Annotated in this window: 52 protein-coding genes (1 of these 52 running past the window's edge); 28 read left to right on the plus strand and 24 right to left on the minus strand. The window is 41.5% G+C overall.

The window, feature by feature from the left end:
- Positions 1–83 precede the first annotated feature (83 nt).
- The 4 genes from U5K72_14030 to U5K72_14045 all read left to right on the plus strand — a co-directional run bounded on the left by U5K72_14030 (position 84) and on the right by U5K72_14045 (position 6,879).
- Complete coding sequence (locus U5K72_14030) at positions 84–2,936, plus strand: two-component regulator propeller domain-containing protein (GenBank protein MDZ7719930.1); 2,853 nt, start codon at positions 84–86, stop codon at positions 2,934–2,936.
- A gap of 13 nt (positions 2,937–2,949) precedes the next feature.
- Positions 2,950–3,582: a response regulator transcription factor gene (locus tag U5K72_14035; GenBank protein MDZ7719931.1), complete on the plus strand. Its 633-nt coding sequence runs from the start codon at positions 2,950–2,952 to the stop codon at positions 3,580–3,582.
- 99 nt (positions 3,583–3,681) lie between these two features.
- Positions 3,682–5,280 (plus strand): hypothetical protein, encoded by a 1,599-nt coding sequence (locus tag U5K72_14040; GenBank protein MDZ7719932.1) that lies wholly within the window; start codon positions 3,682–3,684, stop codon positions 5,278–5,280.
- 57 nt (positions 5,281–5,337) lie between these two features.
- Positions 5,338–6,879, plus strand: coding sequence for an outer membrane protein transport protein (locus U5K72_14045; GenBank protein ID MDZ7719933.1), 1,542 nt, complete (start codon positions 5,338–5,340; stop codon positions 6,877–6,879).
- A gap of 81 nt (positions 6,880–6,960) precedes the next feature.
- Here the strand turns inward: U5K72_14045 and U5K72_14050 are convergent, their stop codons facing one another.
- The 4 genes from U5K72_14050 to U5K72_14065 form a co-directional block, all read right to left on the minus strand.
- Positions 6,961–7,494 carry a universal stress protein gene (locus tag U5K72_14050; GenBank protein MDZ7719934.1) on the minus strand — a complete coding sequence of 178 codons (534 nt, stop codon included), beginning with the start codon at positions 7,492–7,494 and terminating at the stop codon, positions 6,961–6,963.
- Complete coding sequence (locus U5K72_14055; protein ID MDZ7719935.1) at positions 7,448–7,828, minus strand: universal stress protein; 381 nt, start codon at positions 7,826–7,828, stop codon at positions 7,448–7,450. The genes U5K72_14050 and U5K72_14055 overlap by 47 nt, the downstream gene beginning before the upstream one ends.
- Positions 7,829–8,744: 916 nt before the next feature.
- Positions 8,745–11,297, minus strand: a complete 2,553-nt coding sequence (locus U5K72_14060; GenBank protein ID MDZ7719936.1) for an FtsX-like permease family protein — start codon at positions 11,295–11,297, stop codon at positions 8,745–8,747.
- Positions 11,294–12,028: an ABC transporter ATP-binding protein gene (locus U5K72_14065; GenBank protein MDZ7719937.1), complete on the minus strand. Its 735-nt coding sequence runs from the start codon at positions 12,026–12,028 to the stop codon at positions 11,294–11,296. The genes U5K72_14060 and U5K72_14065 overlap by 4 nt, the downstream gene beginning before the upstream one ends.
- Before the next feature lie 88 nt (positions 12,029–12,116).
- Between U5K72_14065 and U5K72_14070 the strand changes: the two genes are divergently transcribed.
- Positions 12,117–12,740: an arylesterase gene (locus U5K72_14070; GenBank protein ID MDZ7719938.1), complete on the plus strand. Its 624-nt coding sequence runs from the start codon at positions 12,117–12,119 to the stop codon at positions 12,738–12,740.
- Here U5K72_14070 and U5K72_14075 read toward each other — a convergent pair.
- A complete protein-coding gene (locus tag U5K72_14075; protein MDZ7719939.1) occupies positions 12,737–13,438 on the minus strand; it encodes an SIMPL domain-containing protein in 702 nt (233 codons plus the stop codon). The two genes, U5K72_14070 and U5K72_14075, sit on opposite strands and share 4 nt — an antisense overlap.
- A 575-nt stretch (positions 13,439–14,013) precedes the next feature.
- On the opposite strand from U5K72_14075, the gene U5K72_14080 reads away from it, so the two are divergent.
- Positions 14,014–16,227: a carboxypeptidase-like regulatory domain-containing protein gene (locus U5K72_14080; protein MDZ7719940.1), complete on the plus strand. Its 2,214-nt coding sequence runs from the start codon at positions 14,014–14,016 to the stop codon at positions 16,225–16,227.
- Positions 16,227–16,994: a TonB-dependent receptor gene (locus tag U5K72_14085; protein MDZ7719941.1), complete on the plus strand. Its 768-nt coding sequence runs from the start codon at positions 16,227–16,229 to the stop codon at positions 16,992–16,994. Before U5K72_14080 ends, U5K72_14085 begins: the two co-directional genes overlap by 1 nt.
- Positions 16,995–17,115: 121 nt before the next feature.
- Here the strand turns inward: U5K72_14085 and U5K72_14090 are convergent, their stop codons facing one another.
- From U5K72_14090 to U5K72_14110, 5 genes are all read right to left on the minus strand, one after another.
- Positions 17,116–17,388: a Smr/MutS family protein gene (locus tag U5K72_14090; GenBank protein MDZ7719942.1), complete on the minus strand. Its 273-nt coding sequence runs from the start codon at positions 17,386–17,388 to the stop codon at positions 17,116–17,118.
- The gene (locus U5K72_14095; protein MDZ7719943.1) at positions 17,385–18,272 is read right to left on the minus strand and encodes a CHAD domain-containing protein; all 888 of its coding nucleotides are present in this window, start codon (positions 18,270–18,272) and stop codon (positions 17,385–17,387) included. Before U5K72_14095 ends, U5K72_14090 begins: the two co-directional genes overlap by 4 nt.
- 154 nt (positions 18,273–18,426) lie before the next feature.
- Positions 18,427–18,738 (minus strand): Dabb family protein, encoded by a 312-nt coding sequence (locus U5K72_14100; GenBank protein MDZ7719944.1) that lies wholly within the window; start codon positions 18,736–18,738, stop codon positions 18,427–18,429.
- Positions 18,739–18,774: 36 nt separating this feature from the next.
- Positions 18,775–20,175 carry an HU family DNA-binding protein gene (locus U5K72_14105; protein MDZ7719945.1) on the minus strand — a complete coding sequence of 467 codons (1,401 nt, stop codon included), beginning with the start codon at positions 20,173–20,175 and terminating at the stop codon, positions 18,775–18,777.
- A 3-nt stretch (positions 20,176–20,178) separates the two neighbouring features.
- Complete coding sequence (locus tag U5K72_14110; protein ID MDZ7719946.1) at positions 20,179–20,472, minus strand: HU family DNA-binding protein; 294 nt, start codon at positions 20,470–20,472, stop codon at positions 20,179–20,181.
- 523 nt (positions 20,473–20,995) lie between these two features.
- Between U5K72_14110 and U5K72_14115 the strand changes: the two genes are divergently transcribed.
- The 7 genes from U5K72_14115 (at position 20,996) to U5K72_14145 (ending at position 28,714) form a co-directional block, all read left to right on the plus strand.
- Positions 20,996–22,948 carry an aconitate hydratase gene (locus U5K72_14115; GenBank protein MDZ7719947.1) on the plus strand — a complete coding sequence of 651 codons (1,953 nt, stop codon included), beginning with the start codon at positions 20,996–20,998 and terminating at the stop codon, positions 22,946–22,948.
- Positions 22,949–23,093: 145 nt separating this feature from the next.
- Positions 23,094–23,801, plus strand: a complete 708-nt coding sequence (folE, locus tag U5K72_14120; protein ID MDZ7719948.1) for a GTP cyclohydrolase I FolE — start codon at positions 23,094–23,096, stop codon at positions 23,799–23,801.
- An 18-nt stretch (positions 23,802–23,819) separates the two neighbouring features.
- Positions 23,820–25,334 carry a cysteine--tRNA ligase gene (gene cysS, locus U5K72_14125; protein MDZ7719949.1) on the plus strand — a complete coding sequence of 505 codons (1,515 nt, stop codon included), beginning with the start codon at positions 23,820–23,822 and terminating at the stop codon, positions 25,332–25,334.
- A 13-nt stretch (positions 25,335–25,347) separates the two neighbouring features.
- A complete protein-coding gene (yidD, locus tag U5K72_14130) occupies positions 25,348–25,578 on the plus strand; it encodes a membrane protein insertion efficiency factor YidD (GenBank protein MDZ7719950.1) in 231 nt (76 codons plus the stop codon).
- A gap of 62 nt (positions 25,579–25,640) precedes the next feature.
- A complete protein-coding gene (locus U5K72_14135) occupies positions 25,641–26,513 on the plus strand; it encodes a pseudouridine synthase (GenBank protein MDZ7719951.1) in 873 nt (290 codons plus the stop codon).
- On the plus strand, positions 26,513–27,388 hold the full coding sequence (locus U5K72_14140) for an alpha/beta fold hydrolase (GenBank protein ID MDZ7719952.1): 876 nt from the start codon (positions 26,513–26,515) through the stop codon (positions 27,386–27,388). The genes U5K72_14135 and U5K72_14140 overlap by 1 nt, the downstream gene beginning before the upstream one ends.
- Before the next feature lie 6 nt (positions 27,389–27,394).
- Positions 27,395–28,714 carry a hypothetical protein gene (locus U5K72_14145; GenBank protein MDZ7719953.1) on the plus strand — a complete coding sequence of 440 codons (1,320 nt, stop codon included), beginning with the start codon at positions 27,395–27,397 and terminating at the stop codon, positions 28,712–28,714.
- Positions 28,715–28,718: 4 nt separating this feature from the next.
- Here the strand turns inward: U5K72_14145 and U5K72_14150 are convergent, their stop codons facing one another.
- Positions 28,719–29,483, minus strand: coding sequence for an NRDE family protein (locus U5K72_14150; GenBank protein MDZ7719954.1), 765 nt, complete (start codon positions 29,481–29,483; stop codon positions 28,719–28,721).
- A gap of 108 nt (positions 29,484–29,591) precedes the next feature.
- Between U5K72_14150 and U5K72_14155 the strand changes: the two genes are divergently transcribed.
- From U5K72_14155 to U5K72_14165, 3 genes are read left to right on the plus strand one after another with little or no spacing between them, the layout of a single operon-like run.
- Positions 29,592–32,174, plus strand: coding sequence for a SpoIIE family protein phosphatase (locus tag U5K72_14155; GenBank protein ID MDZ7719955.1), 2,583 nt, complete (start codon positions 29,592–29,594; stop codon positions 32,172–32,174).
- A gap of 31 nt (positions 32,175–32,205) precedes the next feature.
- Positions 32,206–32,691, plus strand: coding sequence for a thioredoxin family protein (locus U5K72_14160; protein MDZ7719956.1), 486 nt, complete (start codon positions 32,206–32,208; stop codon positions 32,689–32,691).
- 58 nt (positions 32,692–32,749) lie between these two features.
- Positions 32,750–33,424: a metal-dependent transcriptional regulator gene (locus tag U5K72_14165; GenBank protein ID MDZ7719957.1), complete on the plus strand. Its 675-nt coding sequence runs from the start codon at positions 32,750–32,752 to the stop codon at positions 33,422–33,424.
- Positions 33,425–33,892: 468 nt separating this feature from the next.
- Here U5K72_14165 and U5K72_14170 read toward each other — a convergent pair whose 3' ends face one another.
- Positions 33,893–34,711 (minus strand): NAD(P)H-binding protein, encoded by an 819-nt coding sequence (locus U5K72_14170; GenBank protein MDZ7719958.1) that lies wholly within the window; start codon positions 34,709–34,711, stop codon positions 33,893–33,895.
- Between the two features lie 412 nt (positions 34,712–35,123).
- Between U5K72_14170 and hemG the strand changes: the two genes are divergently transcribed.
- Positions 35,124–36,467 (plus strand): protoporphyrinogen oxidase, encoded by a 1,344-nt coding sequence (gene hemG, locus U5K72_14175; protein MDZ7719959.1) that lies wholly within the window; start codon positions 35,124–35,126, stop codon positions 36,465–36,467.
- Here the strand turns inward: hemG and U5K72_14180 are convergent.
- On the minus strand, positions 36,464–37,927 hold the full coding sequence (locus U5K72_14180) for a hypothetical protein (protein MDZ7719960.1): 1,464 nt from the start codon (positions 37,925–37,927) through the stop codon (positions 36,464–36,466). The genes hemG and U5K72_14180 overlap by 4 nt on opposite strands.
- A 191-nt stretch (positions 37,928–38,118) precedes the next feature.
- Between U5K72_14180 and U5K72_14185 the strand changes: the two genes are divergently transcribed.
- From U5K72_14185 to U5K72_14195, 3 genes are read left to right on the plus strand one after another with little or no spacing between them, the layout of a single operon-like run.
- Positions 38,119–38,481 carry a carboxymuconolactone decarboxylase family protein gene (locus U5K72_14185; protein ID MDZ7719961.1) on the plus strand — a complete coding sequence of 121 codons (363 nt, stop codon included), beginning with the start codon at positions 38,119–38,121 and terminating at the stop codon, positions 38,479–38,481.
- A 41-nt stretch (positions 38,482–38,522) separates the two neighbouring features.
- Positions 38,523–39,644 (plus strand): BamA/TamA family outer membrane protein, encoded by a 1,122-nt coding sequence (locus tag U5K72_14190; protein MDZ7719962.1) that lies wholly within the window; start codon positions 38,523–38,525, stop codon positions 39,642–39,644.
- Between the two features lie 18 nt (positions 39,645–39,662).
- Complete coding sequence (locus tag U5K72_14195) at positions 39,663–40,397, plus strand: uroporphyrinogen-III synthase (GenBank protein MDZ7719963.1); 735 nt, start codon at positions 39,663–39,665, stop codon at positions 40,395–40,397.
- 265 nt (positions 40,398–40,662) lie between these two features.
- On the opposite strand, the gene U5K72_14200 is transcribed toward U5K72_14195, so the two are convergent.
- A complete protein-coding gene (locus tag U5K72_14200) occupies positions 40,663–41,163 on the minus strand; it encodes a cupin domain-containing protein (protein MDZ7719964.1) in 501 nt (166 codons plus the stop codon).
- A gap of 241 nt (positions 41,164–41,404) precedes the next feature.
- A complete protein-coding gene (locus U5K72_14205; protein MDZ7719965.1) occupies positions 41,405–42,301 on the minus strand; it encodes a glycerophosphodiester phosphodiesterase family protein in 897 nt (298 codons plus the stop codon).
- Between the two features lie 63 nt (positions 42,302–42,364).
- Here U5K72_14205 and U5K72_14210 point away from each other — a divergent pair, with 63 nt between their 5' ends.
- Complete coding sequence (locus U5K72_14210) at positions 42,365–42,898, plus strand: phosphoglycerate mutase family protein (GenBank protein MDZ7719966.1); 534 nt, start codon at positions 42,365–42,367, stop codon at positions 42,896–42,898.
- 135 nt (positions 42,899–43,033) lie between these two features.
- Here the strand turns inward: U5K72_14210 and U5K72_14215 are convergent, their stop codons facing one another.
- On the minus strand, positions 43,034–45,433 hold the full coding sequence (locus U5K72_14215) for an endonuclease MutS2 (protein ID MDZ7719967.1): 2,400 nt from the start codon (positions 45,431–45,433) through the stop codon (positions 43,034–43,036).
- A gap of 142 nt (positions 45,434–45,575) precedes the next feature.
- Between U5K72_14215 and U5K72_14220 the strand changes: the two genes are divergently transcribed.
- Together U5K72_14220 and U5K72_14225 are read left to right on the plus strand one after the other, a co-directional pair.
- A complete protein-coding gene (locus tag U5K72_14220; protein ID MDZ7719968.1) occupies positions 45,576–46,283 on the plus strand; it encodes a PhzF family phenazine biosynthesis protein in 708 nt (235 codons plus the stop codon).
- Between the two features lie 69 nt (positions 46,284–46,352).
- Positions 46,353–47,159: a sulfite exporter TauE/SafE family protein gene (locus U5K72_14225; GenBank protein MDZ7719969.1), complete on the plus strand. Its 807-nt coding sequence runs from the start codon at positions 46,353–46,355 to the stop codon at positions 47,157–47,159.
- Between the two features lie 259 nt (positions 47,160–47,418).
- On the opposite strand, the gene U5K72_14230 is transcribed toward U5K72_14225, so the two are convergent.
- Positions 47,419–48,417, minus strand: coding sequence for a sulfite exporter TauE/SafE family protein (locus U5K72_14230; GenBank protein ID MDZ7719970.1), 999 nt, complete (start codon positions 48,415–48,417; stop codon positions 47,419–47,421).
- A 351-nt stretch (positions 48,418–48,768) separates the two neighbouring features.
- Positions 48,769–49,281 carry a CoA-binding protein gene (locus tag U5K72_14235; GenBank protein MDZ7719971.1) on the minus strand — a complete coding sequence of 171 codons (513 nt, stop codon included), beginning with the start codon at positions 49,279–49,281 and terminating at the stop codon, positions 48,769–48,771.
- Positions 49,282–49,502: 221 nt separating this feature from the next.
- Between U5K72_14235 and U5K72_14240 the strand changes: the two genes are divergently transcribed.
- Positions 49,503–50,084: a response regulator gene (locus tag U5K72_14240; GenBank protein ID MDZ7719972.1), complete on the plus strand. Its 582-nt coding sequence runs from the start codon at positions 49,503–49,505 to the stop codon at positions 50,082–50,084.
- 12 nt (positions 50,085–50,096) lie between these two features.
- The gene (locus U5K72_14245) at positions 50,097–50,879 is read left to right on the plus strand and encodes a hypothetical protein (GenBank protein ID MDZ7719973.1); all 783 of its coding nucleotides are present in this window, start codon (positions 50,097–50,099) and stop codon (positions 50,877–50,879) included.
- Here U5K72_14245 and U5K72_14250 read toward each other — a convergent pair.
- The 5 genes from U5K72_14250 to U5K72_14270 form a co-directional block, all read right to left on the minus strand.
- Positions 50,876–53,029, minus strand: a complete 2,154-nt coding sequence (locus U5K72_14250) for a CHAT domain-containing tetratricopeptide repeat protein (protein MDZ7719974.1) — start codon at positions 53,027–53,029, stop codon at positions 50,876–50,878. The genes U5K72_14245 and U5K72_14250 overlap by 4 nt on opposite strands.
- A 1,105-nt stretch (positions 53,030–54,134) precedes the next feature.
- Positions 54,135–54,362: a hypothetical protein gene (locus U5K72_14255; GenBank protein ID MDZ7719975.1), complete on the minus strand. Its 228-nt coding sequence runs from the start codon at positions 54,360–54,362 to the stop codon at positions 54,135–54,137.
- Positions 54,363–54,375: 13 nt separating this feature from the next.
- Complete coding sequence (locus U5K72_14260; protein MDZ7719976.1) at positions 54,376–54,642, minus strand: hypothetical protein; 267 nt, start codon at positions 54,640–54,642, stop codon at positions 54,376–54,378.
- Between the two features lie 46 nt (positions 54,643–54,688).
- Positions 54,689–54,922 carry a hypothetical protein gene (locus U5K72_14265; protein MDZ7719977.1) on the minus strand — a complete coding sequence of 78 codons (234 nt, stop codon included), beginning with the start codon at positions 54,920–54,922 and terminating at the stop codon, positions 54,689–54,691.
- Positions 54,923–54,935: 13 nt separating this feature from the next.
- A complete protein-coding gene (locus U5K72_14270) occupies positions 54,936–55,199 on the minus strand; it encodes a hypothetical protein (protein ID MDZ7719978.1) in 264 nt (87 codons plus the stop codon).
- 287 nt (positions 55,200–55,486) lie between these two features.
- Here U5K72_14270 and U5K72_14275 point away from each other — a divergent pair, with 287 nt between their 5' ends.
- On the plus strand, positions 55,487–56,062 hold the full coding sequence (locus tag U5K72_14275; GenBank protein MDZ7719979.1) for a sigma-70 family RNA polymerase sigma factor: 576 nt from the start codon (positions 55,487–55,489) through the stop codon (positions 56,060–56,062).
- Positions 56,063–56,083: 21 nt separating this feature from the next.
- On the opposite strand, the gene U5K72_14280 is transcribed toward U5K72_14275, so the two are convergent.
- Complete coding sequence (locus U5K72_14280; GenBank protein MDZ7719980.1) at positions 56,084–56,806, minus strand: SAM-dependent methyltransferase; 723 nt, start codon at positions 56,804–56,806, stop codon at positions 56,084–56,086.
- A gap of 116 nt (positions 56,807–56,922) precedes the next feature.
- Between U5K72_14280 and fni the strand changes: the two genes are divergently transcribed.
- A protein-coding gene (fni, locus tag U5K72_14285; GenBank protein ID MDZ7719981.1) for a type 2 isopentenyl-diphosphate Delta-isomerase crosses the window boundary here: on the plus strand, positions 56,923–57,671 show its 5' portion. The gene runs 289 nt beyond the window's last position; the window shows 749 of its 1,038 coding nt (coding positions 1–749); its start codon is at positions 56,923–56,925; its stop codon lies beyond the right edge, outside the window.

Raw genomic sequence — 57,671 nt, forward strand, 5'->3', positions numbered from 1 at the left:
CTTCACATGAATATGTGATTTGTGCAATCCAATTATCTTATTAGCTTGCGCAGATAATGAAGACACAATCCCTCATACTTTCTTTGATAGCAAGCGTAGCTCTTCTACAAGGGGCAGAGGCCCAATATTTGCCTTTTCGAACCTACTCTATTGAAGCTGGATTGAGTGAATCGGTAGCACAAGCCTTAATTCAAGACGAGCGCGGATACATCTGGGTCGGTACCGGCTATGGCCTGAACCGGTTTGACGGTGTTTCTTTCAAACAGTTTTACGAAGAAGACGGATTGGCCTCAAACGATGTCCACGCACTTTTCCAGGATAGCGAGGGCACTATTTGGATAGGTACAGAATACGGGATTTCCATACTGCAGGATGATACACTAATAACGCCTGAATCAGTTTCCCAGTTAAATCAGGACCCTGTAATTTCGATAACCGAGGACTCTGAGGGAAATTACTGGTTTGGCACCGAAACTAATGGAGCATGGAAGTTAAATGAACAGGGTGACCTCAGCTCCGTCAATGAAACGATGGGCATCTCCATGCAGTGGGTTCAAACGATCTACGCAGATGATGATGGAATGATTTGGATTGGATCAAGAGGGGGTCTGGCCCGAATTAATGGAGATCAAGTCAGGTATCATTCAACAGAAAATGGACTACCGAACAACCGAATTCGCCACATTACCGGTGATGAATTTGGAAGAATCTGGATCGGTACTTTTTCAGGACTGGTAAAAGTTGAAAATGGTATTCTAACCACTTACAACCGTTCGGATGGATTGCTGGATGAAAAAATCCAGACGATTACAGTAGAAGATCGAAATCGAATTTGGCTGGGGACAGAGAGTGGAATTTCTCTTTTTGATGGGAGGAATTTTCAAAATTATACGAGGAATGAAGGGGTTCCCGGTACAATTGTTCAATCCTCATTGTTAGATCATGAAGGGAATATGTGGTTTGGAACACTTGGAGGTGGAATCTGTATCTATGTAGGCGATTATTTTCAGAGTTATAATATTGAAAATGGACTCACCAATAACGTAGTTACCGGTTTTGCCGAGGGGCCTGATGGTGATGTCTGGATTGCCACCTACGGGGGAGGTTTATTGCGGTATGACGGCCAGGTATTTCAACCCTACGATGAATCGGATGGGTTGGTAGATAACATCGTTTTTTCATTTCTCCTGGACAGCGATAATCGACTGTGGATCGGAACTCGCGGCGGAATAAGTATCTATGAGGATGGTCAATTTAATACTCTCAGTTCAGACCGGTTTCCATTTGGGATGGTTCGAGAGATATATGAAGATGTAGAAGAGGATGAATATTGGATTGCCACCTACGAAAGTGGGGTGATTCAAATGCAGGAAGAGGGATATATTCAGCATCATACAGGTAATGGCTTTTTGAATAATACTGTCATGGATATCAAGCGTGATGACCAAGGGAACTACTGGTTTGCAACCTATGGTGGCGTGGCTATTTACAACGGTGAACAGTTTGAATATTTGACCATGGCTGACGGACTGCCGAGTAATGGCGTCATCCAAATTCATATAGATCACAATGGCGACAAGTGGTTTTCTACATTCAACGGTGTTGCAAAATATGATGGTGAAACCGTTCAAAGATTGACACAATCTGAGCAGATCGATCTTATCAGCTATTTTATCATACAAGATCAGCAGAATCAATATTGGGTGGGGACAAACCGCGGTCTTTATCGTCTGCACCCCGAAGAGTTGTTGGAAGCAGATAATACACTACAACGATTGAAGTCGTTCCGTGTGTACAACAAAAACCAGGGACTCATCGCGAATGAGCTGAATGCAGGTGCATCGTATGTTGCATCTGATGGCACCATTTGGTTAGGCACAGTAGAAGGATTAAGCCATTTTTATCCAAATAAAATCCGGGATATAAGCGCTCCGCCGGGAATTGAGTTTGAGGAAGTGATGGTGAGCGGACGGATGATTGATCCAAAAGGGGAGCATCAGTTTAGTAATGATGAAAATTTTGTGCAGATATCCTACTCTGGTTTGAGCTATGAAGCACCAGATCAGATTTTTTATGAGTATAGAATGAGGGGGCTCGGCCAGGGATGGCAAATTACAACCGACCGAACGATTCGATATCCATCACTGTCTCCGGGAGAGTATGAGTTCCAGATTCGTGCCTATAATGCAGATGGTGTTGTAAGTGCAAAAAGAGCTCGTTTCTCTTTCGATATTGCATATCCATATTACTTGCGCTGGTGGTTTTTTCTATTGATTAGTTTAGTGATTGTTGGATTGATTTTGTTTTCAATTCGATATTTCAAGGTCAAAAAACAGGTAGATATTGAACGGATGCGCGTTCAAATTGCCAGCGACCTGCACGATGATGTTGGATCATCACTGACGGAACTCGCCCTTCAAACCGATTTTCTGCAAGCTGTAACTACCGGTGATGAGGTGAAGAAAACTCTTCAACAGTTGGGCGAACACAGCCGAAAAATTGTGAACAGCCTGGATGATATTGTTTGGTCTATAGATTCCCGAAATGATACAGCCGGGGATCTTACTGACAGGATGCAGGATTACGTAAACCAGGTTTTTGTGAATGGAGAGGTTAGCGTGTTTTATGATTTTGAAAATCTTCGGATGCATGAAAAGCTGCCGGTCGACGTTAAAGAAAACATATACCTTATTTTTAAGGAGGCAATTAATAATATTGTAAAACATTCAAATGCATCCCGGATTGATATCAATTTTTCATTTTCCGGGAAGTCCTACACATTAGAGATTCACGACAATGGCACCGAAATCAAAAATGACAGGAAATCGGGTCAGGGATTGCGAAACATTCAAATGCGGGCAGACCGCATAGGATCGGACGTAGAGATCGTTTCAAATGGCGGGTTTACAGTTCGTGCAACCGGGTCCATCAAATAGACAGAGGAGCAATATGATTAATATTGGAATTGTAGAAGATAATGTGAAGATCAGGAATTTAATTCAGAGATTCCTCGACATGCAGGAGTCAATGAGTTGCAAAACCGCTGTGGATTCAGTGGAAGAGATGCTCGATCATCTCAAAGAATACGATCCGCCTGATGTAATTTTAATGGATATCCAGTTGCCGGGAATGTCAGGGATTAAGGGAATAGAGATCATCAAAAAAAATTACCCGGATGTGGAGATTATTATGCTAACGGTGTACCACGATTCGCATAAAATTTTTGATTCGCTGGTTGCCGGCGCTTCCGGGTACCTGTTAAAACATACGTCTCTGCCCGAAATCAAAGAATCGATAGAAAACCTTGTGGCCGGAGGTGCTCCGATGTCTCCGCAGATTGCGCGAAAAGTAATTGAACATTTTAATAAGCCCAAGCCTGAAAAGAAACCAAAAAGTGATTTAACAGCCAGGGAACAGGATATTGTAAACGGACTTGTGGATGGGCTAAGCTATAAATTGATCGCCGACAGGTACGATATTTCTATTGATACCGTTCGTGCTCACATTCGAAACATTTACAAGAAACTACACGTTAATTCTAAAGCAGAGGTAATTGCAAAATCCCTGCGTGGTGAAATTTAGAATATGCAACTGCATCACATGGTTATGTGATAGTTGGTTGTTCAATTATATTGTATTTTAAAAGTGGATAAGAAATAATCGGTAATTCCGGAGGCTATTATGAGACATTTAACGAAGAAAATAACCACTTTTTTGATTGCAGTATTGGCATTAACTGCAACAAGCTGCTATACACAGCTTCAAACCACGTATAGTTCCTATCCCGGCAGTGGCTACTATTCATCAGATAGTGATACCGAAAGAGTTGCTTCCGGAGAAAGATCTGTAGAAGAACGCGGCGATCAGGTTGTAAATGAAGAAGACTACACCCTGGGTTATGACGATGGATGGTCGGATGCCGAAGCTTATTACTTTAAAGATTATGAAGCAAAACGGTGGTATGAAGAGTATGGAGCTACACTTGCCCACGATCCCTATGTACGGGATTATGTTACCAGCCATTACCGATATGGCCGGGGCTACTCACCTTATCACTCTTATTATTATCCTCATTACCCATATTACTCTCATGCATATTGGTCTTCCCGGTGGACATTTTCATTAGGATTTCATGTAGGCTGGAACCATTGGTATCCTCGTTATTCCTATCATCCATACTACGATTATTATGCCTACCCGGGTTACTATCCATATTATGGCGGTTATCGTGGATGGGGTTATAATCCTTACTATGGAAACACGATTGTAATTTATAATGGATCGCGAGGAACCAGTCGTAATTATGGGCCACGAAATAATGGTTTGTCTTCACGCGGATCAGAAACTGTTCGAAGAACAAGATCCGACGCAAGAGTGAGAAATACGGCTAACAGGAGTGATATTCGGTCGAATGCACGATCCAGAAATGTATCGACTACACGAAGCCGTGGTACCGTAAATCGATCCAGCGGAACAACCCGTTCAAGGTCTTCATCTACAGTGCGAAGCAGATCCGGAAACAGTTCAAACAGCCGGGGAACCGTTAACAGAAGTTCAAGTAACCGGTCCCGGAGTTCCGGTAATGTAAATCGCAGCCGCTCTTCATCCTCAAACCGAAGTAATGGAACTGTAAACAGAAGCCGGTCTTCTAACGGAGGAAATGAAAGTGCAAGCAGAAGCCGGTCTTCTAATCAGTCTCGGGCTAATGTTGGCAGCGAAGGTGTAATTATCAGTCGCGGTACATCAATTATCCGGAATCGTGAATCAGACCAGAGACGTTCCGCTGTAAATCGTACCCGGTCAACTACGGATCGAAATACAAGAATCAATCGATCTGCTGATGTAAACAATCGAATTCAGGCTGACAGGAACCGAAGCAGAGTAGAATCAAACAGTCCTCAAAATCGAAGAGAGCGATCTCTCAACACACTCCGAAACAAGCTTTTGGATCGGGAAAAAGTTGAAGCTCCGGCAAGAGATAACTATAACAGGTCTACAACCAGAAGTAGTGGTACAAGTTTCTTCAATAACAGTGCCGTACGGCAGATCAAAAAACATGTGTTAGGCAACAGTCGATCAAGAAGTAGCAGCAGCAGTCGTTCATCATCTGTTGGGCGGTCTTCCTCTTCTTCGAACGGTCGATCCTCTTCTGTAAGCCGGACAAGGTCAAACAACTCTTCACGTTCAACTGTACGCTCCAGCCGGAGTTCCTCTTCATCGAAAAGCCGGGGATCATCCAGCAGAAGCCGATCCTCCTCGTCATCGAGGGACAGAAACTAAATTTGGTTTAAGATCGTATTAAAGAAGTCTGTAAAAATCATCTAAGGTAGGCGAGCTATGCGAAAATTTTTAAAAATTACCATCCTGTTTGTACTGATATTTGGCGTGGAAAAGGCCATTTCTCAGCATCCCAATAATAATCTTCTTTATAGCAATCAAGCTACACTTTTCGGGGATCAGGGAGTTTCTTTTGATCCCGTTTCAATCGTCCTTCCCGGTACAGCTACAAAATCTGGCATCGGCTCGTTTATGGACAATCCTGCCGGTATTGCCCTCTATGAAAAGAGTTATTTTGATTTTGGTTTATCGTACGGAAGCGTTCAGGAAGATGCTACCTATTTGGGAAATTCAAGAACTCAGGACAACAATCAGTTTAACATGTCGAATATTGGTTTTTTGTACAAATTTCCGACAGAACAGGGCAGTTTTGTAATTGGGGCTGCTTATACAAGGCATACATCTTTTAACAGGGGAGTGGGATTCAGAGCCCGGAACGAATCCAGTACTATAACCGATCAGTTTAAAACCGATGGGTCTCCCTACCAGGATATTGCATTTAATACGTATGCCACAGATTACGGCGATGAGTTCCAGGACTGGGATGAGTCTGTTTTTCGAATTGGATTTGAGCAGTTTGGCGATTACCTGGGTGTTCGACAGCAGGGTGAAATACTACAGGATGGCGGTGGCGGAGAGTACTCTCTGTTTTTTGCTACAGAGTTCCAGAAAAACTTGATGGTGGGTGCAAGTATTGGATTACTATCCGGGAAATTTGAATACGACCGAATTTTCCAGGAGATCGACGAATTTAATGACTATAACAGCCAGATTATTGACAGCGATGATGATGGTACGTTTGATACAGATATCGACAATTTATTACTGGATGACAATTTAAGCACCCGGTATAATGGATTCCGAGCCCGTGCGGGACTTCTTTACAAATTAACGGAGAATCTGAACGTGGGTGTCAGTTACACACTGCCAACAAAAATTACGATTGATGAAACGTTTGACGCTACCCTTACAACGACATTTGATAATGGCACCGAGTTCAGTGACGGTACAGACAGCGAATTTTCTTACAACGTGAACTATCCGGGGATGTTGAAAATTGGCGCAGCTCTGCAAAATTTGTCGGGTCTTTCGGTATCACTTTCTGCTGAATATGTGGACTATTCTAATACTGAAATTGAGTTTGAAGAGAGTGAACTCTTTGAGGATGAAGTACTGGAAAATGATTTCATCCGGGAAGCCTATCAATCCGTTTGGAGTTATCGTGCCGGTTTTGCATATGATGTAAACCCGGGCCTAACCCTTCGCGGCGGGTATGGTTTTAAACCCAGTAGATTTGATGACGGAATCGATGATAAAACTGCGTATTCGTTTGGTGCAGGTTTTACGGTGGGAGAGGGGCTTCGGTTTGAGGCCGCTGCCCGCTATCTAACCTGGGATGAAGAATCCACTGTTTACGAGTACGGTGAGTATAATTACGAACCTCTGCCCGATAACCTGCCTGCCGTAAATTTCCGGTCTGAAACGGCAAACAGGGCAGTCAATCAATGGCAAATACTGGGGACTATCCGGGTTAGGATGTAAAAAAACGTCCGCAAACCGGGTAGAAATGCGGACGTTAATGATAGCTCTAAATATTAAAAGCTGTTCTCTTCAGATCTTGAACTAACCTTTTTTAGGGTTTACACTTAGCACGGCTGTTTTTACATGCCGTATAACGTTAGCCGTTGTGCTTCCCATCATCAAATAGTTGATACCTGTTCTGCCTACGGTTGCCATTACAATCAGATCATAATCATTATTTTCTACATGGTTGAAAATAGCTTCGTGCACAGAATCTTTAGACACGATTACCTGGTTGCTCACATTACCATTAATTCTTCCGAAATGTTCTTTTTCGAGAAGTTTTAAACGCTCCTCACGAATTTTTCGAAGAGAAAGATCTTTTTCATCCTCATCAAACTGTTCAAAGCTGAGCACATGCAACAGTTCTACCGTTCCCCCCGATTTTTCAGCAATATCTATTGCATATGGATATGCTTCAGCCGCATTATCAGAGAAATCGGTTGTTACCAGTATTTTATCAAAATTATCTACATCCGATTCGTTTTCAACGACCATTACCGGTGTGTGGGCAAGCCGTACAACTTTTTCAGCTACTGAACCAAGCAGGAAACGTGAGAAAGCCTGTTCGTCCATGGCTGCTCATGATAATGTAATCGTATTCTTCCGAGGCATCTATAATACCTTCCGCCGGATTTCCCAAAACCACAGCAGGGTCCTGCAATCTGCTCTTATCAACAAGGCTCTCTGCCACCTCTTTTGCGCGGCTAACCAACTTTTCCTCCAAATTTTCAAAATTCTGATACATTTTTGAGCTTAATCCTAACGCATAAGGTTCGTCCAGTTCAGATATTGGAAGATGTGAATAAAAGGGTGTAACTGTTCCATCAAAAAGTTTCGCAAATTTATTTGCTACTTTTAAAGCTTTTTGGCTGCGCTCGGAAAAATCAATTGGGACAAGAATTTTCATTTGAGTATTTAATTAGTTGAATTTTATGCTGTTATAGCTTCATTGATTAATTATAATTTCACTAAAATCTGTTTAAACGTAAACAGACAATGAACTCTTAAATTCGGGATTAATTAAATTGACTGGAGTCTCTGTTTCTCCGTTTAAGAATCCAGTGTATGATTGGTGGAGCAATTATGATAGCAATAAAAATCTGGCCGGTGTAGATGTAGAGAAGAAGAGCAATAAGAAGGCAAACAAGTAAAACGATTATTGAAATCAGCCAAACGGTTTGATGGGTCGTCATGCGTAGTCTAAGTTTCTCAATATTATTATTTAAGGAATCATTAAGTGAAGGCTTTGCAAAACTCTGACCGTCATCCTGAACTTGATTCAGGATCTCCAGATACTGGCAATAAAGACGAATGGAGAATCTGAATCGAGTTCAGATTGACTAATAATCACGGTTTTGCAAAGCCCTCTAAGTAAGAATAATAAAAAATTTAAGTGTGAATATAGTATGATTCTATTCTCCAGAATCTGTACATGTCGATTAATTTTATCTGTCGTTTGCGTTAATCTAAAGTGGTTTAATTCCCCGATCCTCTGGGTCGGAAAAAAGATAAAAGTCCCCCTTCGAAGGGGGAAAGCGAACGGAGGTGAGCCTTAGGATGTGTTCTGACGTTTTGTATTGTCCAGACCTTAGTTCATGAGGCACAGGAATTCATTCCCCAATGCCCCTTTTGAAAGAGGGGACACTTCACAATAAGTGCATAGATTGTTAAAAAAAATTTGGACTATAAGTTGATATCTCGTGGGCTCTGCACCGAGGTAGTACATTTGACGAACTGGCGAATGCTGAGCGAAAGACAATTGATGGATGTTTCTGCTATTATTTTACCATCAGCCTTCCTAAGATTTTTTTGAGAATTCCGGGCTAACCGGTTTCAAGTCTCAAAATTTCGAGTGGTGAATGATTGAAAATATGCCTGCTTCCGCTCCAGCCAATCAGAATTGCAGCCACAGTTATCAGGGCAGATAACAAAGAAACTGTAAACAGGTCGGGTACGAAAACAAGGTCAAAGTAGAAATAAGCTAATGTCCAGCTCGCAACAATGGCCAGCAGCAAACCGGCCAGTCCGGAAAGTAAACCCAAAAGTGCGTACTCTATGGTTTGAATTGTTCCGATTTGGGATTTATCTGCACCGAGTGTTCGAAGAAGAACAGATTCCCGGGTTCTCTGTTTTCGGCTGATGGCGATAGAGCTTGCCAGAACGATGAATCCTGTAAGAATGCTAAAAAACGCCATGAACTGAATAGCAAGTGCCATCTTATCCAAAAATTCTCGCACACTTTGGAGGGCAACAGAAATATCAATAGAGGAGATATTTGGAAATTGTGCAGTTACTTGCTGCTGCAGATCTATTGTTTGTTCCCGTGAATTTGTTCTTACGGTAGAGGCAAAAAATTGCGGAGCCTCTTCAAGTACACCTTTGGGAAACAGCACGAAGAAATTGGGTTGAGGCCGGTCAAAATTCACCTCCCGAATACTTGCCACCACTGTTGTAACCGGAACTCCCTGAACGTTGAATCCAAGTGTATCACCCACTTCAACCTTCAAATCCTCGTCAATCTGGTCGGCAATAGAGATCGGTACAACAGAACCAATTCCATCAGCCTCTCCGATCCATTCTCCCTCCAGTATTGTTTCGGAATCGATAAGGGAGTCCCTGTAAGTAACCCTGTATTCTCTTGATAGCGCCCACCCGCTTATATCCAGAGTAGTATCCGCACGAACCTCAGAAACGGGCACACCTTTACGGCTGGCGAGTCTCATTGATACAATGGGCACATTCTGTATTACTTCTGCATTATTATCTTCAATAATATCCAGGAAAGGTTGATTTTGATCGACCTGAATATCATAAAAAACTGCATCTGGCATCTGTTCGCCTGTTTGAAATTCTATGCGCTGAAGCAGCATATCCTGGCTCATATATAGTGTTCCAATCAGAAGCATTCCCATCCCAAGTGTAATCATAAGCATGGATGTTTGATTATTTGGCCTGAATAGATTTGCCATACCCTGCCGTACAGTATAAGAGAAAGATTTCAACCGCAGTTTTTTAATGGTAAACATCAAGAGAGCCGCAACTCCCCATAGTAAGAATACACAGACAATCAGTCCGCCGGTAAATCCAAGGGCCACTAAATAACTTTCAGTCAGTAATCCAACGACTGCAACGAGAATCAGGATTGTCGATGAAAATGACACTATTTTTGCACGTTTCGATAACGCTTTGATTGGAGAAAATTCTACCGTACGAAGGGTTAACAAGGGGGAGATTGTACTAATAGTTACTAATGGTAACAGGGAGAAAACCAAACTGATTAAAAGCCCAGTAAACAACCCGAGTGCAACAGCGGGAACAGAAACCGATTGTACGATTTCAAACGGAAGAAGTCCCTCAAAAAGGGAAGGAATATAAAGTTGAATAAAAATACCCAGGCCGGTTCCAACCATTGCTCCAAAGAGTCCCATTGCAGAGATCTGTATAGCAAATATTGCAAGTATTTTTTCCTTTGTGATGCCAAGACATCGCAGTGTTGCAACCATATTCGATTTTCGTTTGATATACACATACACTGCACTGGAAACACCTAATCCACCCAGCATAATGGCGATGAATGCGATCAAACCTAAAAACCTTGAGAGGTTATTCACAACCTCTTCGAACTCCTCTCTCTCCTCGGCAACAGTTTCCGTGCGGATTCTGTACTCTTCGGCAATGGGCTCGAATGCCTCTTCGATCTCACCGGCTTTTTCCTCAGAATCAAATTTAAAATAGTGCATATATTCAACCCTGCTGCCGCGGTCAAGCAATCCGGAGTCTTCTACAATGGATTTTGGAATATATACCCGGGGACCGATGAGTGAAAAAGCTGCGGCTTCTCCCGGCACGCTGATTAAAGCTCCGCCAATTTGAAGAGTTATATTTCCAACCTGGATACTGTCGCCAACTGCAGATCCATATTGGTTGAGAGCTGATTGCTCAACAATGGCAAATTTCTCCTCTTTATACCTGTCTGCTGCACTTGCTGGTTCAGTTTTTAGTGTGCCATAAAGGGGAAAAGGTCCCTCAATGGCTCGTATTTGTGATAAACGGGTGGAGCCGCTTTTTTTAAACAGCACCATGGAGTTGAATTCAATGGAATTTGCATCGCTCCCTCCAATGGAATCGATAAAAGCGATCGCTTCTTCGGGGTAGGGTTGATTTGAATCCATCTCAAGGTCGGCTCCAAGTAACTCCTTTGCCTGGCTGTCAACGGTGAGAAGTACATCACTTCGGAAAGAGAGAATGGCTACAAGTGCGGCAATGCCAGCAATCATGGAGGATGTGTAGAGAAGCAGGCTTTTCCATTGTGGTTTAGTATCTCTCCAGGCCATCCTCCAGCTCGAAGGAGAAAACAGTTCGTTTATCAGCTTCATTGTGTTATGTTGGCCCGGATTGTTTCGGTTTCTTCAACAGGAGATTTTGTATCAGAGATAATGGCTCCACTCCTCAATTCGATAATTCGATTACATTTCGATGCCAATTCCCTGTCGTGGGTTACTATGATGAGTGTGGTCCCTTCGTCCCGGTTTAATTCAAAAAGAAGATCTTCTATTTGAGCACCGGTATCTCCATCAAGGTTTCCTGTCGGTTCATCAGCAAAAAGAATATCGGGTTTGTGAATGAAGGCTCTTGCCAGGCCAACACGCTGCTGTTCCCCGCCTGAAAGTTGAGTAGGGTAGTGGGTGATGCGATCTTTTAAACCGACTTTATCGAGTAGTTCAATAGCTTGTTTCTCCACCTCTTTATAGGAAAGACCGCGGAGTTCAATGGGAACCATTACATTCTCAAGGGCCGTAAGCGTTGAAATGAGTTGAAAAGATTGAAATACAAACCCTATTTGTTCGTTCCTGATGGATGATAGTTCCGATTCACTGAGAGCGGAAATTTTTTGATCGTTCAGAAAAACATCTCCCGATGTAGGTTTATCCAACCCGGCACAGAGTCCTAAAAGAGTAGTTTTACCACTTCCGGATGGACCGACAATTGCACAGGAGAGTCCGCTTTCAACCGAAAAAGTTATATCCTTAAGTACAGTGAGCTCTTTGTTGCCGCTTGTAAATGTTTTTGAAAGAGTATCGACAGATAAAATGGAACTATTCGTCATTATTTATTTATTAAATTCAACAACCATCAAACAGAATGGAGAACATAAACCATTCCATAAAAGATATTAACTTATCAAAAAATAACGCATGAAGTTTTTAAAGGTTGCAATATTAAGCCTGGCATTTCTCGGTTTTACAAATTGTTACGCCCAAGAAGATAAAACCATCCTCTTTTTTGGTGATAGTATTACTGCGGGGTATGGTCTTGAAACTGAACAGGCGTTTCCGGCGCTGATTCAACAAAAAATTGACTCACTTGATTTAAATTACTCAGTAGTAAATGCAGGATTGAGTGGTGAGACCACGGCCGGTGGTTTGCGGCGGGTTGACTGGATCCTGCAGCAGCCTGTAGATATTTTTGTACTGGAATTGGGAGGTAATGATGGTTTGAGAGGAATAGATCCCCAAAATTCCAAGCAAAATTTGCAGGGAATAATCAACAAGGTACAGCAAAAATATCCGGATGCAGACATTGTGTTGACAGGCATGCAGGCACCGCCCAATCTCGGGGATATCTATACGAGTGAGTTTCGCAGCATTTTTTACGAACTGGCTGAACAAAACGATGTTACCTATATGCCCTTTATTTTAAAGGAGGTGGCCGGGAATCCCGATTTAAATCAGCCGGATGGAATTCATCCCACAGCCAGAGGACATCGGGTTGTAGCAGAAAATCTTTGGGAGGTTCTGCGGCCTTTGCTCACATCTTAGTTGATTCGAAATTGCATTGTAACATTTTCTCTTACAGGTATAGCTCTCTCAAATTGCAATAATGAACCTCCTCCGGCATCGTACGCAACCATCTCCATGTTCCCGCTTCTGGAGGCATAGGGTCGGCTGGAATGGTAATTTATAGTGATTACATCGGTAATCTTTTTTCCGGCCGCTTCAGCGAGTAATTCCGCTTTTCTTCGAGCTTCTTGTACAGCTTTTTGTAGAGCTTCGTCACTTGCCTGACTTAATTTTTTAGAAGAGAACGAGCCCGAAAAGTTGGTGAATCCGTTTTCAATCAGATTAATTTGCATCGATTCAAACTGAGTAACGTCATCCAAAACAATCATGACCTGTTGTTGTGTTTCATACCCACTCTGCCCGGTGTTGTTGTATCTTCTTATATGAGAAATACTGATAGGATTTGCTGTGATATTACTATCCGCCACACCCTCATTGAGAAGCAGTTCAGTTAAATACTTTTCCTGTTCTTTATGCAGTTCGAATGCTTCCCTGGCATCCTGTTTGAATTGTGTGATATTCACCTGAAAATGAATTCTATCAGCAGGGATAAGAACTTCCCCGGTGGCATCAACCGAGATTTGTGAGTTGTTTTCCATGGATTGAGCAGATAAATCCATATACGATGTGAGAAATAAAAGAATGAAGGCTAAAGAACAGATCGATACTTTTTTCATAGGGATTAGGCCGGTTCGTTATTTTGATTATTTAACTTATCACTTGCAACGAATTTTAAAATCATATTGGTATATAATCAGCAGATATTATAACTGATGGTTGTTATTTATAATAGAAAATGTAGAACATTGGTTGTGTTTAGCAACCTGGCAGTGCGATAGCTCCTGCCAGGGTCGCATGGGACGGTTTTCGAAGGGAATTAACCTTTTCCCACAACTCTGACAGGAACCGAAAAAGCACGGCGCTCTGTCAGGTTGTTTGACTCAAACTGCTAAACACATACAGAGTATTTTCTCATACTATATCTCTACATCCAGTTTAATTATTGAATCAATCACTTTAACTATCTTAGAAACGAAAAATATTTTTAACAGAATTACCAAATTGCTAACCGTTTATTTTTTATACAGAAATGATGATTAATAACAGGCAATTTTAAAACAAGAATTCAAAATTTTCATGGAAGCGCTTGCATCTACCAATTATTGGCAGTTATTTTGAGAAAAGTTTTGGGGTTTTAAACTACAAAAATCTCGTGAAACATAGCCGGTAACAAGAATTAAATAACTTTCTTATGAATCGAAAGATAGCCGCTACCAAAATTCTATTTCTCTTTTCCATTGCTCTTCTCACCTCTCTGCTTATATCTAACTCGCTTTTTGCCACTCCTTATATTCAGCAAAATAGTAACCAAATATCCATATCGGGAACAGTGGTCGATGCCAACTCTGGTGACCCTCTGGCCGGCGTAAACGTAGTTGTACAGGGAACCATGGTGGGGGAAGCCACAAATTCACAGGGCGAATTTTCACTCAACGTCAGCAGCGAACCGCCTGTTACGCTCATCGCCTCAATTATAGGATATTCCACACAAGAAATTGTTATTACTGAACAAAATGTTACAGGATTGGAAATTGAACTGTCGGAAGAGACTATTCTCGGTAACGATGTTGTGGTTTCTGCGTCGCGGGTAGAAGAGAGCATCCTGGATGCTCCGGTTTCCATCGAAAAGATGGACATTATCTCTATTAATCAAACAGCTTCCCCGAGTTATTACCAGGCATTGAAAAATTTGAAAGGCGTGGATATGACCACAAGCAGTATCAATTTTCAGATTATCAACGCCCGCGGATTTAACTCCACCGGAAACACCCGAATGGTACAATTAACCGATGGAATGGATACACAGGCTCCGGCTTTGAACTTTCCTATCGGGAATCTGAATGGTCCTTCCGTACTTGATGTGGAGAGTGTAGAGTTTCTTCCGGGCGCTTCCTCTGCTCTTTATGGTCCCAATGCGTTCAATGGAATTCTTCTCGTAAACAGTAAAAACCCCTATCGATACCCGGGGCTGAGTGTTAATGTTAAGACCTCGGTGAATCATCTGGACAGTCGTCCTTCTTTGGGTGAACCGGATGGTGCCCAACCGATGTACGATTTTGCTGCCCGTTATGCGAAAGTAATTGATGATCGCTTCGCGTTTAAAGTTAATTTCAGCTATTCCCAGGCTCAGGATTGGGTGGGTATCAACTATTCTGATAAGAATTCAAACTTGGCTCCATCAGGAGTTTCGAATAACCCGGCTTATGACGGAGTACATCTTTATGGAGATGACGGTTCATTTAATATTGGTCTTTTAGGACTTCCGAGTGAAAATCGAACTGCGATTGCACAACAAATATCAGGACAGACGGGTGTACCTGCATCAATTACAGAGCAATACGTTGGTGCGTTACCTGCTCAACCCGTCACAAGAACCGGCTACCGTGAGGAGTTTTTAGTAGATCATGATGCAAATAATCTGAAATTTGGGGGTTCTGTTCACTATCGGTTTACTGATAATTTAGAAGGGAGCTATACGGCGAATTATGGAGCCGGTACATCGGTTTACAGTGGAGCTCAGCGGTATAGCTTAAAGGATTTCTACATTCATCAGCATAAAATTCAATTTGAAGGGGATAACTTCATGGTTCGCGGATATGGAACGTTTGAGAACTCAGGTGATTCCTACATTGCTGACTTTGTAGGGTTTTCAATCAACGATCAATATCGAAACACAAATCAATGGTTTGGAACCTACGCCGGAGCATTTGCCGGTGGGTTGATGCAACTTGCATCCGAAGCTCAAGGCGGAAATCCAACGTTTAATCCGGCAACTGTTAATGCGATTTTAAATAATCCGGAAGCATTGAGTGGCTTGCATGGAAATGCCAGGAATATTGCTGATATGGGTCGTATTCAACCCGGAACTGAGGAATTTTCGAACGCTTATGAAGCTGCATTATCCGATGTTGTACCGCAAGGAGCTCGTTTTGACGATCAGTCACGATTCTTACATGCTGAGGGCCTCTATAATTTCAAAAACGAAATCTCCTTCATGGATCTGCAAGTTGGTTTAAGCTTCCGTCAGTATCAGCTGCGCTCTAACGGAACTATTTTTGATGATGAAGACGGCGGTGTTGATATCAACGAATACGGTGGATTTATGCAGGCGTCGAAATCACTGTTGGATGATCGGCTTCGTTTGACTGGTTCAATTCGGTACGATAAAAATGAAAATTTCGATGGCCAGTTCAATCCGCGGCTCTCTTCCGTTATCCGGATTGCAGATCAACAAAACATTCGGGCATCCTATCAAACCGGTTTCAGAAATCCAACTACACAAGGTCAGTATATAGATCTGAATGTTTTAACGGCACGCCTGTTGGGCGGATTACCATTTTTGGCTGAAAAATATCGCGTGACTGAAAGCTCATATACACTTGAATCGGTTAAACAGATTTACTAATGCAGCTTCTTGAGCAACGCAGCAAGAGCAGCTTACAGGCTGCGGCAGAATTACGTTTATATCAAGAATTCGAACCAGTAAAACCTGAACAGATACAATCATTTGAGATTGGATATAAAGGTTTGCTTGGTAATAAACTTCTCATCGATGCGGCTTATTATTATAACATTTATGATGATTTTATTGCACAGTTCAGAGTTCGGCAAATAAATTCAGATTTCAATCAGGATGGCATGATTGCACCAGAGGAAATTCTTGATGCAGGGCCAGAAACACTGCCCCTCCTGCTGAATGGGAACGCTCAGAATACATTCCAGCTTTACACAAACGTAACGGAAACTGTAAAATCACAGGGAGCCGTTTTTGGATTTGAATACAGCCTTCCAAGGCGCTTTCAACTGTCGGCCAACTATAATTGGAATAAGCTGATTACCGAACGGGATGAGGGATTTATTTTCGATTTTAACACACCTGAACATAAAATAAATGTTTCATTAGGAAACCGCCGTCTGACGGATCGATTAGGTTTTAATGTGACCTATCGATGGCAAGAGGAGTTTGATTGGACATCTTCTTTTGCAAGCGGAACCGTACCATCTGTTTCAACTTTAGATGCACAGGTTACCTACCGGGTACCTGACCTTAAATCCATGGTGAAAGTGGGAGGTTCAAACATCACCAACAACCGGCATTTTCTGAATTACGGTGGGCCAAATCTTGGTGCCATTTACTACGTGTCGCTGACGTTTGACCAGTTTTTGAATTAAGAGCTAAGTTTTAAGATACAAGATGCAGGAAGTTCGCGATACCCGTCAGACCGCTTGGAGCGGTCTGACGGGTGCACCATTGACGACTTGAATACTTACATCGTGCATCCTGTACCTTGTGTCAAGGCTCCAGATTGGCAATTGTTGCTCCCCAGCCGCCACCGGATTCATTTGCAAGTTGATAATCCGTTACATGGGGATTTCTTTCAAGAAGAGAATGAACGCTGCGTCTGATATTTCCAACTCCTTTTCCATGAATAAACCGAACTTCATAGATCTCTTTTTCCAGGCAGGCCCGTATATATTCGTCAACGAGGGTTGATAGATCACTGGGTTGGAATGAATGTAAATCTAACACTCCATTGATCTCAATATGATGTTCTTCTGAGCTCATTCTTTAATCTCTTGCATCAACTTTTGTGTAAACTCATCCGGTGTGAATATAAAAATTGAATCTCCCATTGTATCAGCTTGATCTTCCAGTTCTTTCAGTTCAAGATTCAAAATGTTTTTTAACTCAGTGAGTGGGTCTGTTTTCTCAATTGTATCTTCGGCTGAATCCAGCCATTCCAAAAACATGAAGAGGTCGTTTATACGGCCTAATATTTCGCACAAAGTTACAATCTTTTTATAGAAGGTTTGTAAAGGATCAGTCAGGGAATCCAAAAGAGCCTCAAGCTGGTACTGCAGATCCTTCGTTCTCTTTCGCCACTCATGCAGCAGGTCCGCGTCGTGAGACTCCAATTCTGAATGGAAAGCATGGTAACTTTTCTCATATCCCAGGCCAAGCCCCTCTGCCAAACACCCGGGATTGGGATTCAGCGATTTAAAATATCCGGAAATTTCGTTGTTGGAGATGTCAGAAATCAATTTATCAAATGCAGAAGAATCTGAAAGCAAACTCTCTTCGATCTTTTGAGCACCTTGTTTATTTAACCGGGCCAATTCATCAACAAAATGTCTTGTAGATTTTATCTGATTAAATTCTTCGAGAAGTAGTTGCCTTACATGTGCATCCCTGCAATCAGAAAACAGTCGTCCGGAATCACGCAGCATATAATTGACGGGCTTATAGCTCTCTTCGTCAGCACAGAACCGTGTCAATTTTACAAATGCCCTTAAAAATTTTAATCGCTTTCTGATTAAATGGACCGATTCCACCATATTGCCCGGAGCTGCCATCGCTAAATCTTTGATCTCTCCGCTTGAGATTTCGAATATGGCCAGGATTCGTTTATTTAAGTCGTTTGTACTCTTATCGTCAAGATTGGAGATCATAAACGGGTTTTAAGCAGGTATAAAATGTCTTTCAAATATCCGGCAGAGTACCAGATTTTTCAGATCAAAAATACGAAATAAGAAAAGTGTTTTCTCAATCTAAAAAGAAGATTGTCAGTTCATTTTATAAACCTCTTGAAACGCTTCAATATGCTTATAAATCCACTTTATAATCCACGAAATAACGTTCTTCAGCCACTTGCTCAATAAAGTCGATCGCTTTTTTATGATGAGGATTTCGAGTGTACATCTGGAAATCAAGTTCCGTTTCAAAATCGCAGGTTAGAACTACATCTAACGCGTCATCTTCATCACCTTTGATCTGGATTCCAACTTCCACAGCTTTAATTTCTTCAATATTTGCTCTGAGGCCTTCGAGTATTAGCTTTAATTTTTCTGCATTTTTTTGCTTGGTGGCACCTGCAGCGTTCTCTTGTAGTTTCCACATTACTATATGACGAATCATAGATAAACTCCATTAAAAATTTCGAACTGTTTTGTATTATCGGTTTCTCGCAAAAGCCAAATCTTCTGGATCAACGTCAGATGGGGGTTGATCCAAAAGATCTTGCGAGAAGACTCCAACGGCCCATAAAAAGTATTGTGCTTCATCGGGGTTATTTTCCCGGTTCCATTGATACAAGGAAAAATACCCAAGCGCAACCTGTTCTCTTTCGAATTCATTTAAATTATCCGGATCAGAAAAGGTGGGAATTTCTATATCGGAATTAGCAAGTAACTGATTTGGGTTACTCAGTTCATCCTGGTTGAGATGATAGATAACGGGCCACAAATATGGATTTCCTAACTGAGTTTCAGCGATATCCCATAAAGATTGCCCGCTTTCAACAGTAAATGATTGTGTTTCAAGTTCGCCCGAAGATTGTGTCTGAGTGGCAGAAGGAGGTGTCTCTTCATCGGCGGCAGATTCGCCGGCAGCCGCCGCACCCTCGGTATTTTCAGTTTCACTTTCAGATGTGGATGGCTCCACTATCTGCTCGGTTTGATTTTGAGTGTCGTTCCCGGTCGTGGCTGTTTGCTCAATAGAATCACCGCTACGCTGCATCATCCAAAAGAGCAAAATCAATGCTAACATTACGATAATTACAGCTGCCGCATACGACCATTTAAAACTGCCTGATTCCTGAACCTTACGCGCCATCTTAGATTCATCCGGGATAGAGGGAGAAACTCTTGGTTTTTCCTGTTTTTCATGTTCGTCCTTTTCCCGTTCAAGGACTAAGATATCACCGTCATCATCTTCCTCTTCAGCCGGAGATTTAGCTTCAGACTGGCCAAAGTGAGGATTTTCTTTTTCATAAATCAGGTCATCGATAAATTTGTTGTAATCTTGAGATAAGTTTGCACCCTTTGCTTTTTCATCAATCCCGAATGGATCGTCGGAATCGAAAGGGACGCCAGAATCAGAATCGAACGGATCAGATGAATCAGCTGAATCGTCTTGATCGGATTCAGAATCTTTAGGTTCTTCAGAATCAAAAATATCATTAAGTCCAAATGGATCTTCAGATTCATCTGAGCTTTTATCTTCATCTTTTGAATCTTCTTCGCTTTCGTCTTTTTTGGGAAGAATTTCCGATTCGAGATTTGCAAACGGCTTATTAACGGTTTTCCGAAGTGCTTTGTAGGGCTTAAATACAACTTTATTTTGTCCCGGAATTGTAATTTCGTCTCCCGTTTGAGGATTTACACCCGAGCGCTCCTTCATCCAGCGGAGTTCAAACTTACCAAAACCTGAAATACTGACTGATCCGCTGTTTTTTAAGCCACTTTCAATAATTTGCACCAATTCGTGAATAAAGCTATTGGCAGACGATTCACTCTGTTTGGACTGCTTGGCGATAAGCTCAACAAGCTGCTTGAATGTAATTTTATCACTCATTTTTTATTCCTCGTCTGTGCTCAAAAACTTCACTTCTTCTTTTAATCCTGAAGCGGGTGAGAAATTGACGACCCGTTTAGGAGGAACAATCATGTAGGCTTCATAATGAGGGTTATATATCTTTTTTTCCTCATTTACTTTGGTTTGAAATGTTCCCAAATCGGGGACAGATACTCCGGATCCGTTACTCAACTGGTCGGATAAAACCGAAATTGCGTCGTTTAAAAACTCCTTTGTTTCTTTCTTAGAGTTTCCGGTTTTTTCTGATAGTTGTTCTATTAATTCACTGTAATTCATGAGTATACATCATTCTGTTCATTTAAATAAAAGGAAAAAAAGGGTAAAAAACCTAATAAACGATTCCTTATTAAAGGTATAAAACTTATATAAAAATGCGTTATTAATTATTTAAAGTGTGTTCCTAAATACCGGATCATATCAATATGGCGTGTAGTTCGGAACAAACTGTAGCGTTGAGTCTGCGTAGCTACTGTTAAGTCAAATATGAAATGTCGGAAGCAACCTGTCAGCACCCACTGGATCTGACAGCGTTGATTTTTGACGCTGACAGAAACCCGGAAAAGCACCGGGAATGCTGTCAGGTCTATATCCGACAAATGATAATTGACATGACACTACAATGTAAGCTGAATAGAAAGTTGCTTGAACATGTCCCGGGGTATGCCTTTCGAAACAATGTGAGATGATGTCCTCTGCTATTTCTGGAAAGCAGGGTCATGGTTCTGCAGTGCCCATTCTGAACGAAAACAAGTTCAATACCTTTTTAATTGTTGAACAAACAAATTCAAAACGGATCTGTATGTCAGAAGCTTTAAATGTCACTCAAAAATTGATTGAATCTCATCTTGTTGACGGTAAAATGGAAGCAGGGGAAGAAATTGGAATTAAAATTGATCAAACTCTAACACAGGATGCCACCGGAACCCTTGTTATGCTTGAACTGGAGGCTATGAATCTTGATGAGGCAAAAACAGATCTTTCCTGCCAGTATGTAGATCACAATTTATTACAGACAGACAATAAAAATCCGGATGATCATCTTTTTTTGAAGTCTGCTGCTGAAAAATTTGGACTCTGGTACAGCCGGCCCGGAAATGGTGTAAGCCACCCTGTGCACACAGAACATTTTGCAAGGCCGGGCAAAACACTGGCGGGCTCCGATAGTCATACTCCTGCATCCGGCTGTTTGGGTATGTTTGCATTAGGTGCCGGTGGACTTGATGTGGCTTTTGCTATTGCGGGTGAACCGATGTACCTGAAAATGCCAAAAGTTCTTGGTGTGAAGTTGACGGGAGGACTTCCCGATTGGGTAAGTGCGAAAGATGTGGTGCTTGAAATGCTTCGCCGGTATGATGTAAAAGGAGCGCGCGGTTTTGTAATTGAATACTTTGGTCCCGGTTTAGATCAACTTTCAACGATGGACCGGCATGTAATTGCCAACATGGGAACGGAAATGGGAGCTACAACAACTGTTTTCCCTTCTGATGATGAAGCCCGGCGGTTTATGGCTCAAAATAATCGGGAAGATGAATGGACGGAGATTGTAGCAGATGAAGGTGCTGAATATGATAAATATGAAGAGCTTGATCTGGGAGAAGTTGAGCCAATGATTGCCCTGCCGAGTAGTCCGGGAAATGTTGTACCTGTACGCGAAGTAGAGGGTAAGGAGATCTACCAGTCATATATTGGTTCTTCTGCAAACCCCGGATATCGTGATTTTTGGATTACCTCTGAAATTGTGAAGGGTAAACGGGTTCATGATGAAGTGAGCTTTGATGTAAATCCAACTTCTCGCCAAATTATCCAGAATATGGTACAAAATGGTGTCATGCTGAACCTCATTCAATCAGGTGCGCGAATGCACCAGGCGGGATGTAATGGCTGTATTGGAATGGGGCAGGCACCCGCAAGTGGAAGAAATAGCCTGCGAACGGTTCCAAGAAACTTTCCTGACCGGTCGGGTACCAAAGAGGATGCTGTATTCCTGTGCAGTCCCGAAACAGCAACAGCTTCTGCATTAACGGGGAAGATTACCGATCCGCGAGATCTTGAAGAACTGTATGAGATGAGCTATCCGAAGTTTGAGGAGCCGGAAGATTATATTATCAATAAAGAGATGCTAACGGCACCGCCTGAGAACGGAGAGGATACAGAGCTGATAAAAGGGCCAAATATCTCAACTATGCCCGAATTCGATGAACCGAGTGATTTTGAAGTGCCGGTTCTGTTGAAGATGGGAGATAACATCTCAACTGATGAAATTCTTCGTGCCGGAGCAGACGTGTTGCCATTTCGAAGTAATATCCCGGAAATCAGTAAATTTTCGTTTACAGTAGTCGATGAAAATTTCTATGAACGATCTCAGGAAGCAAAAGAAAATTATGGTGGACATATAGTTGTTGCCGGAGAAAATTATGCACAGGGTTCGAGCCGGGAGCACGCGGCAATTTCACCACGCTATTTAGGGCAGAAAGCTGTTATAGCCAAGAGTTATGCACGGATTGGATGGCAAAATCTGGCTAATTTCGGCATCATTCCGCTTGAGTTTTCCAATCCTGAGGACCTTGATGGAATCGATCAAGGGGATCACATTAAAATTGAGAATGTAAAGGAACAGCTTAAAAACGGGAATAATATCACTGTTCAGAATTCAACCAAGGGAACAACCTTTGAAACTTATCACACCCTGAGCGGACGGCAGTTGCAATCTCTGCTTGATGGTAGCGTCATAAATACATATAAGAAGAAATAATTGAGTGCCGGATCCGTAAACCAAACAGGTCAGAAAAACAGAAAAAGAAGTTGTGCTGAAGCACTCTGCTGCAATTATGATATTGCTATGGGAACCCGTAACTTTATAGTCTTTGAAATTTGACAATGTTTACCCCTAAAATTCGATGAGTAAAGAAAAAGACGCCTATAATAATTCGCTTACAGTTGATCATGATGAAGTTGAGGAGATGGGGGATGCTCATATCTCCTCATCTGCCAAAACCCCTTTGCGGGAAGACGCTTTCGAACTGAGTGATGATGAAAAAATTGAGATCATTCAAGATCATTTCAGGCAAATCATGGATACACTTGGATTAGATATTACTGATGAGAGCCTGAGCGGCACTCCATACCGGGTGGCGAAAATGTATGTAAATGAGATTTTTCACGGTTTAAAACCCTCCGAAAAACCCTCTGTTCGTAAATTTGCCAACAAGTATAACTATGAACAGATGGTAGTTGAGAAGAATATTAATGTAACATCATTTTGTGAACACCATTTCTTGCCGTTTTTGGGAAAAGCACACGTTGCGTACATCAGTTCGGGTCAGGTTATCGGTTTGTCGAAAATAAATCGAATTGTGGATTATTATTCCCGGCGCCCGCAAGTTCAGGAACGGCTTACACTGCAAATAGCTGATGAACTACAGGAAGCTCTCGAAACCGATGATGTTGCAGTTTTTATTGACAGCAAGCATTTATGCGTATCAACCCGGGGAATTGAGGACCGGGAAAGCAGCACTGTGACTACTGAATTCAGGGGAGCTTTTAAAGAGAGTCAAACCCAGCAGCGGTTTATAGACTACATACAATCAGAAACTGAAATGAAATAGCTACATCAAAAGCTTTTTATGCCGAAAAGTGAATCATCTTCCCTTCATCTTTATAACAGCTTATCCAGAAAAAAAGAGCTCTTTGAGCCAATCAATCCGCCGTTTGTAGGCTTGTATGTTTGTGGCCCCACTGTTTACGGAGATCCACACTTAGGCCATGCACGATCTGCAATTACGTTTGACGTTATTTACAGGTATCTGAAATATCTTGGCTACAAGGTTCGGTTTGTCCGTAACATTACAGACGTGGGACATCTTGAACATGAAGAGGAGGAAAGTGGCGAAGATAAAATTTTGAAAAAGGCCCGGATTGAACAGGTAGAGCCTATGGAGATTGTCCAGAGATATACCATCAGTTATCACAAGGGGATGGATGCTCTGAACTGTTTACGCCCAAGTATTGAACCGACTGCTACGGGACATATAATTGAACAAATTGATCTTGTGAAGAAAATTCTTGAAAATGGCTTTGCTTACGAAGTAAATGGAAACGTTTATTTCGACCTGGAAAAATATCGGCAGAGTAACTCATATGGAGAACTCTCCGGAAAAGTTTTGGAAGATCTGCAGGCCGGAAGTCGTGATACAGAGGGGTTAGAGGAGAAGAAGAGCCCTTATGATTTTGCACTTTGGAAAAAAGCTTCATCAAATCACATAATGCGGTGGGATTCGCCCTGGGGTGAAGGATTTCCCGGATGGCACATGGAGTGTACAACCATGAGTACAAAATATCTTGGTAACGAGTTTGATATTCACGGTGGGGGACTGGACTTGCAGTTTCCCCATCATGAAGCAGAGATTGCACAGAGTAAAAGTGCCCATGGTAACGATCCGGTGAAATATTGGGTCCACAATAATATGATTACTATTGATGGTGCCAAGATGAGTAAATCGGCTGGCAATTTTATTAATCTTGAGCAGTTGTTTACGGGCGATCATGAGAAATTGGAAAAGGCGTTTAATCCCATGGCGGTTCGCTTCCTGATGCTTCAGTCTCACTACAGAAGCAAAATTGATTTTTCAAATGAAGCACTTATAGCGGCAGAAAAAGGGCTTAACAAGCTGATAACCGCCGTTGATCTTCTTGATGAAATTAATCTTCCCGATGAGAGCCCGGAGAAAGATGCCCCGGAGGATTGGGAGATATTAGATGCCTGTGATCGATGCCATGATACCATGAACGACGATTTTAATACGGCACAGGTATTAGCTGCACTTTTCGACCTTTCATCAAAAATAAATGCCCTACATAATAAGCAGTTGGATGCGAAGAAGGTGTCGAAGGAGGCATTTGAGAGGATGAAAGAAACGATGCATGATTTTGTATTCGAAATTCTTGGACTTCAATCCGTTTCGGAATCGGAAAATAGTAAAACTGAAGAGTTGGTTGAACTGCTGATTGAGATTCGGGCTGATGCTCGTGAGAAAAAAGATTTTGCCACATCTGATAAAATCAGAGATGATCTGCAAGAGATTGGCATACGTCTGAAAGACGAGAAAGATGGAAAAACCACTTTTGAAATCGACGGCTGAATGGACCGGTAGAATTACTGCAAAGGTTCTTATTCTGCTGGTTAAATTTTATCAGCTTGCCATCTCTCCATATCTTGGTTCAAATTGCCGCCATGCGCCAACATGTTCAAACTATATGGTTGAAGCGATCCGTGAGTGGGGGGCAGTGAAAGGATTATGGCTGGGTATTAAACGAATTTTAAAATGTCATCCATGGGGAACTTCGGGCGTTGATCCGGTTCCAAAACGTGATAAGAAAAAATGATATCTCCAATAATTTTTGTAGTGGATGCGACACAATTTTTACAATTTTATATAAACTAACTTATGGCTAATCGTAGAAACGATAATCGAAAAAAGAGAAGAAAACAGCGGCCCGGTAGTAAATCCGGACGAGTGAAGAGATCTTCATCATCCCCAAAAGAATCGAATACTGCTTCTCAGAAAAAATATTTAAGGGATAAGATACGCCTCAACAAATATATTGCTCATGCCGGATTTTGTTCACGGCGGGAAGCTGATGACTATATATCTGCCGGAAAGGTGAAAGTAAACGGAAAAATAACAACCGAATTGGGAACCAAGGTCAAAAAGAATGATATGGTTCAGGTTGAAAATCAAACTCTATCACTGGAACCGTTTACCTATATCCTGTTGAACAAAGGAAAGGATACGATAAGTACTACAGACGATGAGAAAGACCGTAACACGGTTTTGGATGCTGTTGAAAACGCCACAGGGCACAGAGTCTATCCTGTGGGGCGTTTGGATCGAAACACGATGGGCTTATTGATTTTGACCAACGACGGGGATCTTGCCCACAGACTGATGCACCCAAGTTATCGGGTTAAAAAAACGTATGAAGTAACAACCGACCGGCAACTTGCTGATGCCGAGCTGAGAGAGTTACTGAACGGTATAGAACTTGAAGATGGTCCTGCACAACCCGCACAAGTTCAGCAGGTTGTGAATGTGCCCAATACTATTCGAATAGCCGTTTTTGAAGGCCGAAATCATCTGATTCGGCGTATGATATCCTATTTTGGGGCGGAGGTTACAAAGCTCAAACGGATTCGGTATGCGGGTTTAACAGATAAAAATATTCGTGTAGGGCGCTGGCGATTCTTGAAGCAAAAAGAGATTAACGATCTCCGCAGACTTGTAAAACTGGATACTCTTGAATTCAATAAAAATGAATAATGAAGTACACTACGATATCAAAAAAAGAGGGAATTGTTTTATCCACAGAAGGACTGCCCATACATTACGATCTGTTGATTCCCGGTGTTGATTCCGGTTCAGCCCTTCCGGTTATCTTATTTGTTCATGGTTTTAAGGGATTTAAGGATTGGGGCGCATTTCCCGATCTCTATGAAGAACTTGCCCGGGCTGGATTTGCGGTCGTAGCATTCAATTTATCTCTGAATGGAGTTGGTACAAGTATGAGCGATTTTGACGAACCGGAGCTCTTTCGGCGTGAAACGTTCAGCCAGGATTTAGCCGATATCGGTACTGTGATTGAAGCGATCAAGAACAGAGAGATTAAAAGTGAAAAAGCGATGTTAGACACCGACCGAATTGGAATTCTGGGGCATTCCAGGGGTGGCCATACAGCCGTAGTAGCTGCTGCAGAATATTCCGAAATACAATGTCTTGTAACCTGGTCGGCCGTTGCGGATTATAACAGGCGATGGTCGGATAAGATGATTAATGACTGGAAGACCCAAGGTTACACCGAGATTACGAATTCACGAACAGGACAAACGCTGCCTCTTGATAAAATTGTGTATGATGATGCGTTGGAAAATGCGGATCGAGTGATTGCCATCAATCGTGTAAAGGAGTTGCACATTCCCTCGATGTTTATTGCGGGCAAGGCCGATGAGACGGTACCGGTTAGTGAATCAGAGAAATTATTCAGAGCCTGCTCTGCTTCAGAGAAAGAAATTCGGCTGATCGAGAACGCCGGACATACCTTTGAGATTTCTCATCCGTTTACAAAAGAAGATTATCCGCCGGAATTCAGTGAAGCTTTGGATTTAACGGAGGGCTGGTTTCTTGATTACTTAAGATAAAGGTTTATGATCTATCCAAAGGCCGTTCAGCAGAACGCAAATCAAATAAATTTCAAGAGAGTTAGATGGCGTGAAGGTTCCAGATGGCGCGAGCGTCTCGCTCGTGCCTTGTATTATTTAGAGGAAGCACAAGCGAGACGATTGCGTCATCTGATTTACAAATTTTTCAAGAGAACACTTTCCTTTTTATTGTTGACGGGATTTTTAGTGGTTTCCGTCAAACCGTCATTTGCACAGACACCTGTTCTGATTAAAGATGCTTTTTTTGAGATTGATGCAAAAAAAGCGATTGATTCGCTCTATAATCGAAATACAGAGGCAGCGGACGAGATTCTGGATCCCTGGAGAGAGAAGCATCCCAATCATCCGATCTGGCTTTTATGGGATGGCATGGAGGTTTGGTGGAACGTTCTGGAAGATCTGAATGATCAATCACTGGATCGGGAGTTTATTGCCAGGATGCAGCAGGCCGATTATGAAGCAGGAAAGATTTTACGATCACAGCCGGGGCATCCCGATGCACTGATTATTCGGGCTGTTGCGAACGGTTATATTGCACGATTGCACGCAAATCGAGAGGACTGGCTGACAAGCGTACAAGTTGGCCGGAACGCGTACCAGGCTCATCAACAACTGTTACAGGTAGCACCGGAACTGCCCGACAATTTTTTTGCCGAGGGTATGAAACTCTATTATGCTGCATATATTCCGGAACAGTACCCGGTGGTAAGGGCGGTATCGTGGTTCTTTCCTGAAGGTAACCGGGAAGAAGGAATTGAAAAACTTCGTTATGCGGCAAAGAATGCGGTATTTGCCCGCCCTGAATCGAAATATTTTTTAGCGAATATTTTGCATCACTATGAGAATAAATACGAAGAGGCCAGGGAGATATTTGCTGAACTGATCAGCGCCTATCCTGATAATGGATACTACCGGCGCGAGTATTTGCAAACACTTTCACAGCTCGACCAATATGAAGAAATTCTGGCTTTTACGGGAGAAACACTGGATTACTGGCAATCTAAAAAAGAGAAGATTGACCCCGTGTTGGAAGCCGACGTCAGATTTTGGATGGGCCGAGCGTATTACTACAAAGGAGATTTTTCAGCGGCAATACCACATCTAACCAAATCTGTACAGATTGGAAAAAACCTTGTGAATAACAAAGAGAGAGAGATTTATGTATTGGCGGCCTATTTTTCGGGAAGAGCAAACGATCTTCTTGGTGAAAAGAGGGAAGCAAAAAAATACTACGAAATAGCGGCTGATCAGAGAACGTTGCCCGAAGCGAGAAGCCGATCACGCGAGCAGTTAAAGAATCTGTAATTGTTTAAAGTTCAAAAGATTTTCTAACGATTTTATTTGTCTTTTTTGAACCCGGAATGTAGGTTTTTTCAGCAAATTGGACACGATTATTCTTATCCACTATGACTATTGTTGATGATCGAGTACCATATTTATCTGTTTCAATAAATACAGATGAAACGGCTTTTTCTTTATCCTTTGGGAGGCCGGTATCCGGTAATGTTTCAATCGGGTATCGCTGATCATTCATCAATAGCTTAAAAAGCTTATCTTCATCCGGCTCACCTTCTCGTAAAATTTTTTCAAGAGCCCGGGAAGATTCCTCGGTTTTTGGCCAGGACGTATTCAAAAAGGCATTACTGAGGGCATGATTCCCCGGTTGAACCTTGAAGATTCCCTCTTTCCTGTTAGACATATAAAAAAGATTATCGAATGTGCCTGCAATCAGGTTAAAACCATTAAATTTATCACCAACCCGTTGCAATTCCGCAAGATATTCCCGAGGCTTGCCTTTATACAGAAGAAAATCTTTAACTATGATACCTCTGCTTGTTGTATCTTCTTTGATGTCATCCATTTGCCTGTAATTTGTCAGAGCAGCAAAGCGACCATTTTCGGAAATTCCAAGCCACGTGCCGCCTGCTTTTTGGTCTTTCCCGGCAAGAATTTTTGGGGTGGTCTGCCAAACATGGGCAGCTTTTGTAGGACGACTGTATGATTCATCCCGGTTGGCAGCGAAAACAAATGGATAATCGGTATACTGTTTATATGAAAATACGAGGAGGCACATATTTTTAGCTTCGTTTAGCAAACAAAAATTTGAAACAATATAATTTTATTTTCGCTGTAAAATTAAATATCTAATACCTGGTAATCTAAAACTGTTAAACCCTCAATTTTGAAACCCGGAAGCGATACTGCAAAGCAAGATTTACTGTTGATGGTAGCCGGATTGGTAGCTCTGCTACTCTTCTTTTGGCTTTATTCAGATTTTCATCCGTTACCGGTCGCTGATATCAGTTTAGGTGAATCTACAGCTAATAAGCAGGCTTCTGAATTTGCAAGAGAGTTTGGATTTAATTTTGAGACAGAACCGGTTACATACTTTCAAACAGATACACAGCTTCTCGACTCTTTACAAAAACAGACGAAGTTTAAGGAATTTTATTCAAACTCTTCCAATAGCAGGCTTTTCCCGGCATTTTACTGGCAAACAAATATTAAAATGGGCAGTGGGGATGAAGCAGACGAAGCGTTTTTTGATCAGGAGATGGCAGAGACCATAGAGATCAGGCTTTCAGAAGGGGGGAGGTTGATAGGGGTATTTAATGAAGACAACCTCCTGCCACAATCAATCTTCAGACCAGATGTGCTTCATTATGGAATGCAGACTGATTCGCTTCAGCTCTCCTCAATTTCGAATGACAGTTTGATAGCTGAATCGCTGGAGTTTAGATTTAATAATAACACAAATCAAGCTGCCGGTACGGGTCGTATTGATCAAAACGAGGTTAACTATTTAGGGACCCCAATAGCACAAAGAATGGCCGAATACTACCTGGCAAAATCGGGATGGCCGGAACAGGATTTTACTATTACATCTGTCGAACGGGTATCCATTGGAGATTCTGAAGGAGCTCTTGTAAGATTTGAAAACTCCATTTCTGACATTCGCACAGATGTTCAGGTGGAGGTACGAATTTTACCTGCCGGCAGCCTTGTTTCGATGGATTATACACATCCAAGCGCCGATGAGGGAGACGATCTTTTTACCACCATTAAAACAGGAATTCGTACTATTGTACTTTTGGTAGGTGCGTTTTGGATTATTGTTCTGCTTTTTATCCGCTTTAGACTGCGTCTGGTTGATATTAAAGCCGCAACACTTGTGGCAGTTTTAGCCGGCATGATATTTCCTCTCGTCCTGACTCTTGAAAGCGTTTACTCGCACTTAAATTCGTTCGGGGTGATTGATACACAGTTTGTATTTATGCAGCTTATTGTGATTGGCTTTTCTGCTGCTTTTGCAACCCTTGGGTTCTTTGTAGTAACCGCTATTTCCGATTCCATAACACGGCAATCCTGGTCTGAAAAGCTCCGTACGGTCGATGTTCTTCGTGTAGGGTATTTCAACAACATTCCGGTGGGGCTGGCGATCATCCGGGGAATCTCATTTGGGTTTTTCCTTGCTCTTGGCTGGTGTTTAATATTGATGCTGATACCCAATTCATTCATCACCCTTGAGGCTGGTTTCGAAGCAGATAACACTTTTTTTCCTTACCTGACCGAAATTTTGGGCAATTTTGTATTCTATCTTCTCATTGCTCAGGTAGTTTTCCTGATATTTACCGGATTACTGAGATCCCGCTATAAATCTTCAGTGGCAGCAGTTCTCGTCCCTGCTTTTCTATTTATAGTTGTCTATCCCTTTCCATTTGAGGTGGGATCGTTCACAACCGAGTTGACTGTTGCTGGTATTATTGGACTTAGCCTGGGTATTATCTATATCAGGGAAGATTTTCTTACTACGTTTATCGCTATGTTTGTATTTGTATCAATGCTTTCAACTGCAAATGGATGGCTGATAGAAAACTCGCCGGATGCCAGTATTTTCTACTCATTTCTCTCTTTGTTGGTTGTAGGATTTATCGCCGGCGGGTATAATATCTACCGGGGGAGTTCGGTCAGGGAGCTTCCCAAATTTGTACCTGAATATATTGAAGAACTTGCCCAGGAAGACAGGATACGGCAGGAACTTAAAATTGCCAGAAACGTTCAGCAGTCTTTCTTGCCCATTGAAACACCAGCTGTGGAGGGCTACGATATTACCGCACTCTGTAAACCGGCATACGAAACGGGTGGAGACTACTACGATTTTATACCGCTTAAAAACGACAAATTAGCAATAACGATTGGTGATGTGAGCGGAAAAGGTATCCAGGCTGCGTTTTTCATGACATTTACAAAAGGCGTACTCCACGCCCTTTGCAGCGATTACCGGTCCACAATCGATATCCTTACAAAAACAAATAACATGTTTCGGAACAATGCCAATCGCGGAACATTCATATCTATGATATTTGGGATTTTGGATATTCAAAAGAATCAGTTTCAGTTTTCCAGGGCAGGTCACAATCCGCTGCTGTTTTATAAAAAAAGTGAAAATAAATTGTATGAATTTCAGCCGGAGGGTCTTGCCATTGGCATGACCGGTGAAGAGATATTCAGGAAAAATATCTCCGAAGAGATTATCAACCTGGAAAAAGGTGATATTTTGATTTTGTTTACGGACGGAATCGTTGAGTCGATTAGTAAAACCAATAAATTGTATGGAGATCAACGGCTGCAGAACCTGGTAAAACGAAACTACCGGTTGTCTTCAAAACAGCTACTCAAAAAACTGGAAGAAGATCTTGAAAAATTTGGCGAGAAATCTGCACAACACGACGATTTAACGATGATCGTTATCAAAAAGAAATAAGAAAGTCGTAAATCTTCATTATTTTTGAGATATGAAACAGCTTACAACATACATCTCTTTCATCTTGTTATTGTTGCTGCCCGTAGTTACTTCAGCACAATCTGAAACGATAGAGCCTATCTCATTGCAGCAGGCGCTGGATCAAGCCCCAAAGGAAGGGAAAAAGATTCTTGTTGATGTATTTGCTACCTGGTGTCCCTATTGTCAGCGAATGCACTCAGAGGTCTATCCGTCTGAAGGTGTTCAAAATGCAATTTCCGATTACTACCTTTGGGTACAGATTGATATAGAATCGGATGCAAAGGTAAATTATCACGGCGAAGAGATGACCCAGGCAGAATTTGCAAGCGCTCTGGAAAATCAAAATGTTCCCACTGCATACTTTCTGAACTCCGAAGGGGCTATTCTTGGTAAACAACCCGGTTTCCTGGAACAAGAAATGTTTGTAAATCTTCTGAATTTTGTGGGAAGTGATGCTTACCTGGAACAATCGTTCCAAGATTTTATGGGTGAATAACAGGGGAAGAATTCAGAATAGAAAAAATACAGGCAGACACTAATCTAATTTTTTTGATATGTCCCGGAGCCAATCCGTTGAAGATTACCTGAAAACCATTTACAAACTTGAGAGTGAAACACCTCCCGATAAAGGTGTATCCACATCTCGTCTTGCAGAAAAAATGGGCGTAGCGAATGCTTCTGTAACAAATATGTTGAAACGCCTCTCTGAGATGAAGATGGTTAAATATGAATCGTATTATGGTTCACGGCTAACCGAAACCGGATTGAAGATTGCATTAGAAATTATTCGACACCACCGGTTGCTGGAGCTTTACCTGAAGGAGATTCTGGGCTATTCCTGGGATGAAGTTCACGATGAGGCCGAACAGCTTGAACATCATATATCGGAACAGTTTGAAGATAAGATTGCTGAGTTGTTAAACCATCCCACGGAAGACCCGCATGGCGACCCGATCCCCACGAAAGATGGTAAGATGCCAAAAATTACACTAAAGGCACTTCACTCTGTACCACTTGAAACACCCTATATAGTTCGGAGGGTAAAAAACCAAAACCCGGATCTGCTTCGATACCTTGAAAAACAGGGACTTATTCCCGGTGTAAAAGTTGAGGTATTGTCCAAAGAACCATTTGACGGGCCTGTTAAGGTTAAAGTCGAAAATCAAACGATTACAATCGCTAATAATATTGCCGAAGATATTTTTGTCGTAAAGCAAGACGTAATCTAATAGTACAGTCTTTAAAGTAAGTATAGTCAATCAGGTAGCCACAAAAATACGAAGTCAAAAATTTTGTGTTTTTATGGCCTCTTTTCAAGTTGACTATTAAAGTGATTTATTACCCCTGACATTATATAAACGCCTTTACAGGTTGAACTCTGAAAGCTATATCCGTTTATATTTGCTGAGGTGCCTTTGAGGCTGTCCAAAAAGGATGTGAGAGAGATCAATATTCTTATTTTTGTCATACCGGACCCCGATCCGGTATCTCCAAACACAGATAAAGAGTGGAGATTCTGTCCCAAGGACTCCTTTGGAGGATCGAGCCTGCCCCGGGAATGCGGGGTTCAGAATGACATCCTTTTTGGACAGGCTCGACATGATAGAAGAAAAAAAGCTCATCAAAGTTTTGTCTTATGCTTTAATGGTTACAATCTTAACCGGTAAACTCGTTATAGTAATTTACCGGTTACTATACTAATGAGCGTGATCCATTGGGTTTGGATAGTTAAACTCATAATACAGTTCCCTCTTTAGCTTTTCGTTTGATACAATTCTATATCCTGTATTATTGTCCTTTTTAAAGGTGGGAGGCGGCAGGTCAAAATGTTTTGCCGCGCATTGGTAGAACTCCTTCCGGGGCGGATGCCCGTCGGATACTACATTGTAAATTTCGTTTCTTTTCTTCTGGTTGATCACCTCTGTTATGATATTCACACAATCCAGTTGATGGACAAGATTTACGGGCCTTGCTCCCTCATCAAGATCTTTTTTTCCGCTTAAATATTTTACCGGATGCCGCTCATATCCGTAAAGCCCGCCAAACCGGAGGATTGTATAATCGATATCTGAATTTTTAATGAGTTCCTCACCCTTTAAAATAGCCTCACCGCTTGCCCGTGCTGCCTTTCCTTTTTCAGCTTCTTCCTCCCGGGTTAGTCCGCCATATTTAGGGTACACAGAAGTTGAGCTTGCAAAAATGATCCAGGAGATGTGATGCTCCTTGGCTTTGGCAAGCACTTTTTTAACATTTGCCGGAAACTCATCTTTAACGTTGGGATTTCTGCGGCCGGGCGGAATATTCAAAAACAGAATATCGCAATCCCAAAAATCTTTGATTTTTTCATCCGAAACTGAATCCGGAAGTTCCAGCAGATATGCATCGATTCCACTCTGTTGTAAAACGTTTAGTTTTTTCTCTGTGGTTGTTGAACCTTTAATGATATGGCCAGAAGAGAGCAACCGTTCAGCAAGGGGGAAACCCAGCCAGCCACATCCTAAAACCGAAATGATCATAAATAATTTCTTTTTTAATCCGGAATGAAAGTAAGAACAACTCACACCAAAATAAAAGCGGTTTTCAGAATCTTTCGTATAAATTTTCTTCGTGTTACTACATAGATTTTCAGTAGTTTTAAACTGACCCTATGGAGTTACTTGGGATGGCGCGAGCGTCTCACTCGTGACTCTTTCCGACATTTGTAATCAATATGTAAAGCACAAGCGGGAGGCTTGTGCTATCTGGATAGTGCGTGAATTGACTGAATGGCAATAATGTTAACTGGATATTGCGAGTATCCCACTCTTGACCCTATTTGACATTTGTAATCAATGTATGGAGCACAAGCGGGACGCTTGCGCTATTTAGAGATAATCCAATCCCGGGGCAAAAGCTTTGCGGAGGGTGAATCAAATAAATAATTTTAACATGGCAGAGAATAAAATAGCAATTGTTGGTACCGGGATAACCGGTTTAACTGCAGCCTGGGCACTTAAGAGGAAGGGGCAGCAAGTTGACTTGTTTGAACAACATGGATATGCCGGGGGTTCTATAAAAACGATTCGTGAAGATAACTGGCTTCTTGAGTACGGGCCAAATACGTTACTTCTAAAAGATCAAAAAGTAGCGGATTTTTTAAAAGATCTTGGATTGTGGGAGGAGAGAGTCATCGCTAATCCGGAAAGTTCGAAACGGTTTATTGTTAAGAACGGGCAACTTGTAAAGTTACCTTCCTCCTTGGTTGAGGCTGTTTCGACTCCTCTTTTTTCGCCGGGGGGAAAGTTAGCTGTCCTGAAAGATCTCTTTATCTCAAAAACTGATAATCGGGATGAAACAGTAGCTCAATTTGTTGAGCGAAGAATTGGGAAAGAGATGCTGGATTATGCTTTAAATCCATTTATTGCAGGGATTTATGCAAACAAACCCGAAAAACTTTCTCTGCGTCATACGTTTCCTAAAATGCACGATCTGGAACAGGAGTATGGCTCATTAATATGGGGAACTATTGCCGGGCGTAAGAAGAGAAAATCTGACGGCCGTATTGATCGGGAACTGATTTCATTTGAGAATGGTCTCCACCAGATTATCGAACGAATGACGGAGCAACTTGATGAGATCTACTTCAATCATCAGATTAAAAAGGTTCAGAAACTGGAGGATGGATGGTACTTAAAAAGTAAATTTGGTGATAAGGGTCCGTATAAAAAGGTAGTGGTAAATGTACCGCTGTATAAATGGAATAAAGATCTTTTACCGATTCAGCCCGAAGAATTGGAGGAAATTCAAACGGTACAATACCCACCCTTGTCCGTTTTTCACCTGGGGTTTAAAAAAGACGAAGTTCGGCATCCTCTGGATGGATTTGGGTTCCTGGTTCCGGAAAAAGAGGACAGGAATATTCTCGGTGCGTTATTCTCATCAACATTATTTTCGGGAAGAGCACCAGCTGATTCGCACTTATTAACTGTGTTTGTTGGAGGCGGACGAGATCCTGAATTAGCAAAAAAAGAGAGTCAATCTCTCCTGCATATTGTTCTGGATGAGCTTCGGGATCTGATAGGAGTCCGAAACGAACCTGTATTTAAAGAGCATGTATTTTGGCCAAACTCAATTCCCGGATATCATGTGGGATATGACCAGGTCTTGAATGTCTTTGAGACGATTGAAAAAAGAAATTCGCACTTACACCTGGCAGGGAATTTCAGGAATGGTGTTTCGGTGCCGGATTGCATTAAACAGGGCCTGAGTCTTGCTGAGGAGATTGGTGGTTAATCCAATTCCGGTTTTGAAGAGAAAGCCTCCAGAACAAGTTGCAATAAGTTTTTACCAAGAAAGGTAAGGCGTTCCTGCCGGCTTAAAGAGAGAAATTTCAGCAACAACCGAAGATCTTTCATTAACGGAGGCGGATCGGTGACAAGTGTTTCATTTTCAATCACAAAATCCCAGTCGATTGGGTTTATAAACTCTACCCCGCGCTTTTCCATCGACATTTTATAGATATTGGCAATCAGCCCGTACCCGATTGTAGAAGGATGGAGTCCATCGAGACTAAAAATTCCACCCCGGTCTATCTTGCCTGTTTCTTCATCCAGCCGAAGGTAATCTGTTGAGATACGTATATTTTCGTAATCCTCTACGAGGTAACTTGTTTTCTCATTTTTTTGAAGAGCCCTCACAAATTCCGGTGGAAAGGGACTTACATTATCTTTTCCGAGACGCCTGCGAGCGGCAGCACGAACATATTTGTGAACCGGGACAACGCAAAATTCATACTCATCAGCCAATTTGTGAATAATGGCGTTATACTGGTCCACAACTATATCCAGTTCAATGGCGTCATCCTTGGTTAGATGCGGATGTTTGTCAGGGTCGAAATCTTCATCCCAGATCCAAAATCGCGAGTAATAATCAAAATATCCGGTTCTTGGTTTCTCTTTATCTTCGTTCACTCCCCGAATAGCCGGAGGGATGGTTACATAGGGTATGGTGGGAACAAATACATTTTTAACATTCAGTCTTGCAACATTTTCATAAAGCGACTTTAGTTCTGTTTTAAAATGTTCCGGCCGGAAAACGGTACAGTTTCGGTCGGCATAACGGGCATTTAGGTCAGACTCTTCAGAATATTTGATATCCAGGTTGGTTACCGCTCCCACTACATTATTATGCCCAATGCAAACAATTAGGTTTTCAATGCCGCCATCCTCGCTCAAGAGTGAAACGTTATCCAGCATGGTGTTGCTTTCAAACTTTTGGTTGAAGGAGGGATTTAAGACCATCCGTGCTGTGATATACATGGCATGATCCGGCAGCACATTAAAAACAGAGTATTCAGGTTTATTATCGGTGATGTAATTGCGGCAGTACTCTTCATCCATCAGCATACAATCACTGATGGTAAATCCCCAAATGGCCTGGTTATGATAAGGTGTGTCCTGTTCAACTTTCAAAGATTTCAGATGTCCTTCCCAGTAAGTTTTTATCCGGCGCAGTGTTCGGTAAATTTCAGATCCGGCCCCGAATGAGTTTCCCAGCGTAATGCCGTCTTCATATTTTTCGGCGAGTCCGCGAATCAATATCTCAATATTGATGGGGATGCCGGCCTGTGCCGAGAAAGACGGGAGATCAAATTCTGTTGATGGTTGTAGAGATCGCGCAAGAATAGCCGGAAAACTCAAATCCGTTCTATAGATTCCGCCGTTTTTAAATCCTTGTGCCATACTATCGCCCATGGCAACAAGTTTATGTTTGTATGATGTTCTGCTCCGAAACAAGTGATGAAATTCTTATTTTAAGTTTTAACGCAAATGGATCATCAGATGAGTATAACTGGCTAAAAAATTAATGACAACCTTAATCACTTTCCCGGTGACTAACACTTTTTAAGCTTAATATTTTCTGATAAGCATAAATGAATAAGAATATGGCTTCAAATACAAACTCTTTGCACGAATTTAGAAAAAACAGAGAGGTGATGAATGAAAAAATTCTGGATCTGGATCATTTAGGGATCAAGAGATTTTTTAATATCGATCATAACACATACCAGGATGGAGCTCTTCCGGCTCAGACCAAAGAATTGCTTGGTTTGGTGGCCTCAACTGTTTTGAGATGTAACGATTGTATCGACTATCACCTGGAGCAATGCGCCCAAACCGGTTCAACCAAAGAGCAGATTATTGATGCGCTGAATGTTGCCTTAGTAGTGGGAGGGAGTATTGTCATTCCGCACCTTCGCCACTCCGTATCAACAATAGAAGCTCTTGAGGAGGAGGGAGTTCTTTGAGGTTGTTTAAGGTCCTCCTTTTTTGTTTGATAATGCCGCTGATGGCTGGAAAAATTTCGGCCCAGGTCATTCCACCGGATACAAGTGAGAGTGAAGAGCCGGATATACGGATTGGAAGCGAATATTCACTTCTGCCCGTTGCAGGATACACTTCCGATTTGGGTTTGTTTGGAGGAGGGCTGGTTCAGCGAATTGGGTATGGAAACAACGTGCGTCCATTCTTAAGTAATTTACAAGCAAATTTTACAGCATCAACAAAAGGCAGCCTTGTTTTAGAGATGGAATATGAACGGACCCGAACGTTCGGTACAGATTTAAGAAGTTTAATAGATTTTACAGGGCAAAGAATCCGTGAGGCATACTATTTTGGAATTGGGAATAAGACTGAATTCTCCGATCAACTGTTTGATGATAATTATTACTTTTTTGAGAACCGGGAACTGGCAATCTATTACCAGTTGCGAAAAAGGATGGCATCATTCGGAGAATATGGTTTTTTAGATCTAACCGGCTCTGTGGATGTTTCCTATTTGAATGGACGAGTAAGAGATGAATCTTCCAAGTTCGGGGAGGATATGCCCCGCGGAATTGGGAAAAGCTGGGCAAATAAAGCAGGCTTTGGATTTATAGCAGACAGCAGAGATAGTGAATTTTCGCCTGCGCAGGGAATTCGGTATGAAGCATCGTTCGAGGTTAGTTCTTCTGTTTTTGGAAGTGATTATAGCTATTCTGATCTGCAGTTTGATATTCGCCATTACCTGGAACTGTTTGATGGCGTTGTTTTAGCCAATAAACTTAACTTTGAATCAATACAGGGCAGTGCTCCATTTTGGGACCTATCCATCATAGGGGGGAGTTATGGCCCCCGTGGATATCATTTAAACCGGTTTCGCGGAAATCAATCCATACTGCATCTTTTAGAACTCAGAACATGGCTATTTTCTTTTTGGAACGATAGAATTCAGGTAGGTAGTCAACTTTTTTGGGACAGCGGACGGGTATTTTCTGACAATGATTCGAACGAACTGTTCAATAACTGGAAACATTCTTTTGGCGGTGGGATGATATGCAAATTTTTTAGCCGGGATATTATGCTACGGGCAGATGCAGGAATTTCTGAGGAATCACTGAGATTCTATTTTGGAGCAGGGTATGTATTTTAAAGAGATCAAAAATATTCAATGAAAAAAACACTTTTTACAGCGAATGCTGATGTAGCAACTTCTTTCTTAACACAGATTAAAGAGAATAATGAGTGGCGATTAATCCATATGCCGTTGGAAAAATACTCATACTCTGTGAACAGAGAGGAGGAAGATCTTGTCTTAAAAAAGCTGGAATCATTTTCATTTATCATACACGGAAATCTCAGGAATGCCCGTTATTTTATTCAGTGGATTCGGGAGGCAGGGGCACTCAAAGAAGTTCAAAATATCGTTCATCTGGTTTCGAACCAGGCAACTGCTGATATGTTAGATGAGTTTGATATTCCTGCAGTTATGCCGAGGGAAGATGCCCGTCCTATCGATATTATAGAGTTTATGCTTCGGATATCCCGGGAGGGAACTGTTCTCTATCCCACAACCGATCAAAGAGATGAAGAGGTTCCGGGATTACTGCAGGAACTGGAGATACCGGTTGTTGAATTTGAGGTTTGCAAGGAGGAAACATTGGCAACCGAAACTCTTGAAAGCTACAGAAGACAACTAACAGATATATCATTGGATTCTGTCATTTTCCACAGCCGTTCGGCCGTTATCAGGATTCAAACAGCATTTCCAGACCTGAATTTATCAGCAGTTGAATGCATTTCATCCGGACAGGCAGTTACTCAAAAATTACAAGAAGCCGAAATCGAGCCTGCCATAGAAGCAAGAGGGTCCTGGCGGTCGCTGCTGGTTACGCTCACTGAGTAAATTTGTAAATTAACAGAATATTTACACAGCTATTTAGCGAGTGTTAAGTCAAATATGAAATGTCGGAAGCAACCTGTCAGCACCCACTGGATCTGACAGCGTTGATTTTTGACGCTGACAGAAATCCGGAAAAGCATCGGAAATGCTGTCAGGTCTTTATCCGACAAATGAGAATTGACATAACACTAGTTTTTCAGTTTTATATACTGGTCGGCAGTAGAACTCTATGACGCTTATTTTCGGAAATTATGGCAAATTACATAAATCACACCTGAGTCAATTTTTTGATGATCTCTTCATGATCAGGAAATTGGGCTAAAAGATCATCCCGATCCGCCAGCTCAAAATCATCAAAATCAAAACCGGGAGAGACGGTACATCCGCAGAGGGCAAAACGGTCCGGATCGTCAACGGTAACGCCAAACCAATACCCGGCGGGCACAATGTGTTGTGGTTTTTGGCCGGCTTCAAGATCTTTACCAACGTTTAATTTTCGATAGGTACCGCTTTGGGAAATCAGATGGATGGTAATCGGTGATCCCTCATAGTGATGCCAGACTTCATCTGACTTTATTCGATGGAATTGTGATTGATCGTCACTTCCAAGCAGGTAATAGATCGATGTGCTGTAATGGCGGCCGTCAGGAAAATCATCCTTATCTGTTTCTATAATTCCGTCGCTCCGGTACACTTCTGTATAATATCCGCCTTCAGGATGGGATTTAAGGTTTAATCTATCAATAAGTTCCGATATTCTTAGTTTCATAAACAATTTTTTTGAGATGGAAAAGAAAGCTAAAATAAACTGAGTTCGGGATAAGAATGTTGAAAATGAAATCCCCTCCTATGATTAGGAGGGGTTCGGGGAGGTAGAAAGGAGATTAAATCTTGAAATTGAAACTAAATTCTGTTTCAACCACCCCTAAATCCCCTCCTTGGAAAAGGAGGGGACTTTACCATGCCAATTCTTAATATTCTTATCCTGAGTTCACGTTAAAATATAAAGATCACTGCAAAACCATCGCACTATCCGGGTAATCTGTAATAATTCCATCCACTCCCATTTCAATCAGGTCGTTCATCTCTTCTGTTGTGTTCACCGTCCAGGGGATCACTTTCATGTCAAGACTGTGGGCTTCGGCTATCATCCGTGAACTAACCAACTGGTAGTTCGGACTCCAGATTTCCGGTACAAATCCTAACTCATTTACGTAGTGCTGTATTGTTTGCCGGTTGGAAACCAGCATGGCTATAGATACATCGGGATTGAGCTTCCGAAATTCAACCAACGTAGCGGGATCAAAAGACTGGATGATCACCCGGTCCAGCATGTCGAATTCCTCATCGAGATCCATCAAAAGATCATTCAGGAGCTGTGCAAATTTTTCCGGCTGAGGATAATACGTGCCATAGCGCATCGGTTCACTTTTGGTCTCGATATTGTACTTTACATCCTGTAATCCCTGTTCGTCGGTATAATTTTCAACAGTCTCAATTACATCACGCAGCAGAGGTTTTTTGGCCTCCATTCTCTCTTGGTTGGGAAAGGAGGGATGGCCTTTTTTCCCAACGTCAAACTGTTGTGTTTCTTCGTATGTCATCTCGTAGATGTTGTACTCCATCTCTTCCTCTTCGGTGACCGGCGAGCCATCCGGTTTGGTACTGATATTATGGCTGAACCAGGGCTCATGCGAGACGAGGATTCTTTCATCTCCGGTTACGACAACATCCAACTCAATCGTATCAACCCCTAAGTCAACAGCCTTTAGAAATGCGGGAATTGTATTTTCAGGCATCAGTCCGCGTGCCCCGCGATGGCCTTGCAGATCAAATGTTTGTGTGGGTTGGTTGTTGGTACATGTCATAAGAAAAATTGAGAAGAATACGGCGATTAAAAACCTCATGGTTCTATATATTTCAAATGGTTTAAATGTTAAAATCTGGACTATAATATATTGGGAATCATTATGAAAAAAAGATTAATAAGCTGTCATCAAATTGTAAAACTTGCTTTCTTGATCAGTCTTCTTAGCCCGGTCACTCTGACTGCTCATTCTTTAGATGGTGATTTAATAACAATCATCTTGGTTCGCCATGCTGAAAAAGCAGATAACAGCCACGATCCCGATTTGAGTGAAGCCGGTTACGAACGAGCAGAAAAATTGGCTGAGATGTTTAAACGGGTATCCTTTGATGCCGTTTATTCAACGAATTTCAAAAGAACTCAGAAAACGGCCAAATCCACTGCCGACTTGAATGATCTGGACCTTCAAATCTATGATCATCAAAATCCAACATCGCAGGTTGAGAAGTGGCTGGAGATGCATCAAGGTGAAACGATATTGGTTTGCGGTCATTCCAATTCAACGCCGACCTTTGCAAATACGATTTTAGAAGGAGAACATTTTGATGAAAGTTTCGATGAATCTGATTACGGCAATATTCTGATTATTACCATTGCCGGGGATGGAGAAAGAAAACTTTTGCATTTGAGATATTGAGCCTTCTAAAATTGACAGTATGAAGCATGGCATGTCTGAAAGTAAGATTTGACGAGAATTTTAAAGAGGATGAATTTTACAGCTTGCAAATCGAATTATTTCAAAGACGTACCATGTTTAAAGGAACGCAGCCTTTCAATCCAAATGAACAACCGTACAACCCGACCCACCACTATCCCATGGAGCAATTTCAAACGATTTCACCTCAGAGCGTTCCTCCAGGTGTTCATGAACCAGCTTGTGTAGAATACCTTCGCCCTTGCCGTGAATAATTTCTACCTGGCTCATTCCGCGGGTGAGAGCATTATCCAGGTATTTTGTGAGTTCTTTTATCGCCTCATCACCGCGTTTTCCGCGCAGGTCCAGGGAGGGACTCACGGAAAGATCGGTATCCTTGGAAATGGAATAAGATCGTGTTTTCATCGATTTCTCTTTTTTCGGAGGGCGTGTTTTCACCAGCTTGTTCAGGTTCGATTTGATCTTCATACCGTTCACCAAAACCGTAGCTTTCTTTCCGGAGAGTTCAACCAGTTCGCCGGATGTATTGCTCTCTTCAATGAGTACATGATCGCCCACCTTCGGCTTCTCCTTGCTTCGATAAGGTTTTTCCTCCTGCTCAACCTCTTCCTTGTCTGAGGCGATCTCTTTCTTGGCATCAAGAATATCGCGGCGGGCTTCGGTAATTTTTTCTTTGTTTTCGCGCCCCTCGCTCACCACTTTTTCAACAGCCTTCTCAATTCGTTGATTAGCCCCCTTCATGATCTCTTCAGCATCTTTATACGCTTTTTCGATAATTTTCTTCCGCTTATTTTTGATGTTCTTCTGATCCTTCTCGTAGTCTTTCTCTCTTTTTTCAACTGACCTGAGCCGCTTTTCATACTCATGTTTCAACTGCTCAAACTCCTGCATATTCTCCTCTAAACTGATCAGTAGATCGCCCATTGAATCTCGTTTTTCACCCAAAAGTTCACGGGCTTTGTTCATCACTTCTTTAGGCAGATTCAGGCGGTCGGCAATCTCAAACGCATAACTGCTCCCGGGATATCCTTTTTTGAATCGATAGGTGGGAGTGAGGTTCTCCTGGTTAAACTCCATCGCTCCGTTCACCACTTTTTCGTGCTCATGTGCAAACACTTTGAGTGATCCGTGATGCGTGGTAACAATCACGCGAGCTCCCATTTCAATCACTTTTTCAACAAACGCCTGGAAAAGCGCACCCCCTTCCTCTGGATCGGTCCCGGAGCCAGCCTCATCAATCAAAACAAGTGAGTTCTTTTTGAGTTTTTGCAGCGTGTTTCTCATCCACTGTAAGCGTGAAGAAAACGTACTCAGATCATTTTCGATCGATTGGTCATCCCCGATATCAATATAAATACCATTCAAGACCGGGATTTCAGAATCCGGCTGAACCGGGATCGGGAAACCACTTTGTAGCATTAAATTCAGCATTCCAACCGTACGCATCGCCACAGATTTTCCACCGGCATTGGGTCCGGTAATTACCAGGGCCAGCTCATCCGGGTTCAGTTCAAGATTGAGAGGAACGACAGGTTCGGGCTCCTTCAGCGACAGATTTTTAAGCACCAGGTTGGGATTCAACGCATCTATTAAATCCAGGTGTCCGTCTGAGCTTAACTCAGGGATACTTCCGTCAAGATTCAGCCCCAGTTTTACACGTGCATGAATAGCATCGAACTGCGCAATAATGGGGATATTTCTCTCAAGTGTATCTGAATATTTTCCAACTTCAGCTGTTAATTCCCGAAGAATTCGTTCAATTTCCCGCTGCTCTTCCGCTTCAAGTTGCCGGATCTCGTTGTTGATCTGAAGTGCTTCAACCGGTTCGAGATAGATGGTTTGGCCGGTGGAGGAGACGTCATGGATAAAGCCATCAACCTTACGCTTAAATTCCGCCTGGATAGGGATTACCATGCGGCCGCTGCGAATAGTTGGGCCTTCATCGGATGTCATTCCTTTTTTTGAGACTCGCCGCATCACCGAATGAATGGTATCTCTGAGCCGGTTTCGTTCCCGGTTCAGGCGACCGCGAATCTGTTTCAGCTTACTGCTGGCATCATCCCGCAGATCTCCCTTATCGGTCACCACTTTCCGGATCGCCTTTTCCACCGGTTGGTGATTGACAAGCCGATCAGAAATACTTTTCAGATTTTCAAGATCCAACTCGTGGTCTTTAAAGAAATTCTTGATCGTTCTGCCGAGCCGGGCATTTTCGAGCACTACCAGGAAATCCTCAAGTGGCAGCGTATTTTCTTTGATCCGGCTGGCTTTCAAAATTTCAGTCGTATCCTCAATCACAGAAAGCGGATGATTTGAACTGCTTTGAAGAATTTTCATCCATTCAGAAGCATATCCAAGAATTTCAGAAACCCTTTCCGGATCTGTGGCCGGACTTAAATTTTTTAGAAACTCTTTTCCATAAGGGGTATAAGTATGCTGTAAAGCGGACTCCAAAACCGCTTCAAATCCAAGTTTTTGGTAAGCTTTTTTCGTATCAATACTTGTTTCTGAATCCATGTACGAAAGGTCGTGAACTTTTTACGAAATATAAATATGAGGTTGAGGAGGACTTACCCCATTTTAAGATTGATTCATATTCTTGCAATGGCTATCTATTAGCTTTAAATCTGAATATTATTAACTGAAGAACCGAGACGTTATGAAATTATACCAGGTAGATGCATTTACAGATGAGGTGTTTTCCGGGAATCCTGCGGCCGTTGTTCCATTAGAAAGTTGGTTGAGTGATGATGATATGCAAAATATTTCCGCCGAAAACAATCTTTCTGAAACCGCCTTTTTTGTTGAAGAACCGGACGGAAATTATACCATACGATGGTTTACACCTCAGACGGAAGTAGATATTTGTGGACATGCCACGCTTGCTTCGGCTCATGTTTTATTTGACCATCTGAATTTTGAGAATAAGAGAGTAGTCTTTCAGTCGAAAAGCGGAGAGCTGACGGTAGAGAAGAGAGAGAACATCTACTGGATGAACTTTCCATCCAATCCCCCCGAACCCATTCCGGTCCCAAAGTTACTGCCCGAAGCTATAGGTACAATTCCACTTTATACCGGCGTAAACAGGGATATGCTTGTTTTGCTACAGGATGAGGATACGGTTCAATCCGTAAAACCAGATTTTAGTTTGCTTGAAAGAATGGAGGTTCGGGGAATCATCATTACCGCAAAGGGAGAGGATTGTGATTTTGTGAGCCGATATTTTGCTCCGTCGATGGGAATTTACGAAGATCCGGTAACGGGATCGGCTCATACATTGTTGACTCCATTTTGGGAAAAACGCCTTGGGAAATCAGCTCTTAACAGCTCGCCAGGTATCCAAAAGAGGTGGCAATATTATGTGTAATCAAAAACAGAACAGGGTTGAAATTGGCGGAGCGGCTGTAACATATATGGTCGGAGAGATTAATATCTAATGTTCTTTTTGATATTAGTACTGGCTGGAATCACTGCCGGCATCTTAGCCGGTCTTTTCGGGATTGGTGGCGGCATTCTTTTCACTCCCATCCTTTTTTTGGTATTCACTTCAGCGGGGCTTGAAAATCCTACACCATGGACCATTGCTACGGCTCTATTTTGCACCTTTATTGCATCTATTAGCAGTTCTATTCAACAAAGGAGTGAGAGAAATTTTTATTGGAGGGAGGGAATTCTGCTGGGCCTTTTGGGAAGTTTAGGTGTGTACCTTGGTAAGATTACCGTCACCTCTGCGTATTACACTGAAGATGTTTTTGTGTCGCTATTTTCAATACTGCTGGTAATCGTAGCTGTCCTCTTTTACAAAAGGAGCCGAACAGACAGAAAGCTGCAAATTACGAAAGACTCATTTAGTGTACCGAAGGCAGGTGTGGCTGGAGTATTCGGGGGAGTGATAGCGGCTTTGGCAGGAGTTGGCGGAGGAATTGTACTCGTGCCAATTATGAACCTTGTTTATAAACTAAAGCTGTCGAAAGCTGTGAGTATTTCATCCCTGGCGATTGTATTCATCTCTCTCTCAGGATGGCTCCAGTATGCTTTTTTTGCCGGTGTTCACAACGGATTAACGCCTTACACAATTGGTTATGTTGATTTTGGATCGGGATTGCCATTGATTATCGGGGCTTTTGGAGGAGGCTTTTTAGGAGTGAGAATTGGCCATACTCTGGATCAAAAACTATTACAAATTTGCTTTTCTCTTTTGATTCTGATCATCGCCGTCATGATGATTGGCAGCATCGTCTGATTTTTTCGTTTCTTTGTAGAGTCTCCGACCACTGGCGGATCAAGAAAAAAAAGAACCTAAAACATGAAGAAGGCTTTGCAAAACTCTGACCGTCATCCTGAACTTTCCCAGGATCCCTCCGGGGGATTCAGGATCTCCAGATACTGGCTATAAAGACGAATGGAGAATCTGAATCGAGTTCAGATTGACCAATAACCACGGCTTTGTAAAGCCCTCATGAAATAAGTTTAGATCTTAAAAATAAGGGTAGCTCCTCTGATCAACTGACTGTTGAATCTCTTTTTCTGTTCGGAAGTTTAAAATTTGTGAGAAGGAAAAACACCACAAGGCCCAACAGGAAAATTCCCAGGGAAAAAGCAATATTCAAAAAGCTTGGCTGAATGATAAAAAGAGCTGTTATAAACTGAATGACAATAATAGTAATCAAAATTATTGCAATCGATTTTCTGCCAATTTGGTTGATGACAAATGCCCCTAAAGGAGCTCCAAAAATTACAACGGGAATGCATACTAACAGGTAGTTTATAGCCTCGGCCTGCATGGTTTCTAAAACAAATGCATTTAACAAAGTGCCAATAATTGCATTGGAAGCCATTAAAATAACGGAGGTGGGGGTTGCTATCTTTTCAGAGAGGCCATATTTCAGCACAACAAAAGCAAAGGTACAGATATCAATTCCATTGCCAAATACGGAACTGAAGATCCCTCCAAGAACTCCTATCAGCAATAACTCAATTTTTTGGTAAGTAGTTAAAACAGGCAGATGATCTTTACTATCACGAGACCGAACGAAATTTACAACCCAAAGAGCCATCCCAAAACTAAGCCAGAATGAAACGAACATCATCTTAGCATAACTTGGTGTAATTAAAGGAACGATATAATAGGAGCCGAACAGGATTCCAGCGGCCCCGCCAATCCCTGCGATAAGCAGGTAATTTTTTTCAATCTTTATTTTTGACAGAAATATCCAGATCGCTGCGAAAGTCATCCCAAAACTTTGAATCGCAAAACTGAAATTACGCGCTACATCGGGACCAATGTTGAACAAAAGTGTCATTGCCGGGTATGCAATGGCACCCCCGCCTTCAGAACTTGCACCGGCAACGAATGATCCTAAGATCATGGTTACAGTCATAAACCAGTTATCTCTAAAAAGGTACCAGTTTTGAGTGGTAGTCATGAAAATGATCCACCCGAGAACCAGTAAAATTGCCAGAGATAGGAAGATTCGCAGTTGAAATTTAAATGAGGTCATATGTACTGTAAGAGATTGCTTGCGAAATGAGTTGACGAAGATATTTTAGGCAATGGGTTGGATGACAGGTGAGTAACAAATCGGAGCAGTGATTAGTGCGCCTGATATTTAAATGATTATAAGTCTTTATGATGGGCGTAAGTCTAATAAATCTATTTCGTAAAGCCAACTGGTTTAACCCGAATTATTCACGAAAAAGTATAAAATAGAAGTTAAGTTACAGATATTATTAGATGTATCGGAAAATGATGGTAGCTCAATTTTGAGTGTTGTGGCAAATGGCTACGAAATTTGTCCGTGCACTGCGTTGAAGTTGAAATGCTTTACTCAGGGTACTCAGGTACCCTTCCGTCACCATTTCCTCTTCGCCTTGTGCACAACCAAATTTCTTGGTGCATAATCCGGGTTAGCTTCTTTTCCACTGATTTTAAAAAACCATTTCATGCACTTGTGGACAGGATCAACTGGTTTTAAAAACATCATTGGGCAGCTTCCGGGAATTAAAGAGATACCGGCATCTTCTGCTTTTTTAATTGCATCGGGGTTATAGCTTCCATTCCCCAGTGATTTGTGAATCCAGACCTTTTTGATTTTTTGTTCAATACATTCATCAATAATGAGTGGAGTGACATCAGGATGAGTGGCAATTACAACCCAATCGGGTGTTTCCGGAACCGATGCAATAGATGGGTAACAGGTATCTCCTTCTACAATCCGGGAATTAGGATTAACCGCATATACTGTGTATCCATGTTTCTTGAGATTTCTATATATAATGTTTGCGGCCACATCCCCACTGGATGAAACTCCTGCTATTGCGACTCTCTTTAACTTTAAAAAAGCTTCTGCGGCATTTTTTAACATCTGTTTCTCTCCATTTATAGGTTTCCTTTCTATAAAAAGTACTCATAATAATTTCAGTTTTAATGAAGATTCATAATCGACAGAGGTTATTTTTTTGTTCCGGCGTAATTCTATAAAAAAAACTGTAACAAATCGGTTGTTCGGGCATCATATATACAGAAGCGACAATCAATGTAGCTTTTGAGTTTTAAATAAAGATCAGCAACTGAAGTTTTATTGATATGAAAACTTGCGTATTGTTTCCTAATGCATTCTCATACAACTATATAGATGGATCTGTAGCTCATTCCATGGATGTTCCCACATCTCAGGAGCTTCATTTGAATCCACATGATTTAAATGAAACGTTCCCTTCGCGAAGGAATACGAGGAGAAATTTGTCTCTCTTTTCTCCCAATGCCAGAAACAGATCAAAAGAAAAACCACGCCTTCTGCACGTGGAAGACAGTGCTCAAATTCGTCTTCTCGTTTCTATATTTCTAAAAAATGAATTTGAAATAGTGAGTGCTGAAAACGGTAAAAAAGCTATCAAAGAAGCTGAAAAGAGCGAGTATGACCTGATTTTGATGGATATTAATTTAGGAAGCGGAATTGATGGATTTGAAACAGCAAAAAAGATCAGAAAACTCAAGAAATATAATGATACACCCATTATCGCTCTAACCACGAACGATTACGATCATGTTCGTGATAGATGTATATCCTCAAGAATGAACGCCTATATTCAAAAGCCGTTTGATAAGGCATACCTGTTAGGAATCATTCAGGAGATAAATAAGCACCAGGCCCAAAAAACAAGTTAAAATTTTACTGAAATGACCAGCCATCTAACACCTATAAGAGAAAAAATCCACGATTTTGTGGATGGAAATCTCTCTGCCGAAGAAGTCGATCAACTATGGGCGCAGCTAATTGCTCGTCCGGATGATCTCGATTATTTACAAACACTCGTTACACTGAAAAAAATGGGAGCAGAAGGCAAGTTCGATCATCTTTATGATTCAGAACCTAACGTTATTCCGATGCCGAAAGCCGAAGAGAGTTCTGCTCCAACATTATATGAAAGATTCAAACCGTATCTTGTTGCTGCCACGGTTATTATTATCGGTTTTGCTGTACTTTTTAATCTTATGACCGGTGTAGAGCAGCCACAAAACGCCGAACCAATTTCTATGATAGAATATGAAATTGAACGGTCAGCAGATAATCAAACCATGTTGGAAAATTATCTGCAGGAAGCGGTAAGCCTGGCTACAAGCGGTAATCTTGAGGCCGCATATGCACAAATCGATGAAGCCTCATCCCTTGAATTAACAACTGAGCAGAGTATTGACCTTAAAATGGTTAAAGGAGCTATTCAATATAATTCCAAAAATTATTCAGAAGCTTTGCAAACCTTTCAGTCAATTAACAGCACTGATGGAATAGGATTGATGAATCTTGAGAAGGGAACCTGGTACTTAGCTAATACTCAATTGCAACTTGGTATGAGGGAAAAAGCAATTGAGAGTATGGAGAGAGTTATAGAACTCGACGGATCATTCAGCCGAGTAGCTAAAAACAAATTGGAATCACTAAGACAACCTCCCGCCAGTTAAAAAAAGATCCAGGATCTAATCAGGGTTTTTCTTTGATATGCAGCAATTGCAATGAAGCCAAGCCCTGATATCAATAAGCCCGACAAAAGTAACTGGATCAAATATTTATAGTTATCTACCGCAGGGCTAATGTTGCCGTACATGATAAAAGCTCCCCACAGGTAGGGATCGCTATTAGAGTTATTGAGATAATGTATACGTGCCTCCCTGAGTGCCTCAGCTTTGTTATTTCCCTGATTAAGTGAAGCATAAAATTCGGATGAAATTTCAGAAGCGGTTTGATCCCGTATCGGCCAAAGGTTTATAGATAAACTTTGAGCTCCTGCATACGCAAACGCTCTGGAAAAACCCAGGATCCCGGATCCTTTCAAATATCCTCCGGAACCGGATTCGCAGGAACTCAAAAAGATCAAATCAGCATTGAGGTTTAAGTCGAACAACTCATAGGCATGAACAATGCCGTCATTTTTATTGTCAACGCTGTCTTCTCCATTTACACTGTTGCCAGAATACATATAAAGAGAAGAAAAAAGCGGATTTTCATCATCCACTTTACTGTGTGTTGCCAGGTGGATGATTTTTGCTTTGCCGGCAACATTTCTAAAATTGCTTTCCGTACTGCTGTCGTTTATAAAAAATTGTTTATTTCTAAACTTGTCTAATTGAGCTGAACTGCTTGTAACTTCCTGTGGACTGAAGGGGAGGTCCGGTAAATTGGGGTGGCCGGCCTCCGAAAAATTACTCACACCAAAGCCTGCCAAATCAAAGCTGAAATCAGTACGTGCTGACGTATTTAAAAGATCAGATAATGTGTTGAGATAACTAACACTGTAGTTTTCTATTAAATATGTGGATGAACCATAACTATTCTTTGAATTTGCGGGGTTTACAGGCAGAATTTCTATAGGAATTCTGTAAAATATTCCATCCGGGATCATATAGATATGTTCAATTCCAGAGGGGATATTATCAGCAAAATAGTTTCTGTAAACATCATGTAACAGGTTCAGATCTGTTGAAGCATGCCCAAAACTTTGAACCGCACGTTCAAGCAGCTCCATCTGCTCATCTGCGGGATAGACTTTCATCTCTATACGTTGAGTAGTGATGAAGTATTGAAATATTTGATCTTCAAATACAGAAAAATAGATGATCATCTGATCTGAATTCAGTTCATTCCTTGCTTGAGGCAGCATCTCTTCAAAATCACTGGTCGAGTAGTTTGGAAATGCTTGGTTCAGCAAATTGTTCCGCTCCGCCTTCGCACTTGCTAACTGATTTCCGAGATATATTTTTTGCTCTTCCGTTGCATTTGCGTATCTGCTTCTCAGATCTTCAATTCTGTTGCTCAGGTTATGATCTCTGATCAATTCTTCCTCGCTTAATATCTGTGATTTTAAAAGCGGATTGTTATAAAATCCAGTTCTTGAAAGGTTTCTGAGCCGTCCGTTTACAGCAATTGCATCTTCGAAATTCCCAAGTTGGCGTAGCAGTTCTGTGTGTAGCTGAAACGCTTCCGAAAACTCCTCATCCATTCTCATATGCCCGGTCTGCATGTCTGCGCTCTCTTGCAGCCAATCAAATATTTCTTCAATTGTAGTTGAAGAAAATGCAAGAGCTTCTTCCAATTCTCCTCGATTACTAAGGAGTTTGATCTTTACATTTTTTCCAAGCACTTCCAGATTGAAGGGGATTTCTTCCAGGTCGCTGTCGGATATAGATTGCATCAGAGTATCGGCTTCACTTAATCGTTGATTATCCGTAAGCATATTACTGTAGCGAACAATTGCCATAGAATAGTTTCGGTTATCCTCACGGGATTCACTGATGGCAATTGCCTCTTTAAAATATTTCTCGGAGTCTCTTGGATTATTCAACTCATGATATGTCTCACCCAGCTCGATGTAGCTGTTGAAATGTCGTTGATAGTTATTTGAGTTTTCAGAAAGTTCAAGAGCATCATAAAAGTGATCTAACGCCAAATTGGGTAAATTTTCAGTTTCCCGTTTATGAACGCCTAATGAGAGTAAAACTCCGGCCGTTTCCTCAGGTAAGTTATATTTTTGTGAGATTTCAAGTGCCTGATTAAGATAATTTAACGCCAGACTTGTTTCGTTTTGTCTTCGGTAGAAAACATATAGATTGCGCAAGATATTTAACTGTTGATCAAAATTTTCTTCTTCCTGAGCAATTTCAAACGCTTCAAGTTGAAACTGTACATACTGATCAAATTGTCCTGAATTTAGATAACTTACTGCAAGATTATTGAAGAGTACGGATCTATACCTGGGATCTAAATTTTCAATATCTTGTTAGTAAACATTTTCAAATTGATTTAGTGCTAGCATTGACATTACCGATCCGGAATAGGGTTAGAGCATAACTCATTTTTACTGTTAGTAATCTTTCTTCAAAACCAAGTCTTTGAGCAAGTGGTAATAATATTTCGTCATAAATTTTTAAAGCGTCAGAGTAATATCCTGTTGCTCTTGCTGAAAAAGCAATTCTATTAAATAAGTTGAATGTAAAAGTAGAATCTAGGAAATGGATTTGACTCAATTAAATATTTCCCAACTTCAAATACTTTATCAAAATCATCAAGTTTATTATAACCTAAAACAAGAGCTTGTGCTTTTAAACTGGCTTTTAGAGGTGTATTCTTCATAATCTTACTAGTGCTTAATGTTTCAAACCAATGATCTAAGCAAGTTTTCGTGCTTGATTTTCAGATTCTCATGGAATGTGAAGCACCATGAAAAGGTATAAATCATCTGATGCGGAAAAGTCTCGGATTGAATAAATCATCTGATCACTATATTTCCATTGAGATATTAATTGTTCTATTAACATCTGATCATATTCATTCTCTTGATTTGAAAGTCTGTAAATGATTTCAATTCTCTTTTCACTTACTGCTTCATGAAGAGCAAAGTTTAAATAAGCTATTTTATTAGTAGTCTTATAAAAGTTCATAATAATTCTCACTGAGCCTATTATATAAAGTAGAATTAGTATCTGTTGTATCAAATTGTGTTTGTTCTTGAACATTTAGCCAATTATTGTATATCGTTCTCGTCTCTTCATGCTTGTAGTTTGTAGCTGAATAAATATTTTGAATGGATAAAGCGATATTGATATAAATATGAAGTAAGTACAAATAAATATTCGTCGGTACATAATTCATAAAGAAATGTTTGTATTCTAAACTTTAAAATGTACTAAATCTTCTTGAATTTATTCTGGATTCAGGATGATTCAGTTTTCATATGTCATTAGAAGGTTCACGTCAATCATCTCTTCCTGGTCTCCGCCGTGGAAATAACCGGGAGCTTCAGCAGATTGCACGGGTGATTCGGCCGATACAGCAGATGCATCCGGGGCGTTGGTCTCAGAGAGGTTGGCCTCGGTAATACCGGCGCATCCGGCAAACAGGGCGATGATGACAGTGGCAGTAAGAAGTCGGAGGTTGTGTAAAGTTTTCATAATGAGATGTATGTTAGTTTAGAAATTGTTTGAATGGTTGAGCGGTTAATTTCGGTTTCATGTGGTCATCGGAAGGTTCAAGGTCGATCATCTCTTCCTGGTCTCCGCCGTGGAAATAACCGGGAGCTTCAGCAGATTGCACAGGTGATTCGGCCGATACAGCAGATGCATCCGGGGCGTTGGTCTCAGAGAGGTTGGCCTCGGTAATACCGGCGCATCCGGCAAACAGGGCGATGATGACAGTGGCAGTAAGAAGTCGGAGGTTGTGTAAAGTTTTCATAATGAGATGTATGTTAGTTTAGAAATTGTTTGAATGGTTGAGCGGGTTATTCCCGGTTTCTGTGGTCGTCGGAAGGTTCAAGGTCGATCATCTCTTCCTGGTCTCCGCCGTGGAAATAACCGGGAGCTTCAGCAGATTGCACAGGTGATTCGGCCGATACAGCAGATGCATCCGGGGCGTTGGTCTCAGAGAGGTTGGCCTCGGTAATACCGGCGCATCCGGCAAACAGGGCGATGATGACAGTGGCAGTAAGAAGTCGGAGGTTGTGTAAAGTTTTCATAATGAGATGTATGTTAGTTTAGAAATTGTTTGAATGGTTGAGCGGTTAATTCTCGGTTTCTGTAGTCGTTGGAAGGTCCAACGTCAATCATTTCTTCCTGGTCGCCGCCGTGGAAATAGCCGGGAGCTTCCTCAGCTTGAACAGTTGATTCGACTGATACGGCAGGTGCATCCGGTGCGGTCTCAGAGAGGTTGGCCTCGGTAATACCGGCGCATCCGGCAAACAGGGCGATGATGACAGTGGCAGTAAGAAGTCGGAGGTTGTGTAAAGTTTTCATAATGTTGTGTGTTTTGTTTAGTGGTAATAAAAATTATTTTGGTTTTTTGCCATTCTAAGGCTAAAATTTTGTTGTACTATACATTAGTAGGATGCACAAACAAGCAGTTTGTTACAGAATAAATATAGAAATTAGATTATATTTTGAATTAGTTTTTATATGATAATTATATACAATAAATATTAATTATTTTTAAATATATTCATATACATTGACTTTCTGCAATTCAATTTTTATAAACAAATTTTTTTCTGTAAGGCAATAAATATCAGATAGTTATCGCTTTTTTGGAACAAGATAAAATTTCGAGTAAAGAATTTTACGAGCTCATTACTTCGGCTGAAACGTCTGAAGTAAATCGTATTTCATATATATTTATAAAGAGAATGGCTTTATATCTCAGTACCGTAATGAAAGCAGATGAAGAAACTGCAAAAGATTGTGCACAGCAGGCATTCGAAAAAGTTTATAAAAAAATTGTAAATGAGACGATTTCTGAAATAAATGATGTTTTTGGATACCTGATTCGATCAGCCCGAAATGAGTACCTGATGATTTTGAGGAAAGATAAGGTAGAAGTACCCAGCGAATACTCATACTTTTCGGGAGTTATCGGTTCGTCGGGTAATGAAATTGAGGGATCGATCTATTCAGAGGAAAAAGAAAAACTCCTTGAGTACTGTATCAAAAAATTAAAGAAAGGAAAGCGAACTTTTTTTCTGCAGGTTTTAAAATTCATTAACGAGGATGACAAAGAAGTGGCCAAGAAGCTCAATATGAGTCATGGCAATTTTCGAACAAAAAAATCAAGAGTGGTAGACAAGTTACGGGAGTGTGTAAAAAATACTACTAAAGATGAGTGAACTTACCTAAAGACAGATCTTTTATTTGGCATTGATTAAAAAAAGTACGGGCTTCTTTTCAAGATTTGGTTTTCTTGAACTTTTCCACTTATTGACATTCTTGGTTGAAATATATTCTTCCTTCGAGGTGATATTTGCTGCTATGCATAATTTAGTGGAAGGGCGGAGTTTTCCGATTAACAGATCGAACAGATTGCTGTTGCGATGAGGAGTTTCCATAAATATATGAGTATAACCCGATTTTAAAGAGTCTTTTTCGAGCTCTTCAATTTTTTTAATCCGTTTGGATTTATCTATCGGCAAGTAACCATGGAATGTAAACTGCTGGCCATTCAGTCCGGAAGCCATGAGTGCTAATAAGATTGAGGATGGCCCAACCATCGGCACAACCTGAATTCCCTTTTCATGAGCAAGTTTGATGAGTAGAGAACCGGGATCGGCCACTCCGGGAGCACCGGCTTCTGACATCAGCCCAACTGATTGATGATCCAGTAACTTTAAAAAACTGACAACTTCCTGGTCTGGTGTTTTTTTGTTTAAAACCCGGAAAGTAATTTCATGAAGAGGTGTCGGGTGATTTGCCCATTGAAGAAAGCTTTGAGCGGTTTGAGCCTTCTCGACTATAAAACAGTCTAACTTGTGTAAGACTTGAATGGTATGCTCAGGTAGAACCCGGTTCTCTTTTCTTTTGGCAATAGGAGTTGGCAGTAAATATAGTTTTTTTGATCTATCAACAGAACTCATAGGGAATGGATATATTAAACTAATAATTTGTACAAATGTGAATTTATACCAAGGAATTCACAAATGGAAAACTCGTTTTTTCAGTAAGCTAAAATAAGAAACTGATCTCCAAAATTATGACCATTCAGGAAAGAAAGAAGGATCATGTTGAATTGAGTATTAATCATGATGTGAATTACAAAAAAAGTACTGGTTTTGAAGAGTACGATTTTGTCCACAATGCGTTACCCGAAATCAATAGTGATGAGATTCAACTTTCGTCGATGTTACTCGGGGTGGAATTCTCATTCCCATTGTTTATCTCTTCAATGACGGGGGGCTATTCGGAAGCTGGTGCGGTAAATACAGTTATAGCCGAATTTTGTGAAAACGAGAATCTGCCATTTGGTGTTGGCAGCCAACGTGTCATGCTCGAGGACCCCGGGCAGGAAGAGTCATTTACAATCGTGCGTTCTCACGCTCCCACCGCTTTTATATCAGCGAATATTGGCGGGGCACAGTTAATCGGCGGACTGCCGGACAAAAACATTCGGCGAATGATCGACAGCATTGAAGCAGATGCCGTAATTGTACATCTGAATCCACTCCAGGAGTTAATGCAGCAAGAAGGGGATCGTAATTTTAAGGGAATTGAAAAGGGAATTGAGGAGTTGGTTCATGCCATTGAGTGTCCGGTGATTGTGAAGGAAACGGGTGCCGGTATTTCAAAAGCAGTTGCAAGAAGACTTTTGGATGCCGGCGTTTCTGTGATTGATGTAGCAGGGGCCGGAGGAACAAGCTGGTCAAGAGTAGAAAATCTTCGTTCCAATCAAGGTGATCCTCTTCACCAATTTGATGACTGGGGTATTCCCACGGTTGATTGTAT

Source organism: Balneolaceae bacterium, assembly GCA_034521495.1.
Taxonomy (GTDB): domain Bacteria; phylum Bacteroidota; class Rhodothermia; order Balneolales; family Balneolaceae; genus Rhodohalobacter.

Coding starts and splice junctions, on each gene's coding strand:
- U5K72_14045 (MDZ7719933.1), top strand. CDS start 5,338: ATGCGAAAATTTTTAAAAATTACCATCCTGTTTGTACTGATATTTGGC.
- U5K72_14085 (MDZ7719941.1), top strand. CDS start 16,227: ATGCAGCTTCTTGAGCAACGCAGCAAGAGCAGCTTACAGGCTGCGGCA.
- U5K72_14135 (MDZ7719951.1), top strand. CDS start 25,641: ATGGCTAATCGTAGAAACGATAATCGAAAAAAGAGAAGAAAACAGCGG.
- U5K72_14110 (MDZ7719946.1), bottom strand. CDS start 20,472: ATGAATTACAGTGAATTAATAGAACAACTATCAGAAAAAACCGGAAAC.
- U5K72_14200 (MDZ7719964.1), bottom strand. CDS start 41,163: ATGAAACTAAGAATATCGGAACTTATTGATAGATTAAACCTTAAATCC.
- U5K72_14205 (MDZ7719965.1), bottom strand. CDS start 42,301: ATGAGGTTTTTAATCGCCGTATTCTTCTCAATTTTTCTTATGACATGT.
- U5K72_14245 (MDZ7719973.1), top strand. CDS start 50,097: ATGACCAGCCATCTAACACCTATAAGAGAAAAAATCCACGATTTTGTG.
- U5K72_14105 (MDZ7719945.1), bottom strand. CDS start 20,175: ATGAGTGATAAAATTACATTCAAGCAGCTTGTTGAGCTTATCGCCAAG.
- U5K72_14080 (MDZ7719940.1), top strand. CDS start 14,014: ATGAATCGAAAGATAGCCGCTACCAAAATTCTATTTCTCTTTTCCATT.
- U5K72_14035 (MDZ7719931.1), top strand. CDS start 2,950: ATGATTAATATTGGAATTGTAGAAGATAATGTGAAGATCAGGAATTTA.
- U5K72_14235 (MDZ7719971.1), bottom strand. CDS start 49,281: ATGTTAAAAAATGCCGCAGAAGCTTTTTTAAAGTTAAAGAGAGTCGCA.
- U5K72_14115 (MDZ7719947.1), top strand. CDS start 20,996: ATGTCAGAAGCTTTAAATGTCACTCAAAAATTGATTGAATCTCATCTT.
- U5K72_14040 (MDZ7719932.1), top strand. CDS start 3,682: ATGAGACATTTAACGAAGAAAATAACCACTTTTTTGATTGCAGTATTG.
- U5K72_14215 (MDZ7719967.1), bottom strand. CDS start 45,433: ATGGATTCAGAAACAAGTATTGATACGAAAAAAGCTTACCAAAAACTT.
- U5K72_14095 (MDZ7719943.1), bottom strand. CDS start 18,272: ATGATCTCCAATCTTGACGATAAGAGTACAAACGACTTAAATAAACGA.
- U5K72_14090 (MDZ7719942.1), bottom strand. CDS start 17,388: ATGAGCTCAGAAGAACATCATATTGAGATCAATGGAGTGTTAGATTTA.
- U5K72_14060 (MDZ7719936.1), bottom strand. CDS start 11,297: ATGAAGCTGATAAACGAACTGTTTTCTCCTTCGAGCTGGAGGATGGCC.
- U5K72_14280 (MDZ7719980.1), bottom strand. CDS start 56,806: ATGAGTTCTGTTGATAGATCAAAAAAACTATATTTACTGCCAACTCCT.
- U5K72_14220 (MDZ7719968.1), top strand. CDS start 45,576: ATGAAATTATACCAGGTAGATGCATTTACAGATGAGGTGTTTTCCGGG.
- U5K72_14065 (MDZ7719937.1), bottom strand. CDS start 12,028: ATGACGAATAGTTCCATTTTATCTGTCGATACTCTTTCAAAAACATTT.
- U5K72_14070 (MDZ7719938.1), top strand. CDS start 12,117: ATGAAGTTTTTAAAGGTTGCAATATTAAGCCTGGCATTTCTCGGTTTT.
- hemG (MDZ7719959.1), top strand. CDS start 35,124: ATGGCAGAGAATAAAATAGCAATTGTTGGTACCGGGATAACCGGTTTA.
- U5K72_14225 (MDZ7719969.1), top strand. CDS start 46,353: ATGTTCTTTTTGATATTAGTACTGGCTGGAATCACTGCCGGCATCTTA.
- U5K72_14160 (MDZ7719956.1), top strand. CDS start 32,206: ATGAAACAGCTTACAACATACATCTCTTTCATCTTGTTATTGTTGCTG.
- U5K72_14150 (MDZ7719954.1), bottom strand. CDS start 29,483: ATGTGCCTCCTCGTATTTTCATATAAACAGTATACCGATTATCCATTT.
- U5K72_14240 (MDZ7719972.1), top strand. CDS start 49,503: ATGAAAACTTGCGTATTGTTTCCTAATGCATTCTCATACAACTATATA.
- U5K72_14185 (MDZ7719961.1), top strand. CDS start 38,119: ATGGCTTCAAATACAAACTCTTTGCACGAATTTAGAAAAAACAGAGAG.
- U5K72_14270 (MDZ7719978.1), bottom strand. CDS start 55,199: ATGAAAACTTTACACAACCTCCGACTTCTTACTGCCACTGTCATCATC.
- U5K72_14140 (MDZ7719952.1), top strand. CDS start 26,513: ATGAAGTACACTACGATATCAAAAAAAGAGGGAATTGTTTTATCCACA.
- U5K72_14050 (MDZ7719934.1), bottom strand. CDS start 7,494: ATGGACGAACAGGCTTTCTCACGTTTCCTGCTTGGTTCAGTAGCTGAA.
- folE (MDZ7719948.1), top strand. CDS start 23,094: ATGAGTAAAGAAAAAGACGCCTATAATAATTCGCTTACAGTTGATCAT.
- U5K72_14265 (MDZ7719977.1), bottom strand. CDS start 54,922: ATGAAAACTTTACACAACCTCCGACTTCTTACTGCCACTGTCATCATC.
- U5K72_14075 (MDZ7719939.1), bottom strand. CDS start 13,438: ATGAAAAAAGTATCGATCTGTTCTTTAGCCTTCATTCTTTTATTTCTC.
- U5K72_14055 (MDZ7719935.1), bottom strand. CDS start 7,828: ATGAAAATTCTTGTCCCAATTGATTTTTCCGAGCGCAGCCAAAAAGCT.
- U5K72_14230 (MDZ7719970.1), bottom strand. CDS start 48,417: ATGACCTCATTTAAATTTCAACTGCGAATCTTCCTATCTCTGGCAATT.
- U5K72_14195 (MDZ7719963.1), top strand. CDS start 39,663: ATGAAAAAAACACTTTTTACAGCGAATGCTGATGTAGCAACTTCTTTC.
- U5K72_14180 (MDZ7719960.1), bottom strand. CDS start 37,927: ATGGGCGATAGTATGGCACAAGGATTTAAAAACGGCGGAATCTATAGA.
- U5K72_14210 (MDZ7719966.1), top strand. CDS start 42,365: ATGAAAAAAAGATTAATAAGCTGTCATCAAATTGTAAAACTTGCTTTC.
- U5K72_14255 (MDZ7719975.1), bottom strand. CDS start 54,362: ATGAAAACTTTACACAACCTCCGACTTCTTACTGCCACTGTCATCATC.
- U5K72_14145 (MDZ7719953.1), top strand. CDS start 27,395: ATGATCTATCCAAAGGCCGTTCAGCAGAACGCAAATCAAATAAATTTC.
- U5K72_14190 (MDZ7719962.1), top strand. CDS start 38,523: ATGGCTGGAAAAATTTCGGCCCAGGTCATTCCACCGGATACAAGTGAG.
- U5K72_14100 (MDZ7719944.1), bottom strand. CDS start 18,738: ATGATTCGTCATATAGTAATGTGGAAACTACAAGAGAACGCTGCAGGT.
- U5K72_14260 (MDZ7719976.1), bottom strand. CDS start 54,642: ATGAAAACTTTACACAACCTCCGACTTCTTACTGCCACTGTCATCATC.
- U5K72_14165 (MDZ7719957.1), top strand. CDS start 32,750: ATGTCCCGGAGCCAATCCGTTGAAGATTACCTGAAAACCATTTACAAA.
- U5K72_14170 (MDZ7719958.1), bottom strand. CDS start 34,711: ATGATCATTTCGGTTTTAGGATGTGGCTGGCTGGGTTTCCCCCTTGCT.
- cysS (MDZ7719949.1), top strand. CDS start 23,820: ATGCCGAAAAGTGAATCATCTTCCCTTCATCTTTATAACAGCTTATCC.